The sequence below is a fragment of the Enterobacter bugandensis genome, assembly GCF_900324475.1.
Classification (GTDB): domain Bacteria; phylum Pseudomonadota; class Gammaproteobacteria; order Enterobacterales; family Enterobacteriaceae; genus Enterobacter; species Enterobacter bugandensis.
Genome location: NZ_LT992502.1, coordinates 2,578,391 through 2,636,061 on the forward strand (window position 1 = coordinate 2,578,391; position 57,671 = coordinate 2,636,061).

At 54.8% G+C, this 57,671-nt stretch carries 49 protein-coding genes and 2 pseudogenes (2 of these 51 running past the window's edge); 9 read left to right on the forward strand and 42 right to left on the reverse strand.

The annotated features are described in order from the left end of the window. From DG357_RS12575 to DG357_RS12680, 23 genes and pseudogenes are all read right to left on the reverse strand, one after another. Window positions 1–535 carry the 5' portion of a DUF6402 family protein gene (locus DG357_RS12575; RefSeq protein ID WP_088205551.1) on the reverse strand. Its footprint begins 347 nt before the window's first position, so only the first 535 of its 882 coding nucleotides appear in the window; the start codon lies at window positions 533–535; the stop codon falls past the left edge of the window. Then, complete coding sequence (locus DG357_RS12580; RefSeq protein WP_088205552.1) at window positions 535–3,078, reverse strand: type VI secretion system Vgr family protein; 2,544 nt, start codon at window positions 3,076–3,078, stop codon at window positions 535–537. Before DG357_RS12580 ends, DG357_RS12575 begins: the two co-directional genes overlap by 1 nt. After that, window positions 3,041–3,727: a M91 family zinc metallopeptidase gene (locus DG357_RS12585; RefSeq protein ID WP_088205553.1), complete on the reverse strand. Its 687-nt coding sequence runs from the start codon at window positions 3,725–3,727 to the stop codon at window positions 3,041–3,043. The genes DG357_RS12580 and DG357_RS12585 overlap by 38 nt, the downstream gene beginning before the upstream one ends. A gap of 3 nt (window positions 3,728–3,730) precedes the next feature. Continuing rightward, on the reverse strand, window positions 3,731–4,255 hold the full coding sequence (tssJ, locus tag DG357_RS12590) for a type VI secretion system lipoprotein TssJ (RefSeq protein WP_088205554.1): 525 nt from the start codon (window positions 4,253–4,255) through the stop codon (window positions 3,731–3,733). Window positions 4,256–4,288: 33 nt separating this feature from the next. Continuing rightward, window positions 4,289–5,371, reverse strand: coding sequence for a type VI secretion system baseplate subunit TssG (gene tssG, locus DG357_RS12595; RefSeq protein ID WP_088205555.1), 1,083 nt, complete (start codon window positions 5,369–5,371; stop codon window positions 4,289–4,291). Continuing rightward, on the reverse strand, window positions 5,335–7,104 hold the full coding sequence (gene tssF / locus DG357_RS12600; RefSeq protein WP_088205556.1) for a type VI secretion system baseplate subunit TssF: 1,770 nt from the start codon (window positions 7,102–7,104) through the stop codon (window positions 5,335–5,337). Before tssF ends, tssG begins: the two co-directional genes overlap by 37 nt. A gap of 29 nt (window positions 7,105–7,133) precedes the next feature. Beyond that, complete coding sequence (gene tssA, locus DG357_RS12605) at window positions 7,134–8,741, reverse strand: type VI secretion system protein TssA (protein ID WP_088205557.1); 1,608 nt, start codon at window positions 8,739–8,741, stop codon at window positions 7,134–7,136. Between the two features lie 19 nt (window positions 8,742–8,760). Beyond that, window positions 8,761–12,132, reverse strand: coding sequence for an ImcF-related family protein (locus tag DG357_RS12610; RefSeq protein ID WP_088205558.1), 3,372 nt, complete (start codon window positions 12,130–12,132; stop codon window positions 8,761–8,763). Next, window positions 12,125–13,333 (reverse strand): hypothetical protein, encoded by a 1,209-nt coding sequence (locus DG357_RS12615; protein WP_088205559.1) that lies wholly within the window; start codon window positions 13,331–13,333, stop codon window positions 12,125–12,127. Before DG357_RS12615 ends, DG357_RS12610 begins: the two co-directional genes overlap by 8 nt. A 2-nt stretch (window positions 13,334–13,335) precedes the next feature. After that, window positions 13,336–13,599, reverse strand: coding sequence for a PAAR domain-containing protein (locus DG357_RS12620; protein ID WP_088205560.1), 264 nt, complete (start codon window positions 13,597–13,599; stop codon window positions 13,336–13,338). Between the two features lie 482 nt (window positions 13,600–14,081). Next, window positions 14,082–14,588 carry a hypothetical protein gene (locus DG357_RS22960; protein WP_088205561.1) on the reverse strand — a complete coding sequence of 169 codons (507 nt, stop codon included), beginning with the start codon at window positions 14,586–14,588 and terminating at the stop codon, window positions 14,082–14,084. A gap of 20 nt (window positions 14,589–14,608) precedes the next feature. Beyond that, window positions 14,609–15,374, reverse strand: a pseudogene (locus DG357_RS12625) (type VI secretion system Vgr family protein); the annotation flags it as partial. Then, a pseudogene (gene tssH, locus DG357_RS12630) lies at window positions 15,371–18,000 on the reverse strand (type VI secretion system ATPase TssH). The pseudogenes DG357_RS12625 and tssH, both read right to left, overlap by 4 nt. A 160-nt stretch (window positions 18,001–18,160) precedes the next feature. Next, window positions 18,161–18,652 carry a type VI secretion system effector Hcp gene (gene hcp, locus DG357_RS12635; protein WP_047368672.1) on the reverse strand — a complete coding sequence of 164 codons (492 nt, stop codon included), beginning with the start codon at window positions 18,650–18,652 and terminating at the stop codon, window positions 18,161–18,163. Between the two features lie 5 nt (window positions 18,653–18,657). Then, the gene (locus DG357_RS12640; protein ID WP_088205567.1) at window positions 18,658–20,331 is read right to left on the reverse strand and encodes an OmpA family protein; all 1,674 of its coding nucleotides are present in this window, start codon (window positions 20,329–20,331) and stop codon (window positions 18,658–18,660) included. Beyond that, window positions 20,331–21,005 (reverse strand): type VI secretion system protein TssL, short form, encoded by a 675-nt coding sequence (tssL, locus tag DG357_RS12645; RefSeq protein ID WP_088205568.1) that lies wholly within the window; start codon window positions 21,003–21,005, stop codon window positions 20,331–20,333. Before tssL ends, DG357_RS12640 begins: the two co-directional genes overlap by 1 nt. Then, the gene (gene tssK / locus DG357_RS12650) at window positions 21,002–22,342 is read right to left on the reverse strand and encodes a type VI secretion system baseplate subunit TssK (RefSeq protein WP_088205569.1); all 1,341 of its coding nucleotides are present in this window, start codon (window positions 22,340–22,342) and stop codon (window positions 21,002–21,004) included. The genes tssL and tssK overlap by 4 nt, the downstream gene beginning before the upstream one ends. A 13-nt stretch (window positions 22,343–22,355) precedes the next feature. After that, entirely contained in the window at window positions 22,356–23,891 is a 1,536-nt protein-coding gene (tssC, locus tag DG357_RS12655) for a type VI secretion system contractile sheath large subunit (protein ID WP_088205608.1), read from the reverse strand. A gap of 40 nt (window positions 23,892–23,931) precedes the next feature. After that, entirely contained in the window at window positions 23,932–24,423 is a 492-nt protein-coding gene (tssB, locus tag DG357_RS12660) for a type VI secretion system contractile sheath small subunit (protein WP_088205570.1), read from the reverse strand. A 452-nt stretch (window positions 24,424–24,875) separates the two neighbouring features. After that, window positions 24,876–25,112: a hypothetical protein gene (locus DG357_RS12665; RefSeq protein WP_047368677.1), complete on the reverse strand. Its 237-nt coding sequence runs from the start codon at window positions 25,110–25,112 to the stop codon at window positions 24,876–24,878. Between the two features lie 689 nt (window positions 25,113–25,801). Next, window positions 25,802–26,071, reverse strand: a complete 270-nt coding sequence (locus DG357_RS12670; RefSeq protein ID WP_047368678.1) for a helix-turn-helix transcriptional regulator — start codon at window positions 26,069–26,071, stop codon at window positions 25,802–25,804. A 99-nt stretch (window positions 26,072–26,170) separates the two neighbouring features. Next, entirely contained in the window at window positions 26,171–26,620 is a 450-nt protein-coding gene (locus DG357_RS12675) for a tyrosine-type recombinase/integrase (protein WP_159087781.1), read from the reverse strand. A gap of 382 nt (window positions 26,621–27,002) precedes the next feature. After that, window positions 27,003–28,619 carry a peptide ABC transporter substrate-binding protein gene (locus DG357_RS12680; protein WP_047368679.1) on the reverse strand — a complete coding sequence of 539 codons (1,617 nt, stop codon included), beginning with the start codon at window positions 28,617–28,619 and terminating at the stop codon, window positions 27,003–27,005. A 185-nt stretch (window positions 28,620–28,804) separates the two neighbouring features. On the opposite strand from DG357_RS12680, the gene mpaA reads away from it, so the two are divergent. Then, window positions 28,805–29,518 (forward strand): murein tripeptide amidase MpaA, encoded by a 714-nt coding sequence (gene mpaA, locus DG357_RS12685; RefSeq protein WP_069732859.1) that lies wholly within the window; start codon window positions 28,805–28,807, stop codon window positions 29,516–29,518. Here mpaA and ycjG read toward each other — a convergent pair. Then, window positions 29,509–30,474, reverse strand: a complete 966-nt coding sequence (gene ycjG, locus DG357_RS12690) for an L-Ala-D/L-Glu epimerase (RefSeq protein ID WP_088205572.1) — start codon at window positions 30,472–30,474, stop codon at window positions 29,509–29,511. The two genes, mpaA and ycjG, sit on opposite strands and share 10 nt — an antisense overlap. 108 nt (window positions 30,475–30,582) lie before the next feature. Between ycjG and tpx the strand changes: the two genes are divergently transcribed. Both tpx and DG357_RS12700 read left to right on the forward strand, forming a co-directional pair. Beyond that, entirely contained in the window at window positions 30,583–31,089 is a 507-nt protein-coding gene (tpx, locus tag DG357_RS12695) for a thiol peroxidase (protein ID WP_028013359.1), read from the forward strand. Between the two features lie 275 nt (window positions 31,090–31,364). Further along, on the forward strand, window positions 31,365–32,573 hold the full coding sequence (locus DG357_RS12700) for an aldose 1-epimerase family protein (RefSeq protein ID WP_048959060.1): 1,209 nt from the start codon (window positions 31,365–31,367) through the stop codon (window positions 32,571–32,573). Window positions 32,574–32,606: 33 nt separating this feature from the next. Here the strand turns inward: DG357_RS12700 and tyrR are convergent, their stop codons facing one another. From tyrR to DG357_RS12715, 3 genes are all read right to left on the reverse strand, one after another. Further along, entirely contained in the window at window positions 32,607–34,148 is a 1,542-nt protein-coding gene (gene tyrR, locus DG357_RS12705) for a transcriptional regulator TyrR (protein ID WP_028013361.1), read from the reverse strand. 112 nt (window positions 34,149–34,260) lie between these two features. Beyond that, the gene (locus DG357_RS12710; RefSeq protein WP_088205573.1) at window positions 34,261–35,313 is read right to left on the reverse strand and encodes a YcjF family protein; all 1,053 of its coding nucleotides are present in this window, start codon (window positions 35,311–35,313) and stop codon (window positions 34,261–34,263) included. Then, the gene (locus DG357_RS12715; RefSeq protein WP_045260646.1) at window positions 35,310–36,707 is read right to left on the reverse strand and encodes a YcjX family GTP-binding protein; all 1,398 of its coding nucleotides are present in this window, start codon (window positions 36,705–36,707) and stop codon (window positions 35,310–35,312) included. The genes DG357_RS12710 and DG357_RS12715 overlap by 4 nt, the downstream gene beginning before the upstream one ends. Window positions 36,708–36,862: 155 nt before the next feature. On the opposite strand from DG357_RS12715, the gene DG357_RS12720 reads away from it, so the two are divergent. Further along, a complete protein-coding gene (locus tag DG357_RS12720) occupies window positions 36,863–37,873 on the forward strand; it encodes a LacI family DNA-binding transcriptional regulator (RefSeq protein WP_088205574.1) in 1,011 nt (336 codons plus the stop codon). Between the two features lie 33 nt (window positions 37,874–37,906). Here the strand turns inward: DG357_RS12720 and DG357_RS12725 are convergent, their stop codons facing one another. The 15 genes from DG357_RS12725 to pspA all read right to left on the reverse strand — a co-directional run bounded on the left by DG357_RS12725 (window position 37,907) and on the right by pspA (window position 52,333). Then, on the reverse strand, window positions 37,907–38,821 hold the full coding sequence (locus DG357_RS12725; protein ID WP_088205575.1) for an OmpG family monomeric porin: 915 nt from the start codon (window positions 38,819–38,821) through the stop codon (window positions 37,907–37,909). Window positions 38,822–38,887: 66 nt separating this feature from the next. Further along, complete coding sequence (locus tag DG357_RS12730; protein ID WP_041909689.1) at window positions 38,888–39,970, reverse strand: ABC transporter ATP-binding protein; 1,083 nt, start codon at window positions 39,968–39,970, stop codon at window positions 38,888–38,890. 13 nt (window positions 39,971–39,983) lie between these two features. Continuing rightward, window positions 39,984–40,649, reverse strand: a complete 666-nt coding sequence (gene pgmB / locus DG357_RS12735; RefSeq protein WP_045260648.1) for a beta-phosphoglucomutase — start codon at window positions 40,647–40,649, stop codon at window positions 39,984–39,986. After that, window positions 40,639–42,918: a glycoside hydrolase family 65 protein gene (locus DG357_RS12740; protein WP_088205576.1), complete on the reverse strand. Its 2,280-nt coding sequence runs from the start codon at window positions 42,916–42,918 to the stop codon at window positions 40,639–40,641. The genes pgmB and DG357_RS12740 overlap by 11 nt, the downstream gene beginning before the upstream one ends. Continuing rightward, entirely contained in the window at window positions 42,912–43,970 is a 1,059-nt protein-coding gene (locus DG357_RS12745) for a Gfo/Idh/MocA family protein (protein ID WP_088205609.1), read from the reverse strand. Before DG357_RS12745 ends, DG357_RS12740 begins: the two co-directional genes overlap by 7 nt. Before the next feature lie 11 nt (window positions 43,971–43,981). Then, complete coding sequence (locus DG357_RS12750; RefSeq protein ID WP_045260650.1) at window positions 43,982–44,770, reverse strand: sugar phosphate isomerase/epimerase family protein; 789 nt, start codon at window positions 44,768–44,770, stop codon at window positions 43,982–43,984. A 17-nt stretch (window positions 44,771–44,787) separates the two neighbouring features. Then, complete coding sequence (locus DG357_RS12755; protein WP_088205577.1) at window positions 44,788–45,840, reverse strand: zinc-dependent alcohol dehydrogenase; 1,053 nt, start codon at window positions 45,838–45,840, stop codon at window positions 44,788–44,790. Window positions 45,841–45,869: 29 nt separating this feature from the next. Beyond that, the gene (locus DG357_RS12760; RefSeq protein ID WP_049001105.1) at window positions 45,870–46,712 is read right to left on the reverse strand and encodes a carbohydrate ABC transporter permease; all 843 of its coding nucleotides are present in this window, start codon (window positions 46,710–46,712) and stop codon (window positions 45,870–45,872) included. After that, a complete protein-coding gene (locus DG357_RS12765) occupies window positions 46,699–47,580 on the reverse strand; it encodes a carbohydrate ABC transporter permease (protein WP_028013373.1) in 882 nt (293 codons plus the stop codon). The genes DG357_RS12760 and DG357_RS12765 overlap by 14 nt, the downstream gene beginning before the upstream one ends. 22 nt (window positions 47,581–47,602) lie before the next feature. Then, window positions 47,603–48,895, reverse strand: coding sequence for an ABC transporter substrate-binding protein (locus DG357_RS12770; RefSeq protein ID WP_049001102.1), 1,293 nt, complete (start codon window positions 48,893–48,895; stop codon window positions 47,603–47,605). A 13-nt stretch (window positions 48,896–48,908) separates the two neighbouring features. After that, entirely contained in the window at window positions 48,909–50,606 is a 1,698-nt protein-coding gene (locus tag DG357_RS12775; RefSeq protein ID WP_047368689.1) for a sugar phosphorylase, read from the reverse strand. Window positions 50,607–50,790: 184 nt separating this feature from the next. Beyond that, window positions 50,791–51,015 (reverse strand): phage shock protein PspD, encoded by a 225-nt coding sequence (gene pspD, locus DG357_RS12780; RefSeq protein ID WP_028013376.1) that lies wholly within the window; start codon window positions 51,013–51,015, stop codon window positions 50,791–50,793. 12 nt (window positions 51,016–51,027) lie between these two features. Further along, complete coding sequence (gene pspC / locus DG357_RS12785) at window positions 51,028–51,387, reverse strand: envelope stress response membrane protein PspC (protein WP_028013377.1); 360 nt, start codon at window positions 51,385–51,387, stop codon at window positions 51,028–51,030. Next, the gene (pspB, locus tag DG357_RS12790; RefSeq protein WP_028013378.1) at window positions 51,387–51,611 is read right to left on the reverse strand and encodes an envelope stress response membrane protein PspB; all 225 of its coding nucleotides are present in this window, start codon (window positions 51,609–51,611) and stop codon (window positions 51,387–51,389) included. Before pspB ends, pspC begins: the two co-directional genes overlap by 1 nt. Window positions 51,612–51,664: 53 nt before the next feature. Then, window positions 51,665–52,333: a phage shock protein PspA gene (gene pspA, locus DG357_RS12795; RefSeq protein ID WP_028013379.1), complete on the reverse strand. Its 669-nt coding sequence runs from the start codon at window positions 52,331–52,333 to the stop codon at window positions 51,665–51,667. Between the two features lie 151 nt (window positions 52,334–52,484). Here pspA and pspF point away from each other — a divergent pair, with 151 nt between their 5' ends. From pspF to sapD, 5 genes are all read left to right on the forward strand, one after another. Next, window positions 52,485–53,477, forward strand: a complete 993-nt coding sequence (pspF, locus tag DG357_RS12800; RefSeq protein ID WP_162497080.1) for a phage shock protein operon transcriptional activator — start codon at window positions 52,485–52,487, stop codon at window positions 53,475–53,477. An 88-nt stretch (window positions 53,478–53,565) separates the two neighbouring features. Further along, window positions 53,566–55,206 (forward strand): ABC transporter substrate-binding protein SapA, encoded by a 1,641-nt coding sequence (gene sapA, locus DG357_RS12805; RefSeq protein WP_028013381.1) that lies wholly within the window; start codon window positions 53,566–53,568, stop codon window positions 55,204–55,206. Beyond that, the gene (sapB, locus tag DG357_RS12810; RefSeq protein WP_041909670.1) at window positions 55,203–56,168 is read left to right on the forward strand and encodes a putrescine export ABC transporter permease SapB; all 966 of its coding nucleotides are present in this window, start codon (window positions 55,203–55,205) and stop codon (window positions 56,166–56,168) included. Before sapA ends, sapB begins: the two co-directional genes overlap by 4 nt. Beyond that, entirely contained in the window at window positions 56,155–57,045 is an 891-nt protein-coding gene (gene sapC / locus DG357_RS12815) for a putrescine export ABC transporter permease SapC (RefSeq protein WP_028013383.1), read from the forward strand. The genes sapB and sapC overlap by 14 nt, the downstream gene beginning before the upstream one ends. Then, window positions 57,045–57,671, forward strand: the 5' portion of a protein-coding gene (gene sapD / locus DG357_RS12820) for a putrescine export ABC transporter ATP-binding protein SapD (RefSeq protein ID WP_028013384.1). 366 nt of this gene lie beyond the right edge of the window; only the first 627 of its 993 coding nucleotides appear in the window; the start codon lies at window positions 57,045–57,047; its stop codon lies beyond the right edge, outside the window. Before sapC ends, sapD begins: the two co-directional genes overlap by 1 nt.

Below are 57,671 nucleotides of genomic sequence, written 5' to 3' on the forward strand. Positions count from 1 at the left end.
TGACACTCCCTCTTATACACACCTTCAAATTGGCGTTTCCCACAGCACCATACCAATCATTTATTGTATCTGTCTTATTACCAATTCGCTGGAAATTTACTTGGGCAGTTGAATCCAAAATTTTGACATCATTTGTCATACCTATTGTACTGAATGATTTAGTGTCGCAACCAAGCTCAACAAGACGCTTCCTCAACACATTTCTTGATTTAATGGTGTTCCAGTTTTTCTTAAGTAACTGAATACCTGCAGCAACCTGCTCAAATTGAATGGCCCAAGCCATTGTGATTACTTTATCATTTACTATGGAAGAACTCAGAATTCTTGCATCGCTGTCAAGAAATTCATTCTTTGAACTTTTATCAAACGAATAAGCTGGAGAAATACTAAACCAATGTTCCATTAGCTTAGGAGCCATCTCCCACCCCATATTTCTCATCGCATCAGGGATCATATCAATATGGAAGAATTCCACACTGACTTTCTTTTCCTGCTGTTCCGGTTCTTTTGTCGTGGTTTTCGATGAAACGGCCATTACCTTGTCCCCGCTCTAATCTGGAAAACATAGTCCAGGACCACATTTTCTTCTGTGTCCGAATTCACTGTATGCGTCAGGGCTGAACCAGTTCTTCCCTGCAACGAACCCGTGGGTGTGTTAACCTGATAAGCAAATTCCATATCTTCAGCCCCTGTTAATGCATCTGAAATCCTGAAACAGGCGGCGTTTGATCCACATGACAAATCCGGCAATGGCGCAGGCCTTTTAGTCTGGTCCTGGGCCAGTGAATCACTCGCGGCCGCCATCGTCCTTTTCGTTCGCCGCAGGTACGTCGCCATTGTACCGTACTCAATTTTCCCTGCCTCCAGCCGCAGGTAACTCCCCCCGCCAATGAGCGTAATGCGCTTCTTCCCCGAAAACGTGATGTCACTTTCCGAGGTCAGGGTCAGTTTCTTCTCTGCGAACAGCTGCATCCTGCCGTTCTGCGCCTGCATCTCCACCGGGCCTTCGCTGTCTTTCAGGCTCAGTTGCCCTGTTCTTGCAAACAGCCCGATTTTTTCTCCCGCCAGCGCCGTCATGTTGCCCATGACGCCGGTGCTGATATCGCCCCCGGCGTTAATGGCAACATTCTTCGCAGCCGTCATCTGCATATGCTCACCGCTGGTGAACGCCATCCCTTCCGGCGCGGAAAACAGCAGGGTTTCGTTCAGCGGCTTCAGCCGCTGTTCAAACATCACTATCTGGCTGTCGACGTCGGCTTTCAGGGCCTGCGCCTGCTCTGCCGCCACCCCCAGCTGCTGAAGCTGCTGCAGGCAGATGTCGATTTCCCGCAGCGCGGTCTCCATATCCAGCACCTCGCCCTGTGCCTTCTGCTGCCCGTCAGCGGTGATAAACAATCCCTTCGCCACGCGAATCACGCCCTGTTCATCGGTTCTGAGCTCAAATCCTTTGCCACGGGGTTTCTCCTGCGCGTCCACCAGGTGCCCGGTGTTCAGCTGGGTCTTGCCGTACTCCGTGGCGAGCTTGATATGCTCTTCGCCGCGCTTATCCTCCATCCGCAGCTTGTTGTTCGAGGGCGTGCGCAGTACGTTGCGGGTGTGGTTGTCGCGGGTGACGTGGTCCGGGTGTTCAGAGTCATGCAGGGCATGGGAGATATACGGCAGGTCAATGTCGCCGTTGCTGTAGGCTATCGCCACTTCAGTGCCGTCAAGAAGCGGCGTGTGCCAGCCGTAAGTATCACCGGTGTACGGCTTCGCCATCCTCAGCCACAGATATGCAAATCCCTGTTCAGCATCGTCCCGGTCAAAGTCCAGCCGGACGCGGTAGCGGCCCTGCTCATCCAGGTGTGCGTAGATATCGCCTTTCTCCCGGCTCTCAATACGGGCGGGCAGGGTGCCATGCACCTCCGGGCGCTGTGTTTCAGCCGGGCGGAAGCAGTAACGCTCAGTGTACGGCATCCCGTCGACGGAGACATGCAGCCGGGTGTCACGGGCGGCGTGGTACTTCACTTCCGTAATCACCACACCTTCCCTGAGCGCCCGAATCACCTCGCCCTGTGGCTCCAGCACCTGGCCGGGCATCAGGCAGGCGGCGTTACTTTCAAGATGAATACGGGCCGACGCGTTCAGTTCGCGCTCATGGTGAATACGGGCATAAAAGGCGCCGGACTCGGTTTCCGGTTCCAGGTCAGCAGCATCCCCTGCTTCCCGGTACGGCTGGGCGTAACGGTAATGCTCCCCGGTGGTCACCGCATCACTGCGCACACTCACCGTCGCATCTATCGGCGTGCTGGCGGTGCGGTAGTTGTAATCCCGCGTGCTGACCATGCCCGGCACCACCTTGTGCAGGGTACGCACATCCCACACCGACTCTTCCGCCCCGTCATACAGCCCGGACGGCTCGCTGTACGGCAGGCGGACGTCAAACTGATAGTTAAGCTGGCTGTCAACGAAAATCACCACCTCCAGCCCGCGCGCCTCGTCCATCTCCGTGCGCCAGAAAATCCCGACTTCGGAGAGAATGCGCTGGATAAATTCCAGGTCCGTCTCCCGCCACTGGGTCATCAGCTCCCGCGCCGGGTAGGCTCGCTCCAGGCGGAAGTCGAAATCCGGGCCTTCCAGCCCGTGGCCGCGCAGGACCTGCTCCACCACCTCCGGCACGGACAGGTTCTGAAAGATGCGGCACTGGCGAGTGCGTTTAAGCAGCGCCAGATGTGAACTCAGCACCAGCTGATAATGCGACTGGTCGGCGGTGGTGGAAATCCACTCCAGACGGGTGATGATGCCATGCACCGCCTTGCCGCTGCGCATGCGCAGGGTGGCGTATTTCATCAGCACGTCTTCCGGGGCGATATTGCCCTGCGGCGTGGTGAAATCGATTTCCCAGCGAAAGGGCTCACTCAGGGCTTCATGCCCGCGAAAGCGCAGGACATCTGGACTAACAACGCTGTTAGTAATATCAAGAGAATAGAGGGAAACAAGAGTCTCCAGAAAGCGAGGGTTTCCTCTCTGACTTCTTCTTATACTTCTTTGTAACAACGCCTCATCCGGCACACTGATAATATTTGCGTAAAGGTTCATTATGTTCTTCCCTGACAGAATTCTCGGAGGGTGTTTTTTTCTTTCCCAGACTTACCGCTCTCAATTCTTCGTATCCGGCCCCCGTTTTAGGGTCATTCTTATCACCAAGGTAGGCTGTCGAAGTTCCTTTTAACATTCTCATGGCATGTATGAGTTCATGACACAATACCAGCCATGATTTTCGAGGATTTCTACCGGGTAATGAGCGTCCATCCTTGTCTATATCAGCAGAAAAATCAGGATCGAAGATAATCTCAGCACTGGTTCCCTCGTTTTTACCAGGGCCAGATTCTACTGCGAGAGATATCGCTCTCTTTTTTTCTTCAACTGGCGTTGCCGGCCCGAATCTTTCTCGCTGAGATTCGGTCAACAAAACGCCCGTATTAGCCTCACTGACTCCGTAACGAATTAAGATATGTTTATCAGTTGGAGTATGCTTTTGGATAATTTTTATTAATTGCTTGCCGCTTTTCCCTTGAGCTATTGTACTGAGTGCCGATTCAACCTCGTCAAAAAAAGAGGGCCGATGGTAAACATCCTCTATGAATATGCCTTCAGCAACCCTACTTTTCCTGAAGGGACGCGATATGCCCTCAGTAGTTCTGCATTCAATCCGGGCATCGTCTTCACGTTCAATGCAGCTGTCCATAATTTACTCCTTTAACGGAACAAGATTCAGCCAGCCGTCGCCCAGCTCGATGGTGCGGGGTTTATCCGGGTCGAGGTCTTCCCGCGAGAGCACCAGACGCCAGCGGTTGTCCTGTATATCCGGGCGGTTGAACAGCCCCACCACCGCCACGAACTGTGCGTCCTCGTCCATCGGCACGTTTAGCGTTACACAACCTTTGGGCATGACCAGCAACTCTTTTGTGACCAGCATATCGTCCTTCAGCACCGTATCGGCGTTGCGCAGCAGCGTCTGGTAATCCGCGGCATCCACCGCCTTACGGTCCTTTAGCTGGTAGACCCGCACCATGGTGGCCAGCGGCGTCTGGGCGCCGTCAGCATTAATTGCGGCGCGTGGAGTGAAATCCAGATGCAGCGTTTTGATCTTTTTATAAAAGATGGATTTTGTGAGACTGACGGTACCGTCCGTCACGGTCTGGGTCAGGCCACAGCCTGTCAGCAGGGCGCAGGTGATAAGCGTCAGCGCCCACCAGCGGGTGACTTGTGTCATTCAAAATTCCTTTTAAAGAGGGAGTGTGCGTAATTAATCGAAACGGTAATGGCCGTCTTCAGCTGACGGCAACATCCGCCAGTGCAGCCCTTCATAGCAGCCCAGGCTGACCGTCAGGGTTTCCCGGTTATCACTGAGTCTGCCGCCCCTGAGACCGAGCAGACCGGTGCGCCCCAGTTGAATGCGTCGGGCATTGCCCAGCCGAGGCTCAGGCAGCAGCCGGACCGGGACAGTAAGGCGCAGCCGTGCATCGCTGCGGTAGCCCAGATAAACCCGCATCAGGACCAGTAAATCGGTATGGAGCTGACCGCCGGGAAGCCAGCCTTCGGCTTCGTCAGCGTCATCCGTGACAAGTGTCACCCGTACCCTGCTACAGGCTTCTTTCGCAGACTTGCCAAGCGTCGCCCGTTGTGAAAGACGGACGCGGTTTCCTGCACTCAGCCCGCTCCGGTTTTCGATATGCACCGTGACCGGGTCAGGCTCAGTGATGTTGGCCCGCGTATGCGGCGCCAGCAGGCTGACCAGTGCGCGGATACCTTCCGCATTACGGGTGGGCAGCCGCATGGTGCCGAGCAGCGCCAGAAAGCGGGAAACGGGCGTTGCCACACGTTCCGCCGTGCCCGGAATACCCAGACCTACCAGCCCCAGCAGACACTGTGATGTCGCGTCACGCCCTCCGGCCTCAAAGGTCGCCGGGTAAGCATATTTGCGCCATATCCGGTAATACTGTGTGGTGATGCGGTGGCTGAAGATGTCCAGAAATGAAGTGACCGCCTCATACCCTTCCCTGCGCTGCGCGATGTCATCCAGATACGCGCCCGGCAGCGGTGAATCCACGCCGTACATCCCCAGAAAGGTGGTGCGCACGGTCGGGGGCAACTCCGGATTTTCCTCATCGGTCTCAACCGTCCGCAGTTCGGTAACCGGGAACCCCATCCCTGGCCAGGGACGAAAGCGCACCGGATCGTCGCCGGGATGGCTGGTCGCACCCAGTTTCGGCGCATCCGGAGACTCCTGCTCCAGCAACTGACAGAAACGATAAAAGTTAGCCTGCCAGATGTCCTGATTGAGGGTTAACGTCAGCCCGGTACGTGCTGGCTGTGGTTCTCGCGCCATCTCAGTCGTTTCCCTGTCGGTTGCAGTACCAGCGTGAGCTGGTTAAAAAGGTGAATATCCGCATACAGCGCGAAGAAACGGTGCAGCATCTCGCCGAACAGGTTCACATCCCCCTCGCCTGCAAAGTTGTCCATATTCAGCGTGATCTCAATATCCACACCGCGCAGCATAAAGCCTTTCTCAAAGCGGCGAATCAACGTGTGCTTCACCGCAACGATGGCCTCAAGGCGACGGCGATTCATCTCATCGTCGGTCCAGTCATACAGCGCCAGCGTCCCGCGCAATACCTCCGGGTTATCCATCATGCTGAGGAAGTTTGAGCCAAGATGGCTCATTACCCGCCAGTGGAACCGGTCGTTGGCCGGTGGATACAGGGGCATGGTGGGGGCCGTGACGTTCAGTACCCTGACCGGGACTTTGCCAGCTTTGACGACCCTGTCCAGCAGGGTACTCTCCAGTGCCTTACGCGGGAGCTGGCCGTTGGTGCCGGTGATCCGCATCGACAGCGATTCCGGTTTTTCGGAAAGCTGATCCAGTTCGAATGAACGTCCGCCGAGAATAAGCCAGGTGTCATAGAGACCGGATGCGCCGCGCTTAACCCGCGTGTGGTAATAGCGCTCCGGGGCATCGTGGCGCATCATGCCGCCCCGGTGCCGGAAACTGGTGAACGGGACATACTGGTGCTTACCGAGTTTTACCGCGCCGTGGATGTTATCCACGCTGTAAATCTCGGTGTGCCCGTCCTGGAGGCGCAGCGGCCGCAGCAGATACTCATTCTCCAGCGGACTGAGCGTCAGCGGGTCCGCCTCAAGCGTAAAGAGGTTGATCACCGGCGCACAGTGCAGGCGGAAATTGTCCGTCTCAAACGGCAGATCGGGTGACCATGCTTCATTGAGCACAATGTCGATTTCAAACCAGGTGCTCTCAGTAGTCAGTCCAATAGTGTCAAGACCGCGCAACTCCACAAACATAAACTTCTGACGGAAGCTGAAGTATTCCAGCAGCAACTGATAGCCGCTGAAGGCCGTATCGCTTTTCTTCCACAGACCGTCATTGTCATCGAAGCCCATCGGCCTGCACCAGCCATCAAATTTATGACGCTCGGTGCGGGTTCCGGCGTGACGGGCATACATCGCATGTACCCGGCGGGTCATCGCCAGATGCAGTGCTGAACTGACCGGGCTTTCGGCATTCAGAAAAATACTGACTTTCTCCAGCCCGGCCTTATTCCAGTCCACTTTTTCCGGGCACTCAAAACGCAGGCGAATGGCCGAACGCCCGTCCGTTTCGGTATGCAGACGCACATCGGTAAGATGCAGGGGTTGTAAGGGCACATCCCGCGTGGTGCGGTACTGGCAGGCGGTTTTGTGCGGCCCCACCGGGCGCGAAAGAACCGAAAAACCTTCCGCCAGTGTTTCAGACTGACGGAGACTGCGCCAGTCCGGAGAAAACTCAACGATAGCAAGCGACGGAATGGTCCGCATGTAGTGCGGCCATAACAGACTGACCAGCCCTTCGGTCAGTTCTGGTAGATCGTCATCAAGCTTTTCACGCAGCCTGCCCATCAGGAAGGCAAACCCTTCAAACAGGCGCTCTACGTAGGGATCGCGGGCGCCGGATTTATCCAGATTGAGCATCGCCGCCCGGTCCGGGTGTGCGCGCGAAAATTCTTTTCCGGCCTCACGCAGATAGCGCATTTCGGCTTCATAGTAGCGCAGGGTTAAATCATCCATGCACGGAATTCCTGATAGTTAATAAAATATTAGCCACACAGCACCATGGCCCGGGCCGGATCGATGGCAATCAGCCCAGCCAGCAGGGCATCCATCTCGGGCATCAGCCGGGTTTTATCGGACTCGCTGCGGCTGGCTTTCATGCGAAGAAGCTTCAGGCGGCGGGCCTGAACCTCGAACAGCAGGCCCGGCTCCCAGTCCCCCAGCGTCAGTTGAGGGGCTGAAGCAGTCAGTTCACCCAGCAGATGCAGCGCCATGTCGTTGCGCCCATACTGCTCAGCCACCCGGGCCATCAGCAGGCGCACCAGCCAGCGCTGGCGCGGTGTGTCCATTCCCGGCCGGGACTGAAGCCAGGCAAATGCGGCTTCGGGCCCTTCGCTGTCGCCTTTTTCCATCGCTTCGGCTTCCAGCGACAGCACATCGTCCTCGTGTCCGGTGGGAGGCGTTATCGGCTCACTGCCAAATGACAGTCCCTCCTCATCCACCTTTTCCGCTATCCAGCCCGTGGTCACTTCATCGGCAAACGGCGTTCCGTCATTCCATGCGAGTCCCTCAAGCCCGGGCAGGCGTTTGAGGAACAGACGAAGATCCAGCAGGACTGACGCCGACCAGCTCTCCCAAGGCTGCCCCGCATGGCTGAGTCCCTGCCAGAGGTACCACTGAAGATCGAGCCAGAAATGGTTCACCCCTTCGCAGTACATCTGGCTGGCCTGCTCTACCAGCTCAGTCCAGTTTTTTTGCAGATACAGACGCTTTAGCTGCGCCCGGTACTCGGGTTTAGGCGGGACCAGTCGGGTGCGTCCACTGCTGTCCAGCGGCGGGATCTGATCGACTGTATCCCAGCGAACAGTTTTCATCAGCCGGTGGGAGGCCAGCCATCCCTGCGGTTGTTCTCCGAGCCAGCGGGAGAGTATCTTCATCTGATCGAGCAAATCACGTCCGGACTTCACGGCGGTGAGTTGTGGCGATGGAGAAAGTACAGCGTCTCGTCCGGTTTCCTGAACGCTGCTGTTCTGGGGGATCAGTACCTCCATCCCGCCGGAACGCGCCATGCGATTTTCCAGGGCGCTACAGAGACCAGCAAAGGACGGTTTTTCATTCTCAGGCCACCCGGCAACGCTTTCGGCCAGCAGGGTGATGACCCCCGCAGTCAGAGCGGCATCATCCCGCTCCACTTCTGGCCAGAGCGAAAGCGTATCCTGGATCTTTGTACTGCTTAGCCACTCCAGGGCGGCTTTCCTGGCATTAGGGCGCAGCGGATGACAGCGGTTGCCGTAGCGGGATAACATCGCGACCAGCAGTAATAACCCTTCAGCCAGACCTTCCTCACCGTTGCGGCTCAGTCGGGCGTGGATATACCAGGTCACGACACGGATATCTTTGGCGCTTTCACACAGTATCTTTTCCGCCAGCGCACAGAGTAACTCAGGATCGGTCCCCGAGAGCTTATTGATCTCTTCGCGCATCAGTTGGAAATTGTCGTCATAGGCCGGATCGTCACCCGTTTCCGTTTCGGGGCTGACGGGCTTTAACCAGTTATCCCAGAGCGACAGAGCGCTGGAGGCTCTTTCGATAAGGCGTTGCTGCTCTTCCTGATTTGTGGTGCATGCCGATAAAAGGGCTTCCGGTGAACTCATGTTTTTCCTTGTCTCATCTTTATTCGATGTCTTCAGCGCTGGCTGCAACCGTAAATATGACTTTAGGCAGCGTAAACCCCTGAAGCTTCAGCAAGGCAAGCGGACCGTCGCCCAGCTCGCTGCGCATAACAAACTTCAGCGGATTACCGTCCGGGGTGATCCACACCAGTTGCGTGCGGCTCGCGTCAAGGGGGGTAATCAGGGCTTTATCCAGCAGACGAATTAATCCCCAGTTGCCCTGGTTGCTGGTATAAAGCTGCATCCCGCTGTTAACACTGCGCCAGCGGAGGCTGATGCCCGGATAATAGGTATTTCCCGGCCAGGTAAAACTCTGCCAGCTTTCCATCTGGTTAAAGAAGTCCAGATTTTGCTCGTCAAGCGTCAGCTGCACACGAGCCACATCACGGGAAGGACGCGCCATCAGTTCGAAGTGAACGTTCGCATCCCCCTGGGCAAAAACGATATCTGACAGTTCAGCCAGCTGGTTAATTGCCCGCAGGAAATCCGGGCTCACTTCCATTCCCTGACTTGCTGAAGGATCCATCACCCAGCGATTCCCTTCCTGGTGAAGAATGCCGCCGAGGCTGGTTTTCAGGAACGTAGCGATGCGACCTGAATCGCTGCGCAGGAACTTCGCCAGCAGAGGCAATGAGGCATCGCTGCCGGTGGCTTTAAACGGATAGCGGCCGGCAAAGGCTTTGTTCCATTGATCGACAATGGTCGTCTGCCACCGGGTATTAAGGCTTCCTGCTGCCGGAGCAAGCACCTGCCGCCAGGCCAGATCCAGTGGCTGAACAAACAATGACTGACCGAACCCGTTCCACTCCTGGCCCAGACTCGCCGCCACCAGACTGCTGTAATCACGCGTGTCGGTCAGATCGATAGCCTTGCCCTGGAAGACCGTCTGGGCCAGCATCTGGGACATCGCCTGCGGATCCGGCGCGCTGGTGACCTGCTGAAGTTTGAGGCGTACCTGAGTCACACGGGCAAGCCAGGACTGGAAACTCAGGTTACCGTTACGTCCGGTGCCCTCTTTCCCCTCCATAAATCCCGTCAGCGGACCAAAAACGTCCTCAAGCGGCCCCTTCGGCCCCTGCGCCTGCTCGATGAACTGTCGGGCATATTTTTTCCGGCCAACCAGTTTTTTCGCCGAATCCACTATCGAATCCGCCAGCGCTTCGCCCTTCTCTCCTGTTTTTCCCTGGTAGTTTAGGGTGTTCATCAGCGCCACCAGCGGCGACTGGCGCACATCGCCGATCAGGTTGAGCTGGGCAATAGCTTCTGAAAGTGAAGTCGCATCCTGCCACTGAATGCTGTTGACCATATTCAGCCAGGCATTGCCAAAATCGGTAAAGTAACGCTCGGTCAGCCGGGCCTTCAGCGCTTCGGGTGCGATATCACTCCCGGGCTGACGGGTTTTATCCGTCAGTACCCAGTCGATTTCATCACGGCGGGTTTTGACCACCTCGTTAATCGCATCCTGTACCTGCTCTTCCCAGGCCTGGCGGGTAAACATGCCCGGCACTACTTCGTCCGTGCTGAAAACGGTAGAAGCATCGGTGTCGCCGGTCATATCCGCCAGCGTTAAATCCGGCCAGTTACTGGCCACGCGCTTCAGCATGTCCTGATACAGCCCGGACTCAGCATTGCGCTGGCCAATCTGTTTGAGCAGGATCTGGCGCACGGTCGCGACAAGTTCAGCATCGGGCTTAATTTTCCATTCCGGATGCGCCGGAAGGTTCTGGGCATAAAAGCCCAGCAGTTTCGGGGCCAGTACATGCCAGGCGCCATCTGGCACGCCCTGACGCTTCGGCCACGCCGTCAGCACATTTTTCGCAAGCCATCCGGCATCCGCTTTGTCCGGTCGGGCCATCATCAGATAGCTTTTCAGCACATCGTAAGCCCGCTGTGTTCCCTGCGTGCGGGCATCACTGGCCGGAGGGAGCTGCACATAGGCGTTCAGTTGCTGCTTCAAGCGCGCTGCAGTCGCATCACGCATTAACAGGGCATTGTTGCGGGCATACAACGGCCAGAGCGCCGCCAGCGTGTCGCGGTCCTGATTAAGGCCAAAACGGGTGTACCACGGCGCACCGGTCGCCTCGCGGTTTTGCAGACGGGCAATGGCCTGCTGGAGCACGAGCTGGTTACGCAGTCGCCCGGTCAACGGTTGTTTTGTGTCGGCAGCAAGACGGGCGGTGCTCTGCGCCTGGTAAATCTGCGCCCGGTTGACGATGAGAGACACTAATGTTCCGGCTCCCCAGAGGACAATCAGGGCAAGCAGCAGTAAACGCAGCCCCTTAAGCCAGTCGAAGGTCAGTTTTCTGGCGCGAACGGTGGCACAGTCATCAATGACGGCTGCCCAGCCAGGCGTATCGATCCGGGTATTGGGTACTGAACCAGCAACCGCCAGTTCAGGGCTGAACATCATCCCCCGCAGACGGAATGCCGCCGTTCCCTGCATCAGCCCGTTCAACAGGATGCTCAGGCTTGTTTTCAGGTCGCCCTGCAGGCGGGAGGAGAGCTGCAGCAGCCAGTTATGATGCGGATTGTTCAGCACCTGAGACATCCCGGCCTGACGTAAACGCGGGATCAGCATCTCCAGCGTGGTAAGCGCGTCCTGTGGAGTCACGCCGGGGCCAAACAGCGCGCCGGTTGCTACCGGTTCACTCTTATCACTGGTGGTAGTTTCTTTGTCGGTCAGCCATAACCAGACGGGAGCCTGCCAGCCGAGGAGATAGTCGGCTTTCTGGCGACAACGTAAGAAGGCGTCACGCTCAGTGTCGGTCGGTAGCGCTGCGGTATTCATTACCTGGACGATACCATCCACGGATTTACCCGAACGGAGACTCTTTAATCGGGACAGGAAAACCTCATCCGGCTGTGACTGCGCATCGCCGCCATAAACCAGAACATTTCCGTCGCCCTCCTGCCAGAGATCACGACAGAGCCCCGGAGCCACCTTCTGAACCTCATCTTTATTGCCCATAACGAGCAGGATCCTGACCTGACGCTCCCAGCGACGTCCGTATCGCAGGCGAAGATGCTCTGTCATCTGTTCATTCTGGAAAACGGGTTCACTGTCATCTTCCGCACCCGCAATCACCTGCGCTACCGGGGCGACAATCTGTTTTTTGTTCTGATTCCAGTGGACGTACAGGCCGGATTTACCCGCGTAATTAAATGCCCTTTCCACCAGCCATCCAAGGAGTAACAGTGCAGCCACCAGCAACGCACAAAATGAGAGTATCCGTTGCCCGTCGTACGGGCCTAACCCGGTGGACGAAGTCACATTTTCCGGAAAGGCATAAAACAAAAATGCAACGATGACTGTCAGGAAAAAAATGACAGTAACAACAGAGCCGATGAGTGTTTTGACTTTGATCTTAGACATTCCCTGACGATCCCTTGCGAACTTCTTCTTTGGTGATTACGGTGACCCAGACATCATCCTTGCCAGCAGCAGGTTGTACGGCGATAACCTGTATGCCACGCTGTTCAAAGTCTTCTTCGGCAAGCGCGACAGCAAGCCAGGGGGCGGCATGACCGGTGTACCCCAAAACCGGGTCGATACTGATATTGTCCTCAGACAGACTGAACCTGACCGCATTTGCTTCGCAGGCATTATTCCAGCCACTGCCCTGTGTCAGTATGGGACCGGAAAACCAGCAACCCTTGAGTTGTTCAGCCTGCACGTTTGCCCAGAGCAGCGCCCGGCTGAGGGTCTTTGTCAGCACTGGTTCAGTGCCTCGTTCAGGGCGATGCAGCCGCAGGGTATCTGGGTATGAGAGTGCTTTACGGTTACTGAATACATGCAACGTGATGGCATCAGCCTCACCTTCAGCTGGTGAGGCAGGTAAGGAAATGGTTATTGCAACCAGTATGCCGGGGTGATCCCATTGCTTATCCAGCCAGACATCAAATGCAGCGAGTCCTTTTCCCGACATCAGACGGAAAGCCCTGCCGCTCTTTCTCAGCAATTCGGCCTTAATCTGCTCTTCTGCCTGTGGATAAATGTCACTGTCACAGTCCAGCATCAGCCAGCACGAAAGCGCTATCGGGAGAGGTTCGACAATCATTTCGACCCGGGAAGTCAGTCTGGTGATAGTGGATTTCAGTTCCCCGGCCATGTTTGTCTGAAAAGCGGTTATTGCGGCATACCTGACAGGTTTTCCGCATCCCCGCGGTCGGGAGAAGTCGATCAGAGGCGCTGCACGATCCATTGCCTTGAGCAGTTCACTGGCTTTATTTCCGGCGGGTGTCTGAACCAGAGTCCCCAGAATCCAGGCACTGCGCTGGCCCCGTTGAATTTCGCGCTCAATAAGCGCCTCACGTTCCACGTTACGGGACTCCGCCCCAACTTGTTCTGCCTTATAGGCGAACCGGCGAAGTCCAAACATTAGTCCCCATGAGCAGAACGGCAGACCCAGTGCGGTAAACCAGAATACAAATCCCGTGCGCCCGGCGGTCCATCCCCAGAGCGTCAGGACAATACCAGCCAGCATCATGAACGCCAGGAACAGTAACCAACGGCGGGTATTTGGCCGTACAACTTTTTCAGCCTTTTCAGGAATGGCATCCAGCCAGACAGGCATAGTCAGGCAACCTTCGCCGGAGCAAATGAGCTGATCAGGGTACAGCCGCATCCACATTTATGACCGTGAAACGCCACGGGAATACCATGATCGAGATAGTTGGGATTACCTTCAATGATAATGGTCGGGCCATGACCCGGGATTGGGCAGGAAACTTTATCGCCTTTACGGGCAACACCGATGCCGCCGAATTTCATCGTTTCGGAAGCGGTCATTACTGAACCACCGTGAGTGGTATTATCGCCTTTGCGGATAATTTGAAGCATGGAATTATTCCTCTTATGGTATTAAGTATTAATATTAATTGTAGTTACCGTTTAAAATTTATTATTTTTTCTTCTGTATCATTTCCAACCAATAACCTTCACTATAAACAAGAGGCTCTCCTTTTATATACATATCCTTCCCTTTTTTCATAATATGAAATTGAGGTGCTGGATACACACACCCACCAGCCCTACATAATTTAAAATATATACATTATTAATTTCTTCTACATCATAATCACCGTCACAAGTAATGGGAGCATGCCACGTGGTTATTTTGATATGCGCTTTTTTTGATTGTATAACATATTCACATCATATCGCATATAAACTCGAGACCCATCAGAAAAGTTTCACCATTTAGTTCAAAAAAGTATTGCTCACCAACATGAATAAATTCTGAGGAATTTGAAACACAAGGAAAAAGAGATATTACAAATAAGGAAAAAAATAAAAACTGACTAATCATATTATCACCTCCATTACCCAGCACAAAATACATTCACTAACTTTAACGATTCTTTATTTATTGAGCCAAAGGTATATGAACAACTAATTTCGGCGGTCATATTTTCCGGCGCAGAAATGAGCATATTTTCAAAAATAACAACTTGACTATTTTTTATGTTTACCTCAAAAGAATAAACTCTATCCTTGTCAGTAAAGACTTTTTTTGCTCCTTCATCTAAAGTAACACCATTCAAAAATGTGGAGTTAATGAAATTGATAAAGTACCTTTTAGATAGAGTACCATTAAAAATAACATTTGAATTATGTTTATCACTGCCACTAAATGATTCCGGAGGGGATTTTTCGAAATCTATAAATAGCTCAGGATGCACTTTATAGGAGGACAATCTTGAGTAGTCAGACTCTGACACAGTTGGAGCCGAAAACGCTTCTGAAAACTCTCTGAAATAATTAGAATATGTCAACTCACCAGCAATTGAAGGAATAGATACAAATATCAAAAAAAAATATTTTTTCATTTATTGCCCTTAATGTGTATCCGGTAGTTGTAATCCCGGGTCGACACCCCGCCACTGACAACGTGGTAAGCGGTATGAATATCCCAGATACTTTCCTTGCCGCTGTCACTCATCCCGGCAGGATTACGTAACGGGATGGTCACACCAAACTGATACTGCTCCTGAAAATCCTGGAAAATAACGACATCCTGCTCAAGGGGGCTGTCCATTTCGAAACGCCAGAAAATACCCACTTCGGCCAGCAGTCGCTCAATAAACTCAAGATTGGTTTCCCGCCACTGGGTAATCAGCTCCCGCGCCGGATACTCACGGGACAGACGGAACTCAAAGTCCGCCCCTTCCAGCCCGCGCTTACGCAGCACCTTTTCCACGACTTCAGTCACGGACTGATTGAGGAAAATTTCACAGCCCTTCGTATGACCTGACAGGGCGATACGCGGGACCAGCGCCAGTTCGTAAACGGTATCCTCTTTTGAAGTGGAAATACGTTCAAACGACGAAACCACGCCATACACGGTACGCACGGGGACAGCCGGCGCCCCGTCAAACATCGGGGTCTGAAAAGTAAAGGATGCAGGTTTTTAACAGCACGGCTGCACTTGCGATATCCGGTGTGGAGCAGGTCACGGAGATATCATACCGCCAGGGCTTGCTGAGGGATTCAACCGAACTGAATTTCAGCACATCAAGAAATTCAGGGCACTCATGAACATCGACCCGGTAGCGGGACTGGCCCGGCAGTTGCTGTACCAGGCTCGCCGCATCATTTATTAAAGAATTGTTCATACGCCCGCTCCTTCGTCAAATGACATCACAATCCCCTCTTCCTCATCCCAGCCCAGCGTCAGGTGCTGCGGCTTCTGCCCCGCCGCCATATGCGTCAGCAGCTGCTGGCTAAGTACCGGCAATATCTGCTGATTCAGCAGGCTGTCAACGTTGCGCGCACCAGTGTCCGGCAGCAGGCAGGCGGCGGTCAGTGTGTCGTACAGGCTTTTGCTGATATCGGTCTTCATACCGTAATGGCGCGCCAGACGCTGACTCACCTGATTCAGCTTCATCCCGACTATCGTGCGCATCGCCGCCTGTCCCAGCGGACGGTAAATCACCGTCTGGAAACGCGCCAGCAGCGCAGGCTGGAAGTGGTCGCGCAGCACCGGGCGCAGCAGTTCATGCAGGCCGGCTTCGGTCGCCTCCGGCTGTTCCTCCGGCATCTGCATGATAAGGTCGCTGCCGAGGTTGGAGGTCATCAGGATGACCGTGTTGCGAAAATCAATTTCCCGCCCCTCGCCGTCGCGCATAAAACCCCTGTCAAAGACCTGGTAGAACAGGTTCATCACGTCCCGGTGGGCCTTTTCCACCTCATCAAGCAGCACCACGCTGTACGGGCACTTGCGCACTGCTTCCGTCAGAATGCCGCCCTGGCCGTAGCCGACATAGCCCGGCGGGGAGCCCTTGAGCTGGGAGACGGTGTGCGGCTCCTGGTACTCGGAGAGGTTGATGGTGATAAGGGATTTCTCGCCGCCGAACAGTTCATCAGCAAGCGCGAGCGCGGTTTCGGTCTTGCCGGTGCCGCTCGGGCCAACCAGCAGAAACACCCCCTGCGGGCCGTTCTCCGGCGCGAGGCCCGTTTTACTGGCGCGCAGGCGCTGCGCAACGGCGTTCAGCGCTGCGTCCTGGCCCACCACGCGCCTGCCGAGGTTCTGTGCCAGGCTCAGCAGCTCCGTCTGTTCATCCTTCATCAGGTAGGAGAGCGGCACGCCGGTCCAGTCGGCAATCACCGTGGCGACGGTACGGGCGTCCACATCCAGCCCCAGCAGCGGGTTATTCTGCTGCACGGCGGTAAGCTGCGTCTGCAGGTCCGCTATCTCTGTCTGGCGAGAGATATCTGTACGGCAGGCGAGAAGTTCTTCCGTCAGCCTCAGCTCCTGGCCGTACCGGGTTTCCAGTTCGTCAAGCTGCAGGATGATGCGGACTTCGCCCTGTTCGATGGCGGCAAGCCGTTCGCCGTGGGTGCTGTTCCCCACCGCAATATCTTCCAGCAGCGCCTGTTTCTCCATGGCAAGGGCCGTGAGCTGCGCCTTCAGGCGGGTCAGCGGCTCCGGCACCGTATCAAGGCTCATACGAATACGGGCGGAGGCGGTGTCCAGCAGGTCTACCGCCTTGTCCGGCAGCTGGCGGCCTGTCAGATAGCGTCTGGAGAGGGTGACGGCGGCTTTAACGGCTTCATCCGTAATGTGCACCCCGTGGTGTTCCGCGTAGCGGGATTTCAGCCCCCTGAGCATCAGGCAGGCGGTGTCGTCGTCCGGCTCGTCAACTTTCACCATCTGGAAGCGGCGCTCCAGCGCGGCATCGCGCTCGAAGTACTGCTTGTACTCACTCCAGGTAGTCGCAGCGATGGTTCTGAGTTCACCGCGTGCCAGCGCAGGCTTCAGCAGGTTGGCCGCATCGGCTCCGCCCGCCTGGTTGCCTGCGCCGATGATGGTGTGGGCCTCGTCGATAAACAGCAGCACCGGGGTGGGCGACTGCTGCACTGCTTCGATAATGTTTTTCAGGCGCTGTTCGAACTCGCCTTTGACACCTGCGCCCGCCTGCAGCAGGCCGAGGTCGAGGGTGCGCACGGAGACAGGCTTCAGCGCGTCCGGCACATTGCCTTCGGCAATTCTGAGCGCCAGCCCTTCCACGAGGGCGGTCTTGCCGACACCCGGCTCGCCCACCAGTATCGGGTTGTTCTTACGACGGCGGGACAGGATATCCACCATCTGGCGGATTTCATTGTCACGGCCAAACACCGGGTCGATTTTACCCTCACGGGCGCGGGTGGTGACGTCGAGGGTGAACTTATCCAGCGCATTCTGTAACGCCGGGCTGAGTTCGCCTTCCTTTATTTCTGCACCGGTAAGCGTCGCATCGCCAGTCTGCGCAAGTTCCGCTTCCTGCTGCACCTCCGGGCGCTCGTCCGACTGCGCGTCCAGAAGCCCGCGCAGTCGTTCCAGCTGGCTCTGTGCCAGCGTCAGCAGCGGCCACAGGCCGTCGCAGCGCACCTGTTTCGGTTTTTCCGCCAGCGCCATCAGCAGGTGAATGCTGCGGATGTGCTCCTCACCGGCCAGCGAGGCATGCAGCCAGGCGTCCAGCATCAGGGCCTGAATGCTGTCCGAAAGCTGCGGGCGGCTGCGCACCGAACGGGGCAGCTTATCCATAAAGGCCAGTAAATCCTGCCATATCGCGTCCATATCCCATTCATAGCGGCGGGCCAGCACCGTCAGGTCGCCCTCGCCCTGGTCCAGCAGTTTCAGCAGCCAGTGCTCAGGCAGGATTTCCGCGTGCGCCCGGGTCTGGCACAGGGAGGCCGCCCCTTCATCGCGCGGGCGCAGTAGGGGTTAAGACGGCGTAACAGGATGGCTGGATTTTCCATGAGCTTCTCTCTTTATCAGTTCCGGACACGCTACCGCCCCTCGCTGTTCACCAAAGCGCATAAGGTCAGGCAGGCAGATTGTGTTTTTCTTTGCTGAACGCCCGTCATCGCAGACGTCCAGCAAAGAAACGGCGGACAGGCAAACCTGTCCGCATCAGGATTAGGCGGTGGTACGTTCGTTCCAGGAATCGGAATGAATGATGTTGCCGTCCTTGTAGGTCCAGGTGATTTTTTCGTAGCGCAGTTCAATCTGTTCCAGATGGTTGTGCTTCTCGAAAGCCGGGTCCTTGATGTCGTGCATCAGCGGATTCACTTTCACCAGCTTCACGTTCTCAAGCTTCGTGTTGAAGTACTCCACTTCCTGGCCGGCGTCGTTGATTTTGTACCACTTAAATTCAGCAGACTTCAGGGTCTGGCCGGTGGTCACTGCCTTGTACAGATACGGGCTTGAAGAGTCGATTTCCTTGGTGAACAGGAACGGCGTGTGGATACGCGTGCCGGTCAGTTTGCCGGTATTGTTGTCGGTCGGGATGTACAGGTTATGCTCCTGCGCCACCACCTCGATGCTGCCTTCACGGTCCTTCACGTCCACGGAACCTTTAATGTCCGCGCCGCCGTCGTCCTTCAGCCACAGATAAACAGGAATTGCCATGTTAATTACTCCATTTCATTTTTTGAGACGCCATCATCCTGCGATGGCGCCAGTGTGTTGCCCGGCAGCTGGCAGGCATTCGCCTGCGGCACCAGACTGATTTCGACACGGCGGTTCAGCGCGCGGCCTTCTGTCGTGTCATTAGTGGCAACAGGACGGCTTTCGCCATAGCCCTGCACCGCAAAACAGCTCTCCGGCACGTCGCCGGTGTCGCGCATCCAGTCCCGCACGGACTCAGCACGTTTCAGGGAGAGCTCCTGGTTGGATTTGTCGTCGCCCGTGCTGTCGGTATGGCCCGCCACCACAATCAGCCAGCCAGGCTTCGCTTTGATGCCGACCAGCGAGTTCACCAGCAGCTTCGTCGAGCCGGGTTTCAGCGCCCACTTGCCGGTGTCGAACAGGGACATGCTGTCGAGGCGGATGATTTTTGGCTGTGACTTTGGCGCAGGCGCCGAAGGGGGCACATACGTGTCAATGGCCTTCTGTAACGCCAGCCATAAACGCTGGCCAGGGTAATAACCCAGCGCATACCTGAGGGGTTCCCCCTGCCGTTGCCAGCGCTCCAGCAGAAGGGCATCCTGTTTCAGCGCCGCAAGCGACTGCGCTTTTGGCTCATAGTGATTCATGGGAATGGCATACCAGCGCTGCAAATCCGTTCCGACGTGGCGAATCAGCGCCGCGTTATTCGCGGCAGAAAAACCGAGAGCAGTCAGAACGCATACCAGAACCAGTAAAACGAGGCGACGAGTTCGCTGCCCGCCCTGTACGGGAGCACAGTAAGGCGCAAGCACTGGTAATACCGCATCAGGAAAACGGCCTGATCCCCCCGCTGCTCCGGCTGCCTGCGGTAAAATCAGATGCGTCAGACGACAAAGGTGATGCGACCACAGCGAAGCCGTGTCAACAGACCCCATACCGCTTCGAAATGCGACAGCAAACGGATGAACTGCCGGAAACAGCCGATCTTCTTTCGCCAGCTCATCCATCAGAATGGTGCGCATAAAAGCAAAGGCTTCCCGCAGAACAGGCATCAGCGCCAGATGATTTTCCTGTTGCCAGTCATCCAGCGCCTGCGGCGTCTCATCAGCCGGATAAACAACCGGTTTGTCGCCACGCACAACAAGCCACGGGGTTGCGGGGCCGGAAAACTCACCGCTCAGAATCACCGGCAGAGAGAATCCGGCAATCTGACTCAGTTGCTTCATTTGCTGGCGCAACGCTTTCAGGGACGCGCGCAGCACGGCTTCATCCAGATGTCTGTCAGGCTGACAGGAATACATAACAGAGAGCTGTCCGGTCTGACGCGGCTGCTGTTCGTGAATATCGCGAACAATGTCGCTCAGCCTGTTGACGTCATTCACCCGCAGCCACCAGCCCTGCGCGGTTTTGCGCAGTGTTTGTCCCTGGAATAATGCGTCCAGTTCATCCCCACAGACGAGAACAACAGGCCCCCCGGCATCAGGCAGCGGCAGTTCACAGACGGACGTTTCACCCTCCGCCATCATCTGGCCGGAGCGGCTTTTTCTCCAGACCAGCCAGACGACCAGAGCAGCAATGCACACCGTCATCCCGCCTTTAAACAGCGTGTCTGCCGGAATGAATCCCCACAGCAGCCATAAAAGCGCCGCAATACCCGCCAGAACGTGGAATATCAGAGAGACCATGACTGATTTACGCATTAGCGAGGCAACTCCGGTAACTGCCCTGACAACAGTGCCTGGAGCCAGAGATGCCCTCCCCACCACACAACGCCAGTGACCACAACAGCCGCAGCAATCCAGAACCAGACGGAACGCAGCAGGCTGTAGCGGTGCTTTCCGGTCCGGCGCACCACCAGAGAGATACCGGCATCCAGAGGCGGCACCCGCTCAGCAAGGGCTTTGATCACCTCTTCCCGCTGAGACTGGCTGACTGAGCTCATGCTGTACAACCCGCGGAACCCCAGTACTATTACCCGGTGGTAACAGGTCAGAACGGCCATATTCGGCGCAGGCTGACGTAATACTTCAGCGATACGATCCCAGAGAGCTTCGCCTGCGTACAGGGATCCGAAATGACGCGCCTGCAATGGCGCTTTTCGCCAGGCAGCCTGACCAGCCTCAACGTCTGAGCTTTCACCGGGCTTTCTGCTCATTACCACTTCATCAAGCAACGCACACTGCGCGTAGGAAATATGCCCGATGCTGGCCTCGTCGTACCCCGCACGATCCAGCGCCTCGCGTACGCTTTCCACGTGCTTACAGCAGGTGTCATACAGCACATCCCCGTCGGGCGTTGTTGCCCCCTGCTTAAGCAGGGTGACGGTGAGCCAGGTTTCCGCCATCAGTTCATCAATATCAATGTCGTTTCTCATGATCGCAGTACCGCAAACAGTTCGAGTTCAAGCCGTCCCAGTAGGGCAGGCACGTAGAACATGCATACCCCCTGCTCCAGCATGTCCCGCGCCCCGGCACTCTCCATGTCCAGCGCGAAGTACTGGTTCTCCATCCGCACCGGTAACGCTGCCGGCACACGGTTAACGGCAATGAGCGGGATCCCCTGCAGTGCGACGGTGGAAATAGCATTCACATCATCCGGTGAACCCGCCTTACATAACGCCGGGAATTTCTCTGCCACCTGCCATGCGGGAACGTCAGACCTGACGGACAGATAGAGATCGGCTTCTTCGCGCAGACGGATATCGTGCAGCGAGGCTTTCCATGTCTGATCGTCCGGTCGAAGCATGTCCAGCGCGATCACGCGGGACGGCAGACTGGCTTCCAGTAAGCCGGTGATCAGTTCAAACAGTGGCGGAAACGTTTTTTCTGGTTCGGCATGGTTATAGCCGGGAATAGCGTCCAGATCGCTGTCGAGAGAAAATGTCAGCATGCTGCCCGCCAGTCGTGCGAGTTCCGCCCACACCTGCTCCGGATGGCGGGCGGGAAAACGTTCAAATTCCGTCAGCACCCGCGCATGAGAGTTCAGTGCATTGTGTAGCCAGAAAAGAGAGACGTCTGCCACCGCGAAATCGGCCAGACGCTCATTACTCTCGCGGCGCATGGACATCAGACGCTGGCGACGTGAGCGAAGCTGACGGTTCAGTAACACCAGTCTTTCCCGCATCGCCGGGCTTGCAGAGAACAAGGCCATGGGAGGGATAAATGCCGGATCCTGACGCCATTCCTGTCCGTCACGGATCAAACGCGCAACCGGGCAGCACTGCCACGACGCGTTATCCTCGTGTTCAAAACGAATCGCGAGGTTAAAGCGGGCGACCGCGACGGATTCCTCCTCGCTGCCAAACGCATCCTGGACATTCACCCACTCTTCACGGTAGCGGAGCGGCCGGTCGGCTATAGCTGATTCCTGCTGCACGTTATTCAGCCCGGACTGCATGAGCGGCAGGGCAATCACCACCGTAACTGCGTCTGAATGTTGCGCCAGCCCCAGCTCGCGCGGTTCTGGCGGCAGATCGCTGACTGCCGTATCCACCAGCGAGCCATCAGGCAGCCAGAGCCGCAGTTGTGTAATCTGAATCAGGCCCGAACCCAGCAGCCTTTCATCAAATTCAGCCTGCTCAACGCCCCACGCAAACGGCGAGGCGAGAGCCGCAACGCCTGTACTGCGAAAAGATTCCCATTCTGACTGTTGCTGGAACTGCTGAGGAGACAACAGTGCCCCCTCATTCCACAGCGGACGATAAATTTTCATCCCTGCCCCCGCCTTACGCTTTCGCTTTCGGCATCTGGCTGACCAGAGACAGGTTCACGTCCATGCCTTCCACCTGGAAGTGCGGCACCGCAAACAGCTTCACGCGGAAGAAGCCCGGGTTATCTTCGATGTCTTCCACCACGACCTTCGCATCACGCAGCGGGTGGGAAGCCTGCAGCTCGTCGCCCGGATCGGTCATTTCAGTGACCAGACCACGCACCCAGGTGTTGAGTCCCAGCTCCAGCAGACGGCGGTCCTTGGTGGTACCGATATTTTCACGCTGGATCAGCTTCAGGTAGTGCGCAATGCGCGACAGCAGGAATATGTACGGCAGGCGTGCGTTGATGCGGCTGTTGGCGGTGGCATCGGCGGTGTCATACAGGGCCGGTTTCTGGGCGGAGTTCGCCGAGAAGAAGCAGGCGTAGTCGCGGTTTTTGTAGTAAGACAGCGGAATAAAGCCCAGGCTGGCGAATTCAAATTCGCGGGTTTCCGGGATCATCACCTCAGACGGGATTTTCACCTGGTTGCCGGTACCGAGATCGTACAGGTGGATCGGCAGGTCTTTCACCGCCCCGCCCGCCTGCGGGCCACGGATCTGCACGCACCAGCCGTTATTGATGAAGCTTTTCACCATGTTGGAGGCGAAGGAGAACGACGCGCTGGTCCACAGGTATTTCTCGTGGTCCGGCCCTTTCACCTGCTCAACGTAGTTGAAGCTGCGCACCGGCACGGTGTCCGGACCATACGGCAGACGGCCCAGCACGCGCGGCATCACCAGCCCGATATAGCGCGAGTCGTCCGTGTCGCGGAACGATTTCCACTTGATGTACTCGGCGCGGTCGAAGTAGTTACCGATATCTTTAATCGCAGCAACCTCTTCCATAGAGTCTTTCAGGAAGAACGCCGGGCCAACGGAGCCGATAAACGGCATATGCGCGGCGGCGGACACTTTCGAGATATTGCGCAGCAACGCCACGTCCTGCGGGCTGGCGTCAAATTCGTAAGAAGAAATCACCGAGCCAATCGGCTCGCCGCCCGGGGTGTCGTATTCGGCGGTATAGGTGTGCCAGTAGAGGCCGCTCTGGATAAGTTCCGGTGCATCCTCAAAGTCCTGGCGCAGGTCGTCCTTGGAGACATCCAGAATTTCGGTTTTCACGTTCTGGCGGTAGTCGGTGCTGTCCACCAGCTGCTTCAGGCCACGCCAGAGAGATTCAACTTTCTGGAACGCTTCGTGGTGCATTACCGCATCCAGCTGACGGCTAATCTGGAAATCCAGCTCCGCGATATGGTGGTCAATCAGCGTCTTGTCGAGCTTCTCCACGGGCTTGCCGGATTTTCGGATGCAGTCCATAAACACCTGCATCGCTGCCGTCAGGCGCTCGCCTGCCGGGGCATCAGAGAGCGCCGCATCATCCAGAAACGCGTTAATATCACCCAGACTGGAGGCCGGGGTCAGGTTGATTTTTTCAAACAGGGAGGCGTAAACGCCCTCTTTTTCCAGTACGGTGGTCTGCCCCTGAGTGGAGGCGGTTTCGGTATTTACAGACATCAGCATATTCCCGGTTAATCCATTAAATAACGCACGCCGCTTATTTCGGGGCCAGTGCATTCATTTCGTCGCGTAATTCCCGGGACAGCGCCGGGTCTTTAAGAATTTTCTCGAGTTCTTTTCTGAAAGTGGCGTTATCAAGGAGATTAGATTTGAGATCGCGTAATAAATTACGCATCGCCAGCATGGCGCGGAGCTGAGGGATCTGGCGGGCAACTTGCTCAGGTTCGAAGTCTTTAATATCGGAGAAGCTCAGTTTCACATTTTCTTCGAAACCATCCCCCGCGAGGGTATTCTCAACATTCAGATTTACTTCCGGGTTAAATTCCGAAAGTACACTGTTGAAGTTGTTTTTATTGACGTTAATTTTTTTTCTTTCAGATAATGGGCGGGTCTCTTTGCCATTACTGAAATCACCGACGGTGAGGAGTTTAAGCGGCAGTTCGACTTTCTTCTGCGAGCCTCCTGTATGCAGGCTTAATTTAAGGTTTATGCGTGCCTTAGGCACCTCGTTCTGGAACGTATCGGCCATAGCGGTCCCTTCCCCTGAGGAGTGTTTGCTGGAAATAACGGCGTTTCTTTACAAAGCCGATGGTAGAATAAAACACCACTTAAGATCAATAAATTAGTCTAAATATCCTATATCGGATTTTTTTAAGCATTTTTAACCAAAACAAAACAACAAACGACACTACACACCAACCAATAACACGACACACTAACTATTTATTTACAAAAATGCGGAATAAATATCTACCGCTGCTGAAAACAGCAGTTTTATATCTGAATGCATTCATTTTATTGATATATATTAATACGTGACCACAGGGGTAGAAAGTCTTACATTAATATCTTTACCATTCATGTCATGAATTTTCTCATCAGACGCAGGCTAATCCGAATAATCATCGCACATCAAGGACCCCGTGAGTAATAGCTCACCCAGAGTCAAAGTTTTCGGAACAGGAATACAGGCTTGCACAGTTAATGTACTGAGCTATTGCCTTCTTTTACTGGTGGGTTCCCTGCACCATTTTTCCTCAAGCCGACAACCAGCGTCAGTTCATTTATATCTATATCCATCAGATTACTACCTTTGTGTTCCATCAATATCGCCATCGAAAAAGCTAACGCTAGCATGTATTCTTCTTCGGTAAGCCCAACATCCTCAGCGATTTTTTCTATTGTATTGACCATACCCTCAACAACATGAGTTCTCATTTTCTATACCTTGAATAATTATTTAATGTAATGGAAATAAGTTCGTAATCCCTGCTAAAGGTACCGTAACAAAGAGACCCGCGATACATCAAGCTGATCGACACTGACAGTACTAGTTTTTAGGATTTATTCATGAAAATTATTTTTTCACACTATAATAAATTTCCGTTGTATATATAAGATTATTTGTGCAATCGTGAATAAGCTTTGTTTTCATTTGAGGCACTGTTGTGAAGATAAACTATCCAGTTAGATAGTCGACAGAAAAAGGATAGTAAGTTCTCCCGAACTTAATTGCTGGATACCATTCATCAGTTTCCTGCAGGTTCGCTTACGGGGTATTGGTACTATGATCGGCATCGCTCAGTCCAGTTGGTGATTTGTGATGTTTGGCGATTGATCGGACGCAAAAATCGGACTGAGTTACCTTAAAGTGATCTACTATTCGACGCAGCTATTTAGTGCAACTTCGCACCACTGTGGCCGCACTTTTCAATCAATGAGCTATCTCATCCGACTCATCTTAACCCAACATGTAAAAACATTCACACATCACCAACAATGCCAATATTTGCTCATAAAGCAAACGGGATAGAGCGCCAGTTTTGCTCCTCCCGTGCTAACATTTCGTATCGTCTTATCTAATCAATAGGCTGATCCGTCAGGCGTAAACATCACTGCACGTTGATTTAAACAGTACGTTTTGCTGCAAACTTTTGCCTGTGTATCTCCCATGTTTTTTCCAGACCTTTCATCATACCCTCATCACGTGCAATTAAGTCGGGGTTCTGCTGACGCGCGTCCAGCCAGGCTTCCACCTCATCCCGGTTCCAGGCTACAACCCGTGGCGTCAGTGAGAAACGTTTAGGGAAATCGCCTTCTTTTTCCAGCTTATCAATGGCATAAAAAGACAGAGGCACTAACTTTATCAATTCTTCTTTTCTGAGTGCTGCACGCATGATTATCTCCAGAAGTTGGTTATCTGTTGCCAAATTCTGTTAAATCAGGCTCACTGTTTTAAGCAACAATAAGCTTTTACCGGCTGTCGGATTCCTGACTCATTTAAATTTCTCAATATACCTGTCGACCATATCCGCCCAATCCTGCAACATTGATGCTCGTTGTTCTGCGTATTCCGCCTTGTTATACACCGCCCGAACGCCTCGCTTCTCATGCGCCAGACATTTTTCGATCCAGTCATAGTTATACCCTGCTTCGTGCAAAAGCGTGCTGGCTGTCCGGCGCAAGTCATGGACAGAGAAGGACTCAAACTCCACGCCTTCTTCCGCTAATTGCTTTAACCCCGAACGAATAGCGGCATTAAGCGCAGCGTCGTAAAGTGGGAGTTTTGGGCTAAAACGGCCTGGATGAAGGTACTCAGAATGCGCATACACACTATTCAGCGCAACCAGAATGTCCTTTGCCTGCCGGGAGAGATAAATCCAATGTGGTCGCGACATTTTCATGACAGAGGGCGGGAGCGTAAGCGTCCGCTCCTCCCAGTCCACCAACTACCAACGAGCCAGACGAAACTCCCGCTTTCGCAGTAACGTCAAAAGGTCAAATTTAACTGACATCTGAATCGTCTGCGCAACTCCGGTACGGGCCAGCGCGTTAAAGAACACGCCGATCTCCCGTTCGCTTAATGCCCGTTCCTTTGGTTTAAACGTGGCAATCGACTTTGCCTTTACCGTCGATAAAACACCTGGCTGACGGTATTATGCGGAATTTACCGCAACCGTTTTTCGTTGAATACGTCAGCAATACCGTCAGAAAAGTCATGCTTTCTGCTGTGGCGGGAGATGGTCAGAAGGATAAACTGGCGCTGTAAGCCGCGCCAGCTCGGGGTTTAGCGATGGTTGCCTGGCGTTAGCAGGAGGTCAGTACGCATCAGTGCTTTTCAATATATATCGTCCGGCTATATGCCACGTCTTCCGGGTTATTGATGGGGTAGCCCTTCACCCAGGGCTTAATCAGGCGACCGTTAGTGTACTGATAAATTGGCGCGATGGGCGCCTTCTCCATAAGGATTTTCTCCGCCATGTTGTAGTCCGCATTGCGCGCCTTCGCGGTGGTTTCCAGCGTCGCCTGCTGGACGATCTTATCGTAGGCAGGGTCATTAAAGCGGGAGATGTTGCCGCTGTGAGTGGAGGTCAGCAATGACAGGAACGTTGATGGCTCGTTGTAATCACCCACCCATGAGGCGCGGATCACATCAAAGTTACCGGTGTTACGGCTATCAATGTAGGTTTTCCACTCCTGGTTTTGCAGTTTGACATCCACACCGAGATTTTTCTTCCACATGGAGGCCACCGCAATCGCGATTTTCTGGTGGTTTTCCGAAGTATTATACAGCAGGTTCAGCTTTAGCGGGCGCTGAGGACCGTATCCTGCAGCCTGCAGCAAGGTTTTGGCCTGGGCGTTGAGCTCCTGCTGCGACATCTGCTCAAACGGCGAGGCGTCCGGAGTGAACCCTGCCGTCACGTCTGGGGTGAAGTGCCAGGCGGGCTTCTCCCCCGTCCCTAACACCTTTTCTGCCATGATACGACGGTCGATGCTCATACTCAGCGCCAGACGAACCCGTGCATCCGCCGTCGGGCCTTTTTGGGTGTTAAAGGCATAGTAATACGTTCCCAACTGAGGAGGCGTATAAACCTGCCCCGGAATGTCCTTCATGAGCTTCTGATACATGTTTTTTGGGAACGATTCGGTAATATCAATATCCCCTGCCAGGTAGCGTTTGGTCGCCGACGATTCCTGATTAATCGGCACGAAGGTCACCTTCTGCAGTACCGTTTTGGCATTGTCCCAGTAGTGCGTATTGGGCACCACAACCAGTTTTTCATTCACCACGCGGTCCTTCAGAACGTAAGCCCCGTTCCCCACCAGCGCACCCGGCCGCGTCCACTCTTTACCGCTTTCGACGTTAGCTTTTTGTACTGGATAAAAAGCAAAGTTCGCCGTCAGGTTGCTGAACCACGGCAGCGGTTTGTCCAGCTGAACGCGTAACGTTCTGGCGTCCACCGCCGTCACACCCAGCGTATCGGGCGCGGCTTTGCCGTCAATAATGGCCTGCGCGTTATTAATTCCCGCCAGCGCGGCAAACCAGGCAAACGGAGAGGTGGTTTTCGGGTCAACCAGACGCTGCCAGCTGTAGACAAAATCCTGGGCGGTGACAGGGGAGCCGTCGGACCATTTCGCGTCATCGCGTAAGGTAAACATCCAGACACGGTTATCGTTGCTCTGCCAGCGTGTCGCCACGCCCGGCGTCAGCTCCCCTTTCTCATTCTGATTAACCAGGCCTTCAAAGAGATCGCGAATCACCTGAATCTCTGGCAACCCCACGGCTTTCGCCGGGTCCAGCGAAGCCGGCTCGTCTTTAATATGCCTGACCAGCTCCTGTTTTTGCGCCAGCGCAGTGCCCTGCGGCACGTCAGCTGCGAAAGAAAGTGAAGAGAGCCCGCACAGGCACAGTGCGGCAAAAAGACGCGAAACAGGATGCTTCATAAGATCCCCTTTAATGAATTCAGGTATTAAGCAGATGCGTAATTATTTGTTTCGACAAAGAGAAATGCAAATAACTTACGCCTGAATAGTGATTTAAGGCAATTCTTAGCCATTACGGAAACTATTTGATTAACAGCGGGTTTTGCACAACACTGCCAGTAGTGACTTCTTTATCAGGATTTCGTATGGTAACCACCCGACCGAGAGCGGAACGCGGCGCCTTTCCGCCGGGCGCTGAGCAATATGGCCGCTCCTTTTTAGGCGCATCGCTGATCTGGTTCCCCGCCCCCGACGCAGACCGCGAAAGCGGCTTGATTCTTGCCGGCACGCACGGGGATGAAAACTCCTCCATCGTGACGCTTTCATGTGCGCTGCGGACGCTGACGCCGTCATTACGGCGTCATCACGTGATTCTGGCGGTTAACCCGGACGGCTGCCAGCTGGGTCTTCGCGCCAATGCGCGAGGCGTTGACTTAAACCGTAATTTTCCATCAGCAAACTGGCGCGCCGGGGAAACGGTGTATCGCTGGAACAGCTCCGCCGAGGAGCGTGATGTGGTTCTGCTAACGGGAGATAAGCCGGGCTCAGAGCCGGAAACCCAGGCGCTGTGCCAGCTAATCCATAAGATCCACCCCGCGTGGGTGGTCTCCTTCCACGATCCGCTGGCCTGTATTGAAGATCCGCGTCACTCCGAGCTTGGCGCGTGGCTGGCAGACGCTTTCGCCCTGCCGCTCGTGACCAGCGTGGGCTATGAAACGCCAGGCTCCTTCGGTAGCTGGTGCGCCGATTTGAGCCTGCCCTGCATAACCGCTGAATTCCCGCCGATCTCCTCCGACGAGGCCAGCGAAAAATACTTAAAAGCCATGGTGGATCTTTTACGCTGGCAGCCTCAGAGATGAAGCACGCCGCTGGTAAAATGGAGCGCGGGAGAGACGTCAACCGCCAGCCACGTCGGGCCGTCCAGATCGGCGAAACGGACCTGATTGACAAGCGGTAGCGCCGCGCCGATTGCCCGGGACGTACAGAGCATACAGCCCAGCATCAGTGAAAAACCTTGCGCCCGGGCTTCTGCCGCCAGGGCCAGCGCCTCTGTCAGCCCGCCGGTCTTGTCGAGCTTAATATTAATCATCTCGTAGCGGCCCTGCAGCTCGCTCAAGCTCGCGCGGGTATGACAGCTTTCATCCGCACAAACGGGCAACGGATGGATAAAGTTCTTCAGCGCCGCGTCATCTTTTGCTGGCAGAGGCTGCTCCAGCATGGCCACCCCCAGGTCGGCCAGCAGCTGACAGCGGGCGGCCAGCCCTTCTGGATGCCATGATTCATTTGCATCAACAATCAGCGTGGCTGAGGGTACCGCCGCGCGAATGGCGACCATCCGCTCGCTAATCAGACGATCGTCGAGCTTCACCTTCAGCAGCCGGGCCCCGGTGTCATAAAGCGCTTTGGCGCTGGCGGCCATCTGTTCCGGCTCGCCAATCACTACCGTTTGCGCGGTAGCCACCGATTCCGGCAGCGCCACGCCCAGCAATGCTGTCAGGGGTTGCTGCTGTTTCGCCGCCTCGAGACTCCAGAGCGCACTATCAATGGCGTTACGTGCGGCCCCGGCGGGCAAACGCTGCTGTAATGCCTCGCGCGTGAGCCCGGTTTGCAGGTCTGGCACCAGCGTCATGATATGCGCCATCACTGACGCGAGGCTTTCACCATAGCGCGGGTAAGGCGTGCACTCCCCTACGCCTTTAAAACCGTCCTCTTCGATTTCAACGACCACCACGCTGGCTTCGCTTCGGCTTCCGCGGGAGATCACAAACGGGGTATGCAATGGCCAGGCTTCTTCATAGACCTTAACACTTCTCATCACTGACTCCTTGCAGCCCGGAAAGGCGAAAAAATTTGGTTTGCCGTGTTATCCGCGGATGACATACACTAGCCCCGACGTTAACTATATGTAAACAGGAAGATATCTATGTCACAACTCGTTCATTTCCAGGGCAACCCGGTTGCTGTTGCAGGTTCCATTCCGCAGGCTGGCAGCAAAGCGCAGGCTTTTACTCTGGTGGCTAAAGATCTGTCTGACGTCACACTGGCTCAGTTTGCGGGCAAACGCAAAGTGCTGAACATTTTCCCGAGCATTGATACCGGTGTTTGCGCCGCATCCGTGCGTAAGTTCAACCAGCTGGCAACTGAAATGGACAACACCGTTGTGCTGTGCATTTCTGCTGACCTGCCGTTCGCCCAGTCTCGCTTCTGCGGCGCTGAAGGCCTGAGCAACGTTATCACCCTCTCCACCCTGCGCAGCCCGGATTTCCTCGAAAACTACGGCGTCAGCATCGCCGAAGGCCCTCTGAAAGGCCTGGCAGCACGCGCGGTACTGGTTCTTGATGAAAACGACACTGTCATCTTCAGCGAACTGGTTAATGAAATCACTACCGAGCCGGATTACACCGCCGCGCTGGAAAAGCTGAAAGCATAATCATTACTTAGCATTCTATACCGCTTTTTCAAAACCTCGCTATGGCGGGGTTTTTTATTAATTACTGGCTGAATCGTTAAAGCAACAATGAGCTTGCGTCACAAAATTAACGCAATTAAGTTTCTGTAATTCAGCAAAATAGCGATCAGACCCGCATATTGATCGTTAAACAACCCTGAATTTACCCTCAGTGAGGCGCATCACATTTCCCTTATCGCCAAAACATTAGATTTGCTTACGAAGTTAAATAATCGTTTCAGCAAAAAGGGATAAATATGAAAATAAAACTGGCTTTAACGCTCCTTTCGGTACTGGTTTCTGGCCATGCCGCAGCAAAAACCTGGGTGCTGACAAGCGCTGAAAGCAGCGTGGAAAAAGGAAACTGGAAGATTTCCAGCGATGAGCTGAAAATTAACGATCGAACGTTCAGCATTGAGCAAAAAGTGTTGCACGGCGGCAAGCAGGAAGGTAGTAAAGTGATCGTTATTAGCAGTAAAAACGGCCTGACCATCACCTTAAGCCCGACGCGCGGGATGAACCTTCTGCATGTGGAGGGCTTTGGCACCAGGCTGGGCTGGAACTCCCCCGTTAAAGAGGTCGTTAATCCGGCGTATATCAATCTGGAAAGCCGAAACGGACTTGGCTGGCTGGAAGGTTTCAACGAGATGATGGTCCGCTGTGGCTACGAATGGACGGGGCACCCGGTCACCGCTGACGGCCAGATTTACACCCTGCATGGCAAGGCGGGGAATACGCCGGCTTCCCAGGTGGAGGTAGAAATTGCGGATGCTGCCCCGCATGAAATTCGTATTCGCGGTCTCATCAAAGAAAGCACCTTTAAAAAAGCAGATCTGCAAACCATGACCGAACTGCGTTACGTTCCAGGAACCAACCAGTTCAGCCTGCATGACGTTCTGACGAACCATGCCGATTACCCTCATGACTATCAGATCATCTACCATAGCAACTTCGGGGCGCCTGTCCTCGAAGAAGGCGCGCGCTTCCTTGCCCCGGCGGCAAGCGTGAGCCCGTTCAATGATTACGCGAAAGCGGGCGTTAACGACTGGCAAACCTACGCCGGGCCGACAAAAGGCTTTGATGAGATGGTCTTTAACATCAAACCGCTTGCGGACAGCAACCATGAAACCCTCGCGGCGGTGGTGAATAAAGCCGGTGACAAAGGCGCGTCAATTCAGTTTGATACCCGCCAGCTGCCCGTGCTGACCCTGTGGAAAAATACCGATACGCCGAAACAGGGCTATGTCACGGGGATTGAGCCAGGCACCAGCTACGCCTACCCCGTCACCATTGAACGCGAGCAGAAGCGGGTTAAGCAGCTGCAACCAGGCGCCAGCGCTCAATTTGACCTGACCTATACCCTGCTACACAGCGCGCAGCAGGTGAAGGACGTCGAAAGCAGGATTGCATCGATTCAGGGCGAGACAAAAACAGAGATCGTGACCACGCCGCTGGCGAAGGAATAAGCATTAAAAAAGCCTCTTTACAGAGGCTTTTTGTTATTCGTCACCTTTCTTATGATTCAATCCATACTCACGTAGCTTATTCGCAATCGCGGTATGCGAGACGCCAAGCCGTTTTGCCAGTTTGCGGGTGCTGGGGTAGCTGCGGTACAGCTGCGTCAGCACGGATCGCTCGAAGCGGCTGGTGATATCATCCAGCGAGCCTTCCATCGCTTCTTCGCCTACCGATACCGTCCCGGCGTCGTAATCCGGCAACAGAATGTCCTGAGGGCGCAGTTCATACCCTTCCAGCTGGGTCAGCGCGCGATAAACGGCGTTTTTAAGCTGACGAATGTTGCCCGGCCAGCCGTAGCGCATTAACACCGTGCCGAGATCTGCAGACAGTTTCGGACGTGGAACACCCTGCTCGTCGGCAAAGCGGGCCACAAACAGTTCCGTTAGCGGCATGATGTCCTGCGGACAATCGCGCAGCGGTGGAATGTTCAGCGTCAGGACGTTGAGGCGGTAATAGAGATCTTCGCGGAAAATCCCCTTTTGCACCAGTTCCACCAGGTTCTTCTGGGTGGCGCAAATGACGCGCACGTCCACATGCACTTCGTGATCCTCACCGACGCGGCGGAAGGTGCCGTCGTTCAGGAAACGCAGCAGTTTAGCCTGCATACGCGGCGACATTTCGCCGATCTCGTCCAGCAGCACGGAGCCGCCGTTGGCCTGCTCGAAGAACCCTTTCTTGCCTTCCGGCGCGTGTCCAAACAGCTCGCTTTCGACGGCATCTTCTGGAATTGAAGCGCAGTTAAGCGCCAGATACGGTTTTGCCGCACGCGGGCTTGCCAGGTGCACGGCGTGCGCCAGCAGATCTTTCCCGGTACCGGTATCGCCGGTAATCAGCAGCGGCGCGGTCAGGCTGGCAAGCTTACGCGCCTGGTCAACCACGTGGCGCATTTTCGGGCTGACGGCAATAATCTGGCTGAATGCGCCAACGTCCTGGCTGGAGAGGTTTTGCAGCTGGCGCCCCATGCGTAGCGTCGAGCGCAGCATGATCACCGCCCCGGTCAATACGCGACTATTTCCTTCTCCTTTCAGATAGACCGGTGTGATCTCCATCAGGAAATTCTGCCCGTTAATCACCACATGCTCGCTGTGCGTATTCTGCGGGTTGCTGTCCAGCCAGCGCTGAAAGTTAAAACCGGGAATCAGCTGCGCGGCGTGGTGGCTGCTGAGCTTCTCCTGGCTCTGCGCGAAAAGCTGGCAGCTCGCATGGTTAACGCGCTCGACTTTACTTTTCAGATCCAAAGAGAGGAACGGTTCGGGCATCGCTTCAAGCAGCGCGCTCAGGGCGAGGTGCTCACGTTCGGAGGGCATCCAGGGGATGGTGCGTACATCCGTAACGCCAGCGATACGGCGGATTTCCGCCATCAGGCTGCTGAAGGTGTTAAATTCAATTTCGGCAAAATTGAGGTAAATTCGCCCGACAGGATCGATCTCAATGCCACGTAAATCAATGCTACGTAAAACAAGAAGATCGAGTAATTCGCGGGTAAGACCGAGACGGTCTTCACAGAAGACTTCAAGACGCATGGGAAATTCACCGTTTTAAGCCAATAACGTTAAAATGATATGTCAGAACTCGGTGAACCGGAAGATGGCTGTCAACAAATATTGACAGCCAGCACGATTAGTGAACAAAGCCTTAAGGAGACGGTTTTTTATTGAGCGTTTCTTTCAGCTGACCGATCAGTTCACGCCTGAAATCCCCCAGCCGCGGCTTATCGCCATCAATCCACGGCAGCGGACGGCACACCTCCATCGCTTTGATACCCAAACGCGCCGTCAGCAAGCCCGCGCCAATGCCCTGGGCTGCACGGGCTGAAAGACGCGCCGCCAGATCCTGCGACATCCAGTCCATTCCCACTTCGCGCACCAGCTCGCTCGCGCCCGCAAAGGCGATATTGAGCAGGACCAGTTTGAACAGCCTGAGCCGGCTGTAGTAACCCAGCTCTATGCCGTAAAGGTTCGCGATACGGTTGATGAGGCGCAGGTTACGCCAGGCGATAAAGGCCATATCCACCAGCGCCAGCGGGCTGACGGCAATCATCAGCGTGGATTCCGCCGCCGAGCGGCTAATCTCACGCCGCGCCTGGGCATCCAGCACCGGCTGAACCATATGGGAATAGAGCGTGACCACCTCCCGGTCGTTCTGGGTTTCATGGATGGCGGCGTACCAGCGCTGGAGCGCCGGATGCGACTGATCGATACCGGCCTGGCTGGCCAGTTTTTCACAGAAGGCGCGGCCTTTGCCAGTGCCGTGGCTGTGGAGGAGATCCCGCGCTTCATCGCGCTCGTGCGCGCGCTGTCGCAAACGCCAGAGGCGGCGCCACTCGGTGGAAACCGACCCGACGCCCGCCCCCACGATGAGCGCGCCCGCGGCACATCCTCCCAGCGCAACCCAGTCCTGGGTTTGCCAGGCGTTCATCGCCCACTGGACGCCCTGCCCGACCACGCTGACGCCAAACAGCGCCAGACCGGCGGTGACCATCTTGCGCCACAGGCTGCGTTTAGGACGCAGAGCGGCTTCCACGGCCGCCTCCGCCGGACCGTCTTCGACGGCGGGATCGTCCGGCAGCGCCGGGGCAAAGTTCTCCGCCTGCGCGCCGCTGAACGTCTGCGCCGTTTTAAAGGCGTCCTGACGCTCGGGCTCAAGCGTTCCGGTAAAGTCTATGCGCGGTTTTAACGGTTCCGTCATCGCAATTTATCTCCAATCAAAAACTCCAGCGCCGCATCCAGACGGATGTGCGGTAACGGCCGATCGACGCTCATGGTCTGAGGGCGGAAGGCTTCAAACTGGAAGCCCTGGCTCTGCCAGAAGGCCTGGCCCGGCAGCCGCGCGGGCACTTCGCCGGGATAGACGGTAAGCGGCTCGCCGTCACTGAGTCGATTCCCGCGTAATGCTGGTATTTTCTCGCCGTTAAGGTCAATCAGGCCGCTTTGGGTCGCCTGCACCGATGCGAGCCCAAGACAATCCATACTGATGCCTTCAAACGCGGCGTTTTGCCAGGCGTCCTGCACCAGCTGCTGCAGCAGAGAAACCATGTTGGCGTGCTGATCGACCGTAACGTGATCGGCTTTTGTGGCCGCAAACAGCAGCTTGTCGATCACCGGTGAGAACAGACGACGAAACAGCGTCCGCTGCCCGTAGTGGAAACTCTGCATCAGCTGCGTCAGCGCGAGGCGCATATCGTTAAATGCCTGCGGCCCGCTGTTGAGCGGCTGCAGGCAATCCACCAGCACAATCTGGCGGTCGAAACGTAAAAAGTGGTTTTTATAAAAACCTTTGACCACCTTTTCGCAGTAGTAATTGTAACGCTCGCGCAGCATGCCGGCATTCGTGTGTTTGTCGGCCTGTGCCAGCTTCGACTCGCCTGCGCCGTCCACATCCGGCCACGGAAAGAACTGCAGCGCGGGCGCGCCTGCTAAATCACCCGGCAAGACAAAACGGCCCGGCTGGATGAAGTGCAGCCCTTCCTGTTTGCACTGATGCAGATAGTCCGTCCAGGCTTCAGCAATGGTCGCCAGACGGTTTTCATCCGCAGGTGCCAGCGGATCAAGGCCCTCGCACAGCTGTCGCCATTTCGTTGACCACTCTGCGCGTTGCCCTTGCAACAAGCCCGTCATCTGGCGGGACCAGCTGAGGTAGTCCTGCGCCAGCATCGGCAGGTCGAGCAGCCATTCGCCGGGATAATCGACGATTTCCAGATACAGGGTTGAGGTATCCTTAAAGTGACGTATCAGCGATTCATTAGAACGAAAGCGCAGCGCAAGGCGAATTTCACTGACGCCTCGCGTTGGCGTCGGCCACGCGGGCGGATCGCCGTAAAGCTGCGCCAGCCCTTCGTCGTAGGTAAAACGCGGTATGCCAAAATCACGCTGAGGGACGCGCTTAACGCCCAGCAGACGCTCTTCGCGCACGGCGCTGAGCAACGGCAGCCGCGCGCCGGCGTGCAGATTCAGCAACTGGTTTACCATCGCGGTGATGAACGCCGTCTTACCGCTGCGGCTCAGGCCGGTAACGGCCAGACGCAGATGTCGATCAACGCCGCGGTTCACCAGTGAATTGAGTTCGTTCTTAAATCGCTTCATCGCCATCCTTCATTGCCCGGAAGCCAGGAATGTATGGCTTCAGAATACAATAAATGGGGGCAGATCGTTGATTATCAATTCTTATTTATTGCTATTGCCGTTTTCTCTCCAGTAAGATGAACGACATTGCTGTCAGTCCGGAGTGAGTAAGGTGTATGTCACCCACCATCTATGATATCGCACGGGTTGCGGGCGTATCGAAATCAACCGTTTCCCGCGTTCTGAATAAACAAACGAATATTTCCCCTGAAGCGCGAGACAAAGTGCTTAAGGCGATAGACGAATTAAATTATCAGCCCAACAAACTGGCCCGCGCCCTGACCTCTTCTGGCTTTGATGCCATTATGGTTATTTCGACCCGCTCGACTAAAACTACTGCCGGTAACCCTTTTTTCTCCGATGTTCTTCACGCCATTACGGCAAAAGCGGAAGAGGAAGGGTTTGACGTTATTTTACAAACCTCGAAAAGCAGTGAGGACGATCTGCAGAAGTGCGTGGGAAAAATAAAGCAGAAGATGATCAAAGGGATCATCATGCTGAGTTCACCCGCAAACGAATCTTTTTTCACCACGCTGGACGAATACGGTGTGCCCGTGGTGGTTATTGGAAAAGTAGAAGGAAAGTTCCAGAATATTTATTCTGTTGATACGGACAATTTTCACGACAGCGCTATTCTGGTCGATTCGTTTATTAAACATGGGCGAACAAAAATTGCTTGTCTGCATGCCCCGCTCGATTATCACGTTTCTATCGATCGCCTTGCGGGTTATAAATCCAGCCTTGAGAAGCAGGGTATCGCCATTAATCCAGACTGGGTCATTGATGGCGGATATACCCATGAAAGCGCGCTCCAGGCAGCCTGCAAATTACTCTCGTCTGACAACCCACCCAATGCCGTTTTTGCTACTGACAGTATGAAATTATTGGGTCTTTATCGTGCAGCGGATGAGTTAAATCTGATGGTTCCCGAGCAGGTTGTTATGGCAGGCTACAGCGATCCGATGCTGTCTCTCGTTTTAACCCCTGCGCCAGGCGGGTTTGATATTCCGACGAGAAAGCTCGGCGAAGAGAGCTGCAACGTGTTGTTTAAGCGTATTGCGGGTAAACCTGCGCCGCATAAGATTTTGGTTGATACGCATTTTTCGGCTGCGGCGTCCTTGCGCTAATAACCAGGGGCAATCGCCCCTGGTTAATCATGATCAGAACGCGTAGTTCACGCCGACACCTGCGTAGTGGAAGCGATCGCTCTCACCTTCGTCATGGTTTTCCCATTCGTAGGCATATTCCAGCGTCATGGATAAACCGTTGTTAAAATCATAGGCGTACAGCATACCCAGACGGTTGAAATCATGTCCTTCACGCGTCGGATCGTCCTGCCAGTCCCAGTTTGACCAGCGATCGAGTCCCAGACGGGTATAAGGCGTTAACGTCGTCTGGCCTAACGAAATCGGCAGGTAGGCACGAATTTCCTGGGTAGAAAACTCGCCGTTATTACGTGAGCTGTCCATATTGAAGCCGCGCTCTAAATAATAATTTACTTTCGCAGAGAACGTTTCGTTGATGGTCCAGGTAAAACCGGTTTCGGTCTCGACGCGGCTGTCCGAATAACCGGTTTTTTCCAGATCGTTGGCAAACTGATACATGGCAAACCAGCCGCTAAAGCGCCAGTCGTCGGTTAATTTTATATCCCAGTCAGGCTGAACTTTATAGCGCTGCATATTAGCGCTGCCGTCTTTGGCGCCGTGTTCATCTTTAAAGTGATAACCATAATTGCGGAAGCCACCGGTCAGACCGAACGTAAAATCATCGGTGCCGATAAAGCGGTAGCGCAATTCAAATTCCGGGCGATCGAAATAGGTGCCACGCGTCATGCTGCTATAATCAACCGGCCCTTCCTGATACATTGCCAGAGAGATTGTCCAGGCATCCCATGTTGCATTAAACCATACGGAGGGTTCATATAATCCATCTTTATCGTCGCCCTGACCTTCGACGTTTTCAATTTCATACATGGCACCGATATTAAACGCCCACTGCTTTGCGGGTTCTGTTGCTTGCGCACAGCTAACCCCTGCGCACAGAACGAGCGCAGCACTTCTTAGTAGAGTACTCATTAAATATTCCCTTTATAATTAACAAACAAAAAAACCGGAAATTTGCATTTCCGGCAAACACCTTTCTTATCTAATAGCCGCTTCGGTATCGGCGTCGAAGAAATGGCACTTATTCATATCGAACTGAATTCCGATAGTATCTCCGGCTACGTAGTCATTGGCCGCGCCTGCGCGGACAACCAGTTCATGTCCGCCCACGGTGGCATAAAGCATAAATTCGGCACCGGTAAGCTCAGCGACGCTGACTTTCGCCGCGATATCTTCTCCGCTGCTCTGCAGGGTAAGAATGTCTTCCGGACGGATCCCGAAGACGACCGCTTTACGCTGGTAACCTTGCGCATTCAACTCGGCCAGCTTGTCCTCAGGGATCTCCAGACGCAGCGTTTCCGTTACGAAATAGCGATCGTCGATAGCGCCACGAATGAAGTTCATTGCCGGAGAGCCAATGAACCCTGCGACAAACATATTGGCCGGCTCGTTGTATACCTGCTTCGGCGCACCCACCTGCTGAATGATGCCATCTTTCAGGATCACGATGCGGGTCGCCATCGTCATGGCTTCCGTCTGGTCGTGCGTAACATAGATCATGGTGGTGTTAAGCTTCTGGTGCAGCTTGCTGATTTCGGCACGCATCTGCACGCGAAGCTTGGCATCAAGGTTGGATAACGGCTCATCCATCAGGAAGACGCCCGCTTCGCGCACGATCGCCCTGCCCAGCGCCACGCGCTGGCGCTGACCACCCGATAAAGCGCCAGGTTTACGCTTCAGGTATTCGCGTAGCCCTAAAATCTGCGCCGCCCAGTTCACGCGTTCTTCAATCACCGCGGGCGCTATTTTTTGCATTTTCAGGCCAAACGCCATGTTGTCGTAGACCGTCATATGCGGATAAAGCGCATAGTTCTGGAATACCATCGCGATATCACGCGATTTGGCAGGCACGTCATTCATGCACACGCCGTCGATAATCAGTTCACCCGCGCTGATCTCCTCAAGACCGGCAATCATTCGCAGCGTCGTGGATTTACCGCAGCCCGACGGACCGACGAAAACAATAAACTCTTTGTCTTCAATTTCGAGGTTGAAATCCTTAACCACGTGGACCTGGTTATCATAGATTTTCTGAATATGTTTCAGAGAAAGTTGAGCCATAATTTATTCCTTATCAATACGCCCGGGACGCCCAGAATTCTGTCAGGCATTTCCAGGTCAGTTCCCGCGTTGAATGAAGTTGTAATCCCGCATGGTTAAGGCCAGGCCCAATCCCGACCGACAGCATTCCTGCGGCGTTGATTGCTTCAACACCCGCAGCGGCATCTTCAATGCCAATCGCCTCTGCAGGACGCACGTTCAGCCCCGCACAGGCCGCAAGGAAGATCTCCGGGTCCGGCTTTGAACGGCAAATGCGGGAAGCATCAGCGCAAAAATCGAAGGCCTGATGAATGCCCAGCGCGTGCAAAATCCCTGGGGCATTGAGCGATACGGATGCCAGCCCAATCTTGACCTTCGCGGCACGGATCTCCGCCAGCACGTCGCGGATCCCCGGTAGCAGAGAATCCTGCGTCAGTGATGCCAGCGACTGGACGTAAAGCGCATTTTTTTTCGTCGCAAGCGCCAGGCACTGCTCCTCACTAAACATCCCCTCTTTTCCGCCGTGCTTCAAAATGCGCTGGAGGGAATCCATGCGGCTTATTCCCTTAAGCTGTTCGTTAAACACTTCGTCGAAGGTAATGCCAATTTCCTCCGCCACGGCACGCCAGGCCAGAAAGTGAAGATGCGCGGTATCGGTGATCACACCGTCCAAATCGAATACAACAGCCTTAAGCGTCATGTTGCCCCTCCGTGGTAGCGGTCCCAGATGCGGATACAGAAAAGTCCTTATAGGTGCAAACTTTTCGCTCCGATACATGCAGCGTTTTGCCCCACAGCGTCAGCGTGGCAGGCGCCGTGGTTTCAATGGTTAACACCTCGTTTTCATACGTGAAGTGCATTGCTGCGTTCCGCCACCGCAGCGGGAAAGCGAGTTTCTGCCAGTGAGCAGGCAGTTTTGGCGCGAGATGCAGTTCCCCTTCAATGATTTGCAGGCCAGCAAATCCCTGAATTGCGCCAGACCAGATCGCACCGGTTGCCGCGGCATGAATGCCCTCATCGCTGCTGTGCGGATCCTCGCCCAAATCAATGGCGATGCCATCGCGCCAGAAGGCATAGGCCCCCTGCGTATCACCGCAGCGCGCGAGCACAATCCCGTGAATGGCCTTGCTCAGGGAGGAATCATGGATCGTGCGTGGCTCATAGAACGCCAGATTGGCGGCGCATTGCCGTGGCGTAAACCGTTCTGGCAGCAGGTAGTTAAGCATCACCACATCGGCCTGCTTAAGGATCTGCATCTCGTTCACTTCCGCGCGGGAATAATCGAGCAGAATCGTCTGCTTGCCCGCTTTGGCTTTGTAACGGCTCAGATCGATGGCCGGTTTTGCCATGAAGGTATCATCCTGCGGGATCACACCGTCTGCATCGGCCTCCGGTAGCCATAAGCGCGCCAGGAACTGCGCAGCATTCTCCGTAAAACGCTCATCTTCACGCCCAAACATCGCCATAAACTGGCGCGCGCAGGCAACGTTGTGCCAGGCCAGATAGTTGGTGTAAGCGTTGTTGTTCACGTGCTCGGTGTATTCGTCCGGTCCGATCACATCATGGATTTCCAGACGACCATTGACGTCCGTTGCGCGTCCCATCCAGAACAAAGCCGTTTCCATCAGCAGCGTCAGGCCTTCGTTACGCATAAAGGCGTCATCATGCGTCGCCTGCCAGTACGCAACGACGGCCCAGGCAATATCAGCCACGATGTGATGCTCAGCAAGTGCGGAAGCCACCTTCTGGCGTACCCCGGTGCGGATGTTGATTGCCGCGAACTCCGGCGTCTCTTCCTCACCGCTTGCGGCGCTTTCCCATGGGAACAACGCGCCCGGCCAGCCGTTACGACGGGCTTTTTCCCGTGCGCCAGCCAGATTAAGCCAGCGATAGCGCAGCAGGCTGCGGGCAACCTGCGGGCGGGTAAACAGATGGAAAGGCAGCAGGAAAATTTCGGTATCCCAGAAGACGTGGCCTTTATACCCCTCTCCCGTCAGCCCCTTCGCAGCGATACTGCTTCGCTCATCATGGGCAGGCGTCATCGTGGTCAGGTGCCAGACCGCATAATCCAGCGCCATCTGATCCTGTTGCTCTGCGGAAGTCACTTCCACCCGGGCATCACGCCAGACCTCTTTCCAGGCATACCCTGAGCTTTCAAGCAATGCGTCGTAACCTCTTGCGGCAGAAACTTTGAGATCGGCCAGCGCGTTGCGCGCAAAAGACTCCTGTGACAGCGCTTTATCGCTGCGATGTGTCACCCAGACGATCTTTTCAAGCGTGACAGTGTCACCCTGAGCAATGGTCAGTGAATGATGTACGCTGAGACGCCGATTTTTGGCGGTGAAACAGCTGTCACTTTTCGAGGAGAGTTGGCAAAACGCCGAAACAACAACCTCCGACGCCCGGTCCTGCGTTTCATACACCCCCTGCATATAGTGCTGATCAAAGACCCTGACCGAGAGTTCATCCAGATGCTGTCTGCCGCTGTTCGTTTGCGTCGCATCAATGCCGGTTTTCAGCACGGCATGCGTGGCGGCATCAAGAGGCGTGATCGCGAGCTGCATAGCCACTAATGGCAACTGGTCCAGCGACACAAAACGACGACTCTCCAGCCGATAGCGCTTGCCGTCGGGCGAACGCCAGACAACGTTACGATGCAGTTCGCCGTTAGCGAAGGCCAGCTCGCGCTGCCACTCAAGAATTTCCCCAGCCAGGAGGGTGAAATTGACGCCGTCCAGCTCTACATCAATACCGGTGATATCCGGCAGATTGACCAGCTCGGTGGTCTCGTTGCGCCCCGCGCGATGATAAAGCCCAGCGAGATACATGCCTCTGATCTGCTGGGTGTACTCTTCTTCATGCGCAGCGCGAATGCCCATGTAGCCATTGCCGCATGCCATGATGGAGGCGTATTTATTCAGGCTGTGTGGACAAAAGCCCGGATCGGTTAATACAGAGACGTTCAGCATAGTGTTACGCTTTCCCCTGTTTCTGCGGATTCATAAAGCGCGCCAACAAGCTGCTGAATTACCAGTCCCTGTTCTGCATCGGCAATCATCACGGGCTCTCCCAGCACGTGACGTACGAAGGCATCCATGCTGCGCAGATGGCGCTGATCGTCCGCCTCTTCGCGCTGGGTAAGGGTTTCTAAAACACCGGCTTCGTCGTTGTAGATGTGCGCCGGGAACAGCGTTGCACCCGCCTTTTCACCGCAGAAAGCGACGTTCATGATCGACTGCTCGCGAATGTTAAGCGCAAAGGAGGTGTCCAGACGCAAAATGCCGCCGTTGCAGAATTCAATCGTGCCAAACAGCGCATCTTCCACGGTAAATTGCGCAGGATCCCACTCGCCAAACTGACCGGTGCTTTTACGGTTTCCCAGCCTCTGGAAGCTGTGCGCAGTCACCCGTTTTACCGCCGGGAAACCCAGGACATACATTGCGGCGTCGAGCATATGAATGCCGATATCAATAAGCGGTCCACCGCCCTGTAGCGATTTGTTGGTAAAAACGCCCCACCCCGGCACACCGCAGCGACGCAGCGCCTGCGCTGAGGTAAAGTAAACTTCACCGAGCGTTCCGTTCATTACCGCATCGCGCAGGAGTTGGGTATCCAGGGCAAAGCGATGGTGAAAATCATAGGCCAGGACTTTTCCTGCCTTGCGCGCCGCGATGCGCATCTCATCAGCCTGCAGCGGGGTCATCGCCGGGGGCTTTTCACACATCACATGGCAACCCGCCTCGAGCGCCGCCATCACATGTTCAAAATGGAACCGGTTGGGCGAACAGACGCTCACCACATCCGGTTTTACTGCCTGCAACATCTCGTGAGCGTCCTGCCATGCCGATGGAATAGCATAACGTTCCGCGAACGCCTGTGCCTGCTCAAGGCGGCTGTCCATGACAGCCACCATTTGAACATCACTGCGCGTGGCGTAATACGAGGCATGCACTTTGTCCGCGACCTGCCCGGCGCCAATAATGGCGACGCGCAGAGGCGAAGGTGTAGAAGCACTCATCACGCTCGTCATCCTTAGCATTCACGCAAATAAGTGAGAGAGTCCTGATAAGCCTTAGCCGGATCCTCGGCGCGAACACGGCATTCATACACCACGTATCCCTGATAGTTATCGGCACGCAGCTGATCGAACAGGCTGGCGAAATCGAGGCTGCCGCTGCCCGGCTGATAGCGATGGTTATCTGCAATGTGAACATGACCCAGCAGATCGCGGTTCTGATGCAGCGCGTCCGTCAGCGAGTCTTCTTCAATGTTCATGTGATAGAAATCACCGATGATCTGCACGTGCTTCAGGCCGTTCTCTTCGATATAACGACGCGCGTCTGCCAGGGTGTTGATCATATGATCCTGGTAGCGGTTCAGCGGCTCCAGGTAGACGGTGGTGCCGGTGCGCGCGGCCACCTCATCAAGCCAGCGCAGCGAGGCGCTTACGGCTTTGCGGTCACCGTCCAGGCTGCGTGGAGAGGTCATTGGCGGCAGACGGAAGGTAAACATGCCCCAGGCAGCAGGCACGATAATGCCCTTTCCGCCCACTTCCGCCAGCGCTTCCAGAATGCGTTCGATCTGCTGTAATCCGTTCAGACGGCGTTCTTCGATGAAATCACCGATCCAGCCATCGTACCCGCCACATGCTGTCGTCACCGGCAGGCCCGTGGCTTTGATAGCGGCTTTCACTTCATCGAGATTTTCCACCAGCAGACGGCCGTCAATTTCGTAGCCATCAAAACCCATCGCTTTGATGTACTCGAATTTTTCCATGATGTTGGTCGGGAAAAAGGCCTGGTTTTGTGTTGCGATCTTCATGATTTGCTGTCCTTAGCTTAAAAAGTGACGCCCATTTTGATACTGAGTTCCGGATGCTGATCGACATACTTCATATAGCTTTCCGGGCTGGTGGTGAAGGTGACGACCGGGTCGATCAGATCTTCACAGTTCAGATAACCGTTCATCAGCAATTCCCAGCAGGTCTCTTCGATACGCTTGCGGCTCCAGCGCGGATAGTCCGGGTTCGGTTCACTGCAGGCGCGGGAGAAGACAATCTTAGCGTTGTTAAAGTGTGCTTCGCGGCCCAGGTTGAAGCCTGCCGCAAACGGTTTGGCGAAGGCCACGTAGGAGATGGTGCCGCCGTAGGCGAGCCCGCGCAGCGCGGACTGCAGCGCATCCGCAAAGCCGCTGGTTTCGATGATCACGTCCGCGCCCTGCTTGCCGGTCAGCTTTTTAATTTCCAGACCGACATCGGTACCGATTGGATTCAGGCAGTGGTCCGCGCCGTGACGGCGAGCGATCTCACAGCGGTGTTCAATCGGATCAACGCCGATAACCACTGACGCACCGGCTTTTTTCGCCAGCTGAATCGCAATCTGTCCGATGGCTCCCAGACCGACCACGACAACAAAGTCACCCACACGGACGTTGGCATCTCGCACGCCACTCATGGCGAACTGCGCCGGATCGTAGCAAACGGCATTCTTCCAGGACGCGCCCTGCGGCATTTTACGCAGCTTATAGTTGTTTACCGCGTTAACAATGACCGTCTCCTGCAGCGGGCCGTAGCAGCAGACGCTGTCGCCGATCTGGTATTCCGTTACGTCTGCACCGCATTCAATAATGTCGCCAACGATCATGTTGCCCAGCTGGAACTTACCGAATTCGATACCGCGCGCAGCACCCTCTTCACGCGGCGTGAACATCTGCCACTCTGCGTTGAACTCTTCATCAATAAACGGGCTTGCCGCGCGGAAATCCACGACTTCCGTTCCGTGCTTCGGGGCGCCAAAGCGGGCGCGAATTTTCACTTCATGTGTTTCCACAGCACGGTCTTCATACTCCACCAGCGCCGCTACGCGTGGCGCTATCGCAACTAACTTCTTCATAACTTGCTCCTGATAAAAAATTGGCCGCCTTAGCCCTTGACGCCACCGGCGGTCAAACCACTTTTAATAAAACGTTCAGAGAGTGCGTACATGATGACCACCGGAAGCGCCGTCACCAGCGATGCCGCCATCATGCGACCCCAGATATAATCTGGCGTACTAAAGAGCGTGTTCAGCCCGACCGGCAGGGTAAAGTTGCTGGCGCTGGACAGGAAAATGGAGGCAAACAGGTAGTCGTTCCATGCCACCATGAAGCAGTAAACAAACACCGACACGAGACCGGAAATGGCCAGCGGCACGGTAATGCGGAAGATGATTTGCAGGCGGTTCAGACCATCCATCATCGCGGCCTCTTCTATTTCGTCCGGAATGGTGTCGAAATAGCTGCGCAGCATGAATACCGCCGTAGGCAACGTCTGGGTCACCATGGTGATGATCAGCGCCAGTTCAGTGTCGTAAATGCCGAGCGCGGTGATGATTTTGAACAGCGGCACCACCAGCAAAATCCCGGAGAACATATAGACGGTGTAGAAGCTCGCGTTGATCGTCGCACGTCCTTTAAAACGCAGCTTGGACAAGGCGTAAGCGCCCAGCGTGCCGAGAAACACCGCAATTACCGATGACGTCAGCGACACCACCATGCTGTTGCGGAAATAATCCACGAACGGGAAAATTAGCGGGTTAAAGATGTCAACGTAATGCTGAAGCGTCCACGCCTGCGGCAGAATAGTCGGATTCAGCGATATGGCCTCTTTCGCGCTCTTGAATGACGTCATCAGCATCACGAAGAACGGGAACAGCGTGATAATCAGAAATACCGTCAGCCCCAGATAGAAACCAATACGGCCCAGTATGCGTTTATTTGTTGCCATTGAGGTTTACCCTTTTTCTGGTCAGCAGAATGACGGCGAAGATGATCACAAACAGCACAACAGAAATGGCGGCTGCTTTGCCCAGATCGTTGAATGCAAAGGCAGTTTTATAGAGATACACGCCCAGAATATCGACCTTCGTGGTCAGCAGATAAACATCCGCAAACATGTAGAACATCCAGATGGTTCGTAGCGTCACCACCGTTGCCAGTACAGGCATGATGGCGGGCAACGTGACGATACGGAAACGCTGCCAGGCGTTGGCTCCGTCCATCTCTGCCGCTTCATACAGCGATTTATCAATGGTCTGCAAAATCGCCAGGAATGAGATAAAGGCATACGGGAAGTAGCGCCAGATGGCGAATAGCACCACCAGCACGAAGCTGCTGCCAGGGTTGTCGAACCAGAGCGGCGCCTGGTCATACAGATGCAGCAGATCGACGCCCAGATAGTTCACAATGCCGTAGCCGTTGTTGAACATGTATTTCCAGGCAAATACCAGGGAAATAGAGGGCGTCACGTAGGATAAAATCACCAGCGAACGCGCCGTCTTCCGGAGACGAAACTCACGGTTAAAGAAGATGGCGACAGCAAGCCCCAGCCCGGTGCTGCCGAGCACGACCAGCGCCGTATACCAGAACGTCATCCACAACGAGTGCCAGAACGCAGCATCCCCCAGAATACGGATATAGTTATCCAGGCCAACAAACACCGCATCAATACGCGGGTTAAGCGGCAGGCGTAAGAAACTGATTTCAATATTGGAAATCATTGGCCAGGCCACCAGGCCCCCCAGCAAAATCAGGCTGGGGGCCAACAGCAGCATGGCGAAAGGCATATCTGAACGACCAGAAAACAACGTCTTCATAATTTCCTTCCGCAGAGCGCTCCTATCGTTGTGAAATCAGGTCAGTCAGTCGCGTCTGGCTCTTGCTAAGCGTTGCGCTGAGATCTTGTTTACCCACGGTGACGTTATGCACCATGGAGCTGATAATGCCGGACCCTGTCACATCGCCCATGCGCGTGAAGTTTTTGTCGCCGACAGCACCAAACACCTGTACGTTCGGGAATTGGGCGATCAGTTCATAAGGCAGTTGCCCAAACGCTTTAATCACCTCGTTGTTTTTCCAGGTATCCGTTCCTACGACCAGCGTGTTCACCGGCAGCGCCGCGCCCGGCGACATCATGACCCAGTCGGTTGCGTTTTGAGCCTGCTCCATCCACGTCACAAACTTTTCAGCCGCTTGCGTTTCTTCTTCGGTTTGTCCGCTGGTGATCGTCAACGAGGTGACCATGCCATAAACGGCAGAGGACTTTTCTGTCGGGACAACGAAGCCAAGGTTGGCAGGGTTACCATCCTGGAATACCGCTGGCAGGATGTAGGTGGAATAGACGGCCATCGGTGCAGAACCGTTCATGAAGGCATCTTTGATCTCCATGACGTCGTTCGAGCCCGGCATGGTGGTCGCGGCCAGCGCTTTATAGAACACCAGTGCTTTCGCCATTTCAGGGGTGTCAATTTCAACGTTTCCGTTGGCATCAAAAACGTTCGCGCCGCCGGAAAGCGCAAACTGGGAGAACGCCTGCTCGGTCATGACGCTTTCCGCGGTGGGCAGCGCAATACCGTAATGTTTGTTGGCCGGGTCGTTAAGCTTCTGGCTGGCTTTCAGCAGCTGTTCCCAGTTATGCGGTTCCTGAATACCCGCAGCGGCAAGCACATCTTTGTGATACCAGACGCCGGACAGCCAGGCGCTCATCGGCACCCCTGTCCAGGCTGTGCCGTCTTCAGTACGCACAACGCGCAGGATCCCGTCATAGAAGGTCTTTTCGCCTACCGCTTCAATGGCTTCACCGATAGCCTTGCGATCCAGCAGTTGTTCCTTATCCATGACTTTCGCGTAATCATGGCTGACTTCAATCACTTCAGGCAGCGCGCCCGTTCTGGCGAGCGTAATCACTTTGGTGTTGTAGGCATCTTCTTCCACCGGCACCTGCTTCACCGTAATGCCGGGGTTTTCTTTCTCGAATTTTTCGATCAGTTTCGTAATAACCGCCTGGCGCTCCTGCTCTACTGACGAGTGCATGAACTCAATGGTCACAGCAGACGCTTTATCATCTTTACAGCCTGATAACAGGGCGCACGAAACCAGTGCTGATAACAGCACAATTTTGGGCATTTTCATTTTAGGGTCCTTTTTAGTTTTCTTTAATCCACATAACCTGCCATGGATTGAGGGTCAGCTCTTTACCGCTAACAGCTTGTCCTGATAGTAATTCCATACCAGTAAGCGTGTCCCCATAAACGGTATGAACGTTATTACTAAAATTAAACAGGGCTGTAATTCTCTCACCGTTATCAGCCACGCGAACAATTTTAAGAATTTGTTCATCCAGTGATTCAAAAAATGCCTGGGCATCAGGGTGAAACGCACTTTCCCCACGACGAATCGCAATAAACTCGCTTAAACGGGAATAAATTTTATGACGAATGCTATTTTTATTATTAAGTTCGAGATCAACCTGACCTGCGGTATATTTCTTGCGGTTTATCGCGCGGTTATAGCCGAGGCGCTCGACCCCTTCATAATCGTTACGGGAGCCAAGAATACTTTGAATATACACGGCAGGTACACCTGGGAAACTTAACAGCACCGCATGCGCCAGAATAAAGCGCGCAATGCGTTCATCATCTGAACTGTTTTGCGCGCTTAACGCGTCAAGATAGGTCACATTAATTTCGTAAGGACTGCGCGTACCGTCAGGATTATTTTTCCAGTTGACCAGCGCCCCTTCCTGCTGAAGTTTCTCAACCAGTGCGAGGATTTCTGATTCCGGCAGAATGCCGCGCAGTGGGTTCAGACCGATACCGTCATGAGACGCCAGGAAATTGAACCAGGTCGTTTTTGTTGAAGGCAGCGCCAGCGATCCCGCCCACTGACAGAGAGCGTTAACATCCTGACGGTGCACTGCATGCAGCACCAGCGGCGGCAAGGAGAACTGGTAGACCATCTGAGCTTCATTTTCACCGTCACCGAAATAAGAGATATTGTCCTTATGCGGAACGTTCGTCTCAGTAATGATCACGGTACCCGGCGCCACGGCCTCGGTAATAGCACGGAAAAGCTGGATAAGGCAGTGAGTCTGTTCCAGATGGATACAGCTTGTTCCAGGGATCTTCCACATAAATCCGACGGCGTCCAGACGGATATAACGCGCCCCTTCCGCCAGGTAATGGAGCAGCACGTCAACCATTGCAATCAGCACCTGAGGCGAGGCGAAGTTAAGATCGATCTGGTCATCGCTGAAGGTGGTCCAAAGATGACGCACGCTGCCATCATGCAGCGTAAACGGCGTCAGCAACGGTAATGCGCGAGGACGCGTCACCGCAGATAAATCAGTTTCTGGATCGACAGCAATAAAGAAATCTTCGTAGCCAGGTTTCTGCGCAAGATAATTAGCAAACCATTCACTTTTTGCTGACATATGGTTGCAGACGAAATCAAACATTAAGCTGGCAGACTGTTTTAAATCAGCAACGTCTTGCCAGGTCCCGGTTTCAGGCGCAACGTTGTGGTAATCAATAACGGAAAATCCGTCATCAGAGGACCACGGATAAAAAGGTAAAAGGTGGACATGGGAAAACGTGCGAGCAAGCCACTCATTATAAAAGCGGGTAAATACCGGCAACGCTTTCTCCCCTTTCGCGGAGAACTGATCGGCGTAGGTGATCAGAACAACGTCTTTTTCATCCCAGCCTGATTTACGCTTTTCTGTAATATCAACAGCAGCTTGTTCAAGCTTTGTTAATAACACTTTAAAATGTGCTTCAGAAAATGATTCACCGTAAATATGATTGATAAGTTTTTTAATTTTTGCGTTCACATTATTTTCCATGGTAGCGGTCCCACGAGGGGCAATCTACTCCCCTGAAAAATATCTGTCAACGAACCGGGAGGCTGAAAAACGCAATTACAAAGCAGCTCTGTGCAGTAATGTGAGCTGCCGCAAAGAAAGTGAGGGAAAGGGATGAAATGTCGTTAGCCCTTCCGGGGAGAGAAAGGGCTAACGCGAGCGTGAATTATCGGGATAAGTAACGGCGTGACAGCCGCTTTGCCGCTTTTTGCAACAGAGGTTCAAGCGCCACGGCCAGCAACATTCTGACCGGCTTGCGGGCAACAGATTTGATCGCCCAGCCCGCCACACCTGCCGGGCCGTAACGTAACGCCGTCATCAGAACCAGTTTACCTGCGATTTTCAGGCCGGGTTTTACCTTCTGACCGGCCTGTTGCCAGTTTTTCTTCATGTATATTCTCTCTTAAAGCTGACGAAAACGACTTCTCAGCGTAAAGGTATCGGATGTGACATAGCGTTCCATTTCACGTAACCGCTTCTCCCCTTCAGCCAGCCGATCGTCAACCGCATTGAGAAGATCATTACTGGTAGGCGCGCCTTCCGCAGCCAGTTCGCCTTCCGGCATCGGGTCAAGTACAAACGACAGCACGATGTAGGCCACGAAAGTGATAAACGCCAGGCCGAAAAATATCGACAGCACCGTGACCACACGAACCAGCTTTACCGGAACGTCGAGATAATGGGCCAGCCCGGCGCAAACGCCGCGCACCATGCCCTGCTGTGGAATTCGCCACAATTTTTTGTTCAGATTCAGTCCTGACATTAACGGTCCCTCCAGTTAGGATGTTCTGCATCCAGGATTGCTTCCAGCGCCTGAATGCGATCGCGCATCTTGTTAGCCTGGTCGGTAAGCTGCGCAAGACGTTGTTGTTCACTCTGGGATAAATCGTTCCCTGAAGAACGGTTGCTGTAGTGCAGCCATAGCCAAATCGGCAAAACAAACAGCACGAAAATCGTCAGGGGAATGGCCAGAAAAAGCGCGCTCATGTGTACTCCTTGTCGTCGGATGCTTAGCGGCACGCTCAGGTGCCGCAACATTATTATTGGTTATCTTGCTTCATTTTGGCTTTCAATGCCGCCAGCTGCTCGCTGATTTCATCGTCCGCTTTCAGATCGGCAAACTGTTGATCCAGCGACTTTTGCTTACCGATGCCGTGGCTCTCTGCTTCCGCTTCCATCTGGTCGATACGACGCTCGAATGACTCAAAACGCGCCATGGCCTCATCCAGCTTGCCGCTGTCCAACTGACGACGCACGTCGCGGGAAGAGCTTGCCGCCTGATGACGCAGGGTCAGCGCCTGCTGACGCGCGCGGGTTTCGCTCAGTTTATTTTCGAGCTCACCAATCTCTTTTTTCATGCGGGTGAGCGTGTCTTCCACCAGCGTGACTTCATGCTCAAGCGTAGCGATCATGTCCGCCAGCTTCTGCTTTTCAATTAACGCTGCGCGAGCAAGATCTTCTTTATCTTTGCGCAGGGCGAGTTCCGCCTTTTCCTGCCATTCATTGAGCTGAGCGGTGGCCTGCTCAATACGGCGCGTTAACTGTTTTTTCTCAGCCAGCGCACGGGCGGAGGTAGAACGCACTTCAACCAGCGTGTCTTCCATCTCCTGAATCATCAGGCGCACCAGCTTCTGCGGATCTTCTGCTTTCTCCAGCAGTGAGTTGATGTTGGCGTTCACGATGTCGGCAAAACGAGAAAAAATACCCATAATCAAATCCTCATAGTTCTGTTATCGGGCTATGCCCTGCTGTACTGATAATACAATTCCCGTGCCAGTTTTTTATCTTATTGATTTTACACGGTGTGATTGATTTTTATTCACCACAGAACTATGCTGACCTGGTGAATATCGCTAAGGAGTGGTTAATTTCATCATGGCTCAATACAAAGATAACTTACTCGGCGAAGCCAACAGCTTTCTTGAGGTGCTGGAACAGGTCTCTCGCCTTGCGCCGCTCAACAAACCGGTGCTGATTATCGGCGAGCGCGGCACGGGTAAGGAACTGATTGCTAACCGTCTGCACTATTTATCCGGACGCTGGGACGGCCCCTTCATTTCTCTAAACTGTGCGGCGCTGAATGAAAACCTGCTCGATACCGAGCTGTTCGGCCACGAGGCGGGCGCGTTTACCGGCGCTCAGAAGCGCCATCCGGGACGTTTTGAGCGCGCCGACGGCGGCACCCTGTTCCTTGATGAACTCGCCACCGCGCCGATGCTGGTGCAGGAAAAGCTGCTACGCGTGATTGAGTATGGTGAACTGGAGCGCGTCGGCGGCAGCCAGCCGCTGCAGGTTAACGTGCGCCTGGTCTGCGCCACCAACGCCAATCTGCCGGAGATGGTCGCGGAGGAGAAATTCCGTGCCGATCTGCTTGACCGCCTGGCCTTTGACGTCGTTCAGCTTCCGCCCCTGCGCGACAGGAGAAGCGACATCATGCTGCTTGCTCAACAATTTGCGATTCAGATGTGCCGCGAGCTCGGTCTCCCTCTTTTCCCCGGCTTCAGCGATCATGCGCGGGAGACGCTTCTGGCCTACCGCTGGCCGGGAAATATCCGCGAACTGAAGAACGTTGTGGAGCGTTCTGTTTACCGCCACGGCAGCAGCGAGACGGAGCTGGACAATATCATTATCGATCCTTTTCAGCGCAATGCGCCGCCGGTTTCCTCCCCGTCATCGTCAGGCGATACTCCCGCGCTGCCCCTTGATTTGCGTCAGTTCCAGCACGAGCAGGAGCAACAGCTGCTGGAGCAAAGCCTGAAGGCGGCGAAATATAACCAGAAACGCGCGGCCGAACTCCTGGGCCTGACCTACCATCAGTTACGGGCATTGCTTAAAAAGCATCAAATGCGCTGACAATATCGGCACTTACCCGCAGACATTTTTACGAAGCAGGCGTAAGTGCGATACACTTTGCAGATCGAACCTAAAAACCTTAAAAATTATGCGTCTGGTTTTATCGTCCTTTTTTGCACTCGGTCTGTTCAGCGGCCTGGCGTTTGCTGCGCCCGGGCAGTCTACGCAGCCTGACATTCGTGACAGCGGCTTCGTCTATTGCGTAAGTGGCCAGGTGGACACCTTCAACCCGCAAAAAGCGGGCAGCGGGCTGATTGTGGATACGCTCGCCGCGCAGCTTTACGACCGTCTGCTTGATGTCGACCCGTACACCTATCGCCTGGTGCCTGAACTTGCGGAAAGCTGGGAAGTCCTGGATAACGGTGCAACCTACCGTTTTCGCCTGCGCGATGATGTCGCGTTTCAGCGTACGCCGTGGTTTACCCCTACGCGCAAGCTGAACGCGGATGACGTGGTCTTCACCTTCCAGCGTATCTTTAACCGTAACCACCCGTGGCATAACGTTAACGGGGATAATTTCCCCTATTTCGACAGCCTGCAGTTTGCCGACACCGTTAAAAGCGTGCGCAAGCTGGATAGCCGGACGGTTGAATTTACGCTGACGCGCCCGGATGCCTCCTTCCTCTGGCACCTGGCGACCCACTATGCGTCCGTTATGTCCGCCGAATACGCGGCGAAGCTGACGAAAAAAGATCGTCAGGAGCTGCTCGACCGCCAGCCGGTCGGTACCGGTCCATTCCAGCTGGCCGAATACCGCGCGGGGCAATATATTCGCCTGCAACGCCACGAACATTTCTGGCGTGGTACGCCGCTGATGCCGCAGGTGGTGGTCGATCTCGGGTCTGGCGGAACGGGACGGCTCTCGAAACTGCTCACCGGGGAATGCGACGTGCTCGCCTGGCCCGCTGCCAGCCAGCTCACCATTTTGCGCGACGATCCGCGTCTGCGTCTGACGTTACGCCCGGGGATGAACATCGCTTATCTGGCCTTTAACACCGATAAGCCGCCGCTGAACAACCCTGCCGTACGTCACGCTCTGGCGCTGGCGATCAACAACCAGCGTCTGATGCAGTCGATCTACTACGGCACGGCGGAAACCGCCGCCTCAATTTTACCGCGCGCCTCGTGGGCCTACGACGGTGAGGCTAAAATTACGGAATACAATCCGGCAAAAGCGCGTGAACAACTGAAAGCGCTGGGCGCGGAAAACCTGACGCTCCAGCTTTGGGTGCCCACCAGCTCCCAGGCGTGGAACCCGAGCCCGCTGAAAACCGCTGAACTGCTGCAGGCGGATATGGCGCAAGTGGGTGTAAAGGTGATCATCGTACCGGTTGAGGGCCGTTTCCAGGAGGCGCGCCTGATGGATATGAATCACGACCTCACCCTGACAGGCTGGGCTACCGACAGTAACGATCCGGACAGCTTCTTCCGGCCCCTGCTGAGCTGTGCTGCGATAAATTCGCAGACCAACTACGCCCACTGGTGTAACCGGGAGTTCGACGCCGTGCTGCAAAAAGCGCTCTCTTCCCAACAGCTGGCCTCGCGCATTGACGCTTACGATGAAGCGCAAAAGATACTCGCTCAGGAACTGCCGGTGCTTCCGCTGGCCTCTTCCCTGCGCCTTCAGGCCTACCGCTATGATATTAAAGGCCTGGTGCTGAGCCCGTTCGGCAACGCCTCGTTCGCCGGCGTATCGCGTGAAAAAGAACAAGAGGTGAAAAAACCATGATTATTTTTACCTTGCGTCGGCTCCTTTTACTGCTGGTGACGCTCTTTTTCCTGAACTTTGTCGGCTTCAGCCTGAGCTATTTTACGCCGCATGCCCCGCTACAGGGCTCATCGCTGTGGGATGCCTGGCTGTTCTGGTTTAACGGTCTGCTGCACTGGGATTTCGGCGTGTCGAGCATCAACGGGCAGCTTATCTCCGAGCAGTTGAAGGAGGTGTTCCCGGCCACGATGGAGCTGTGCATTCTGGCCTTCGGCTTTGCCCTGATGGTAGGTATTCCCGTGGGCATGCTGGCCGGGATCTACCGCAACAAATGGCAGGATAAGTTTATCAGCGCCCTTGCCCTGCTCGGCTTCTCTATCCCGGTATTCTGGCTGGCGCTGCTGCTGACGCTGTTCTTCTCGCTGACGATGGGTTGGCTACCGGTCTCTGGCCGTTTTGACCTGCTCTATACGGTTAAAACGGTAACGGGTTTTGCCATCATTGACGCCTGGCTGTCCGATTCCGTCTGGCGCCATGAGATGATCGTCAGCGCCCTGCGTCATATGGTACTGCCGGTGCTGACGCTGGCGGTTGCGCCGACAACCGAGGTGATCCGCCTGATGCGCCTGAGCACCATCGAGGTGTTTGAGCAGAACTATGTCAAAGCTGCCGCCACGCGCGGATTGTCGCGCCTGACCATATTGCGCCGCAACGTCCTGCACAACGCTCTGCCGCCGGTAATTCCGCGCCTGGGGCTGCAGTTTTCCACCATGCTTACGCTGGCCATGATCACCGAGATGGTCTTTAGCTGGCCCGGGCTGGGACGTTGGCTGATTAACGCCATCCGTCAGCAGGATTATGCTGCTATCTCAGCGGGTGTGATGGTGATTGGTTCGCTGGTCATTATTGTTAACGTGTTGTCCGATATTTTGGGTGCGATGGCTAACCCATTGAAGCATAAGGAATGGTATGCCTTACGATAACGTTTACAGTGAAAAGCGCACGCCCGGTGCGCTGCGTACCGTGTGGCGAAAGTTCTATGGTGACACCACGGCAATGATCGGCCTTTATGGCTGCGCCGGTCTGGTATTGCTTTGCCTCTTTGGTTCGTGGTTTGCGCCTTATGGCATCGATCAGCAGTTCCTTGGCTATCAGCTGCTACCGCCTTCCTGGTCACGCTACGGCGAAGTCTCATTCTTCCTCGGCACTGACGATCTCGGACGCGACGTATTGAGCCGTCTGTTAAGCGGGGCAGCCCCGACGGTGGGCGGCGCGTTTGTCGTGACGCTCGCGGCGACGCTCTGTGGACTTGCGCTCGGTATTTTCGCGGGCTCCACGCATGGCCTGCGCTCGGCGGTGCTGAACCACATTCTGGACACGCTGCTGTCGATTCCGTCTCTGCTGCTGGCAATCATTGTGGTTGCCTTTGCCGGTCCGCATCTGTCGCATGCCATGTTCGCCGTCTGGCTGGCTATCCTCCCCCGCATCGTGCGCTCGGTTTACAGCATGGTGCATGACGAGCTGGAAAAAGAGTATGTCGTTGCGGCCCGTCTGGACGGCGCGACGACCTTCAATATTCTGTGGTTTGCCGTTCTGCCAAACATCGCCGCCGGGCTGGTCACCGAGATCACCCGCGCGCTGTCGATGGCGATTCTGGACATCGCTGCGCTCGGGTTCCTCGACCTCGGCGCGCAGCTGCCGTCCCCTGAATGGGGTGCGATGCTCGGTGACGCGCTGGAATTGATCTACGTGGCGCCGTGGACGGTTATGCTGCCGGGGGCGGCGATTATGGTAAGCGTGTTGCTGATCAACCTGCTGGGCGATGGTATTCGCCGTGCAATTAACGCGGGGGTGCAATAATGCCGCTTCTTGATATTCGCAACCTCACCATTGAATTCAAAACCGGTGAAGGCTGGGTTAAAGCCGTCGATCGCATCAGCATTACTCTCGCCGAGGGCGAGATTCGCGGGCTGGTGGGTGAATCTGGTTCGGGAAAAAGCCTGATCGCCAAAGCTATCTGCGGCGTGGCGAAAGACAACTGGCGCGTGACCGCCGACCGCATGCGGTTCGACGATATAGACCTGCTGCGCCTCTCCCCGCGCGAGCGTCGCAAGCTGGTCGGCCATAACGTCTCGATGATTTTCCAGGAGCCACAGTCCTGCCTCGATCCGTCCGAGCGCGTAGGCAAACAGCTGATGCAGAACATTCCCGGCTGGACCTATAAAGGCCGCTGGTGGCAGCGTTTCGGCTGGCGCAAGCGCCGCGCCATTGAGCTATTACACCGCGTCGGGATCAAAGACCATAAAGACGCGATGCGCAGCTTCCCGTATGAGCTGACCGACGGTGAATGCCAGAAGGTGATGATTGCCATCGCCCTGGCTAATCAGCCGCGTTTGCTGATTGCAGATGAACCCACCAACGCGATGGAGCCGACCACCCAGGCACAAATTTTCCGCCTGCTGTCTCGCCTGAACCAGAACAATAAC

Coding starts and splice junctions, on each gene's coding strand:
- DG357_RS12580 (WP_088205552.1), bottom strand. CDS start 3,078: ATGAACCTTTACGCAAATATTATCAGTGTGCCGGATGAGGCGTTGTTA.
- DG357_RS12585 (WP_088205553.1), bottom strand. CDS start 3,727: ATGGACAGCTGCATTGAACGTGAAGACGATGCCCGGATTGAATGCAGA.
- tssJ (WP_088205554.1), bottom strand. CDS start 4,255: ATGACACAAGTCACCCGCTGGTGGGCGCTGACGCTTATCACCTGCGCC.
- tssG (WP_088205555.1), bottom strand. CDS start 5,371: ATGGCGCGAGAACCACAGCCAGCACGTACCGGGCTGACGTTAACCCTC.
- tssF (WP_088205556.1), bottom strand. CDS start 7,104: ATGGATGATTTAACCCTGCGCTACTATGAAGCCGAAATGCGCTATCTG.
- tssA (WP_088205557.1), bottom strand. CDS start 8,741: ATGAGTTCACCGGAAGCCCTTTTATCGGCATGCACCACAAATCAGGAA.
- DG357_RS12610 (WP_088205558.1), bottom strand. CDS start 12,132: ATGTCTAAGATCAAAGTCAAAACACTCATCGGCTCTGTTGTTACTGTC.
- DG357_RS12615 (WP_088205559.1), bottom strand. CDS start 13,333: ATGCCTGTCTGGCTGGATGCCATTCCTGAAAAGGCTGAAAAAGTTGTA.
- DG357_RS12620 (WP_088205560.1), bottom strand. CDS start 13,599: ATGCTTCAAATTATCCGCAAAGGCGATAATACCACTCACGGTGGTTCA.
- DG357_RS22960 (WP_088205561.1), bottom strand. CDS start 14,588: ATGAAAAAATATTTTTTTTTGATATTTGTATCTATTCCTTCAATTGCT.
- hcp (WP_047368672.1), bottom strand. CDS start 18,652: ATGGCAATTCCTGTTTATCTGTGGCTGAAGGACGACGGCGGCGCGGAC.
- DG357_RS12640 (WP_088205567.1), bottom strand. CDS start 20,331: ATGCGTAAATCAGTCATGGTCTCTCTGATATTCCACGTTCTGGCGGGT.
- tssL (WP_088205568.1), bottom strand. CDS start 21,005: ATGAGAAACGACATTGATATTGATGAACTGATGGCGGAAACCTGGCTC.
- tssK (WP_088205569.1), bottom strand. CDS start 22,342: ATGAAAATTTATCGTCCGCTGTGGAATGAGGGGGCACTGTTGTCTCCT.
- tssC (WP_088205608.1), bottom strand. CDS start 23,891: ATGTCTGTAAATACCGAAACCGCCTCCACTCAGGGGCAGACCACCGTA.
- tssB (WP_088205570.1), bottom strand. CDS start 24,423: ATGGCCGATACGTTCCAGAACGAGGTGCCTAAGGCACGCATAAACCTT.
- DG357_RS12665 (WP_047368677.1), bottom strand. CDS start 25,112: ATGAGAACTCATGTTGTTGAGGGTATGGTCAATACAATAGAAAAAATC.
- DG357_RS12670 (WP_047368678.1), bottom strand. CDS start 26,071: ATGCGTGCAGCACTCAGAAAAGAAGAATTGATAAAGTTAGTGCCTCTG.
- DG357_RS12680 (WP_047368679.1), bottom strand. CDS start 28,619: ATGAAGCATCCTGTTTCGCGTCTTTTTGCCGCACTGTGCCTGTGCGGG.
- mpaA (WP_069732859.1), top strand. CDS start 28,805: ATGGTAACCACCCGACCGAGAGCGGAACGCGGCGCCTTTCCGCCGGGC.
- ycjG (WP_088205572.1), bottom strand. CDS start 30,474: ATGAGAAGTGTTAAGGTCTATGAAGAAGCCTGGCCATTGCATACCCCG.
- tpx (WP_028013359.1), top strand. CDS start 30,583: ATGTCACAACTCGTTCATTTCCAGGGCAACCCGGTTGCTGTTGCAGGT.
- DG357_RS12700 (WP_048959060.1), top strand. CDS start 31,365: ATGAAAATAAAACTGGCTTTAACGCTCCTTTCGGTACTGGTTTCTGGC.
- tyrR (WP_028013361.1), bottom strand. CDS start 34,148: ATGCGTCTTGAAGTCTTCTGTGAAGACCGTCTCGGTCTTACCCGCGAA.
- DG357_RS12710 (WP_088205573.1), bottom strand. CDS start 35,313: ATGACGGAACCGTTAAAACCGCGCATAGACTTTACCGGAACGCTTGAG.
- DG357_RS12715 (WP_045260646.1), bottom strand. CDS start 36,707: ATGAAGCGATTTAAGAACGAACTCAATTCACTGGTGAACCGCGGCGTT.
- DG357_RS12720 (WP_088205574.1), top strand. CDS start 36,863: ATGTCACCCACCATCTATGATATCGCACGGGTTGCGGGCGTATCGAAA.
- DG357_RS12725 (WP_088205575.1), bottom strand. CDS start 38,821: ATGAGTACTCTACTAAGAAGTGCTGCGCTCGTTCTGTGCGCAGGGGTT.
- DG357_RS12730 (WP_041909689.1), bottom strand. CDS start 39,970: ATGGCTCAACTTTCTCTGAAACATATTCAGAAAATCTATGATAACCAG.
- pgmB (WP_045260648.1), bottom strand. CDS start 40,649: ATGACGCTTAAGGCTGTTGTATTCGATTTGGACGGTGTGATCACCGAT.
- DG357_RS12740 (WP_088205576.1), bottom strand. CDS start 42,918: ATGCTGAACGTCTCTGTATTAACCGATCCGGGCTTTTGTCCACACAGC.
- DG357_RS12750 (WP_045260650.1), bottom strand. CDS start 44,770: ATGAAGATCGCAACACAAAACCAGGCCTTTTTCCCGACCAACATCATG.
- DG357_RS12755 (WP_088205577.1), bottom strand. CDS start 45,840: ATGAAGAAGTTAGTTGCGATAGCGCCACGCGTAGCGGCGCTGGTGGAG.
- DG357_RS12760 (WP_049001105.1), bottom strand. CDS start 46,712: ATGGCAACAAATAAACGCATACTGGGCCGTATTGGTTTCTATCTGGGG.
- DG357_RS12765 (WP_028013373.1), bottom strand. CDS start 47,580: ATGAAGACGTTGTTTTCTGGTCGTTCAGATATGCCTTTCGCCATGCTG.
- DG357_RS12770 (WP_049001102.1), bottom strand. CDS start 48,895: ATGAAAATGCCCAAAATTGTGCTGTTATCAGCACTGGTTTCGTGCGCC.
- DG357_RS12775 (WP_047368689.1), bottom strand. CDS start 50,606: ATGGAAAATAATGTGAACGCAAAAATTAAAAAACTTATCAATCATATT.
- pspD (WP_028013376.1), bottom strand. CDS start 51,015: ATGAAGAAAAACTGGCAACAGGCCGGTCAGAAGGTAAAACCCGGCCTG.
- pspC (WP_028013377.1), bottom strand. CDS start 51,387: ATGTCAGGACTGAATCTGAACAAAAAATTGTGGCGAATTCCACAGCAG.
- pspB (WP_028013378.1), bottom strand. CDS start 51,611: ATGAGCGCGCTTTTTCTGGCCATTCCCCTGACGATTTTCGTGCTGTTT.
- pspA (WP_028013379.1), bottom strand. CDS start 52,333: ATGGGTATTTTTTCTCGTTTTGCCGACATCGTGAACGCCAACATCAAC.
- sapA (WP_028013381.1), top strand. CDS start 53,566: ATGCGTCTGGTTTTATCGTCCTTTTTTGCACTCGGTCTGTTCAGCGGC.
- sapB (WP_041909670.1), top strand. CDS start 55,203: ATGATTATTTTTACCTTGCGTCGGCTCCTTTTACTGCTGGTGACGCTC.
- sapC (WP_028013383.1), top strand. CDS start 56,155: ATGCCTTACGATAACGTTTACAGTGAAAAGCGCACGCCCGGTGCGCTG.